At 64.3% G+C, this 55,200-nt stretch carries 59 protein-coding genes (1 of these 59 only partly in view); 31 read left to right on the top strand and 28 right to left on the bottom strand.

Annotation, left to right across the window (positions count from 1 at the left end; all coding sequences use genetic code 11):
- Positions 1–296, top strand: partial view of a DUF192 domain-containing protein gene (locus J0M27_RS14365; RefSeq protein ID WP_294992989.1) — the 3' portion only. It extends 163 nt beyond the left edge of the window; 296 of the gene's 459 nt are visible here — the last part of the coding sequence; the start codon falls outside the window, past its left edge; its stop codon occupies positions 294–296.
- Positions 297–353: 57 nt separating this feature from the next.
- On the opposite strand, the gene J0M27_RS14360 is transcribed toward J0M27_RS14365, so the two are convergent.
- The 3 genes from J0M27_RS14360 to xseA form a co-directional block, all read right to left on the bottom strand.
- On the bottom strand, positions 354–554 hold the full coding sequence (locus J0M27_RS14360) for a SlyX family protein (RefSeq protein ID WP_294992986.1): 201 nt from the start codon (positions 552–554) through the stop codon (positions 354–356).
- A gap of 81 nt (positions 555–635) precedes the next feature.
- Entirely contained in the window at positions 636–1,220 is a 585-nt protein-coding gene (locus J0M27_RS14355; RefSeq protein ID WP_294992983.1) for a Fe-Mn family superoxide dismutase, read from the bottom strand.
- Between the two features lie 63 nt (positions 1,221–1,283).
- The gene (gene xseA, locus J0M27_RS14350; RefSeq protein ID WP_294992980.1) at positions 1,284–2,630 is read right to left on the bottom strand and encodes an exodeoxyribonuclease VII large subunit; all 1,347 of its coding nucleotides are present in this window, start codon (positions 2,628–2,630) and stop codon (positions 1,284–1,286) included.
- Positions 2,631–3,039: 409 nt separating this feature from the next.
- Here xseA and J0M27_RS14345 point away from each other — a divergent pair, with 409 nt between their 5' ends.
- From J0M27_RS14345 to J0M27_RS14315, 7 genes are all read left to right on the top strand, one after another.
- Positions 3,040–3,645, top strand: a complete 606-nt coding sequence (locus tag J0M27_RS14345; RefSeq protein ID WP_294992977.1) for a MotA/TolQ/ExbB proton channel family protein — start codon at positions 3,040–3,042, stop codon at positions 3,643–3,645.
- A 12-nt stretch (positions 3,646–3,657) separates the two neighbouring features.
- The gene (locus J0M27_RS14340) at positions 3,658–4,077 is read left to right on the top strand and encodes a biopolymer transporter ExbD (protein WP_294992974.1); all 420 of its coding nucleotides are present in this window, start codon (positions 3,658–3,660) and stop codon (positions 4,075–4,077) included.
- The gene (gene lpxK, locus J0M27_RS14335; protein ID WP_294992972.1) at positions 4,052–5,080 is read left to right on the top strand and encodes a tetraacyldisaccharide 4'-kinase; all 1,029 of its coding nucleotides are present in this window, start codon (positions 4,052–4,054) and stop codon (positions 5,078–5,080) included. The genes J0M27_RS14340 and lpxK overlap by 26 nt, the downstream gene beginning before the upstream one ends.
- Positions 5,061–5,237: a Trm112 family protein gene (locus tag J0M27_RS14330; protein ID WP_294992969.1), complete on the top strand. Its 177-nt coding sequence runs from the start codon at positions 5,061–5,063 to the stop codon at positions 5,235–5,237. Before lpxK ends, J0M27_RS14330 begins: the two co-directional genes overlap by 20 nt.
- A gap of 62 nt (positions 5,238–5,299) precedes the next feature.
- Complete coding sequence (gene kdsB, locus J0M27_RS14325; protein ID WP_294992967.1) at positions 5,300–6,076, top strand: 3-deoxy-manno-octulosonate cytidylyltransferase; 777 nt, start codon at positions 5,300–5,302, stop codon at positions 6,074–6,076.
- Positions 6,077–6,145: 69 nt separating this feature from the next.
- A complete protein-coding gene (gene adk / locus J0M27_RS14320) occupies positions 6,146–6,799 on the top strand; it encodes an adenylate kinase (protein ID WP_294992964.1) in 654 nt (217 codons plus the stop codon).
- Between the two features lie 37 nt (positions 6,800–6,836).
- A complete protein-coding gene (locus J0M27_RS14315; RefSeq protein ID WP_294992962.1) occupies positions 6,837–7,946 on the top strand; it encodes an ATP-dependent 6-phosphofructokinase in 1,110 nt (369 codons plus the stop codon).
- Between the two features lie 45 nt (positions 7,947–7,991).
- Here J0M27_RS14315 and J0M27_RS14310 read toward each other — a convergent pair whose 3' ends face one another.
- Positions 7,992–9,212, bottom strand: a complete 1,221-nt coding sequence (locus J0M27_RS14310; RefSeq protein ID WP_294992959.1) for a 6-phosphofructokinase — start codon at positions 9,210–9,212, stop codon at positions 7,992–7,994.
- Positions 9,213–9,518: 306 nt separating this feature from the next.
- Here J0M27_RS14310 and J0M27_RS14305 point away from each other — a divergent pair, with 306 nt between their 5' ends.
- Positions 9,519–11,612, top strand: coding sequence for a sodium-translocating pyrophosphatase (locus tag J0M27_RS14305; RefSeq protein ID WP_294992957.1), 2,094 nt, complete (start codon positions 9,519–9,521; stop codon positions 11,610–11,612).
- Between the two features lie 8 nt (positions 11,613–11,620).
- The gene (ggt, locus tag J0M27_RS14300) at positions 11,621–13,396 is read left to right on the top strand and encodes a gamma-glutamyltransferase (protein ID WP_294992955.1); all 1,776 of its coding nucleotides are present in this window, start codon (positions 11,621–11,623) and stop codon (positions 13,394–13,396) included.
- Here ggt and murJ read toward each other — a convergent pair whose 3' ends face one another.
- Positions 13,397–14,932 carry a murein biosynthesis integral membrane protein MurJ gene (gene murJ / locus J0M27_RS14295; protein WP_294992953.1) on the bottom strand — a complete coding sequence of 512 codons (1,536 nt, stop codon included), beginning with the start codon at positions 14,930–14,932 and terminating at the stop codon, positions 13,397–13,399. It lies immediately after the preceding gene.
- A 103-nt stretch (positions 14,933–15,035) separates the two neighbouring features.
- Between murJ and rpsT the strand changes: the two genes are divergently transcribed.
- Positions 15,036–15,296: a 30S ribosomal protein S20 gene (gene rpsT, locus J0M27_RS14290; protein WP_294992950.1), complete on the top strand. Its 261-nt coding sequence runs from the start codon at positions 15,036–15,038 to the stop codon at positions 15,294–15,296.
- A 200-nt stretch (positions 15,297–15,496) separates the two neighbouring features.
- Positions 15,497–15,718 carry a hypothetical protein gene (locus J0M27_RS14285; protein WP_294992948.1) on the top strand — a complete coding sequence of 74 codons (222 nt, stop codon included), beginning with the start codon at positions 15,497–15,499 and terminating at the stop codon, positions 15,716–15,718.
- 48 nt (positions 15,719–15,766) lie between these two features.
- On the opposite strand, the gene J0M27_RS14280 is transcribed toward J0M27_RS14285, so the two are convergent.
- Positions 15,767–16,522, bottom strand: coding sequence for a ParA family protein (locus J0M27_RS14280; protein WP_294992945.1), 756 nt, complete (start codon positions 16,520–16,522; stop codon positions 15,767–15,769).
- A 142-nt stretch (positions 16,523–16,664) separates the two neighbouring features.
- Here J0M27_RS14280 and J0M27_RS14275 point away from each other — a divergent pair, with 142 nt between their 5' ends.
- The 6 genes from J0M27_RS14275 to J0M27_RS14250 all read left to right on the top strand — a co-directional run bounded on the left by J0M27_RS14275 (position 16,665) and on the right by J0M27_RS14250 (position 21,165).
- Complete coding sequence (locus J0M27_RS14275) at positions 16,665–17,837, top strand: aspartate aminotransferase family protein (protein ID WP_294992942.1); 1,173 nt, start codon at positions 16,665–16,667, stop codon at positions 17,835–17,837.
- 2 nt (positions 17,838–17,839) lie between these two features.
- Positions 17,840–18,763, top strand: a complete 924-nt coding sequence (gene argF, locus J0M27_RS14270; protein ID WP_294992939.1) for an ornithine carbamoyltransferase — start codon at positions 17,840–17,842, stop codon at positions 18,761–18,763.
- A gap of 61 nt (positions 18,764–18,824) precedes the next feature.
- Positions 18,825–20,102: an argininosuccinate synthase gene (locus J0M27_RS14265; RefSeq protein WP_294992937.1), complete on the top strand. Its 1,278-nt coding sequence runs from the start codon at positions 18,825–18,827 to the stop codon at positions 20,100–20,102.
- 30 nt (positions 20,103–20,132) lie between these two features.
- Complete coding sequence (locus tag J0M27_RS14260; RefSeq protein WP_294992934.1) at positions 20,133–20,342, top strand: DUF2788 domain-containing protein; 210 nt, start codon at positions 20,133–20,135, stop codon at positions 20,340–20,342.
- Between the two features lies 1 nt (position 20,343).
- Complete coding sequence (locus J0M27_RS14255; protein ID WP_294992932.1) at positions 20,344–20,655, top strand: pyrimidine/purine nucleoside phosphorylase; 312 nt, start codon at positions 20,344–20,346, stop codon at positions 20,653–20,655.
- Between the two features lie 15 nt (positions 20,656–20,670).
- On the top strand, positions 20,671–21,165 hold the full coding sequence (locus J0M27_RS14250; RefSeq protein ID WP_294992929.1) for a YajQ family cyclic di-GMP-binding protein: 495 nt from the start codon (positions 20,671–20,673) through the stop codon (positions 21,163–21,165).
- Between the two features lie 25 nt (positions 21,166–21,190).
- Here J0M27_RS14250 and J0M27_RS14245 read toward each other — a convergent pair whose 3' ends face one another.
- Entirely contained in the window at positions 21,191–21,901 is a 711-nt protein-coding gene (locus J0M27_RS14245; RefSeq protein ID WP_294992926.1) for a type 1 glutamine amidotransferase, read from the bottom strand.
- A gap of 55 nt (positions 21,902–21,956) precedes the next feature.
- On the opposite strand from J0M27_RS14245, the gene J0M27_RS14240 reads away from it, so the two are divergent.
- The 3 genes from J0M27_RS14240 (at position 21,957) to bktB (ending at position 24,930) form a co-directional block, all read left to right on the top strand.
- Positions 21,957–22,532 carry a CoA pyrophosphatase gene (locus tag J0M27_RS14240; protein WP_294992923.1) on the top strand — a complete coding sequence of 192 codons (576 nt, stop codon included), beginning with the start codon at positions 21,957–21,959 and terminating at the stop codon, positions 22,530–22,532.
- A 214-nt stretch (positions 22,533–22,746) separates the two neighbouring features.
- Positions 22,747–23,682 (top strand): CobD/CbiB family protein, encoded by a 936-nt coding sequence (locus J0M27_RS14235; protein WP_294992921.1) that lies wholly within the window; start codon positions 22,747–22,749, stop codon positions 23,680–23,682.
- A 60-nt stretch (positions 23,683–23,742) separates the two neighbouring features.
- A complete protein-coding gene (gene bktB / locus J0M27_RS14230; protein ID WP_294992918.1) occupies positions 23,743–24,930 on the top strand; it encodes a beta-ketothiolase BktB in 1,188 nt (395 codons plus the stop codon).
- Between the two features lie 149 nt (positions 24,931–25,079).
- On the opposite strand, the gene J0M27_RS14225 is transcribed toward bktB, so the two are convergent.
- A complete protein-coding gene (locus tag J0M27_RS14225) occupies positions 25,080–25,988 on the bottom strand; it encodes an aldo/keto reductase (RefSeq protein ID WP_294992915.1) in 909 nt (302 codons plus the stop codon).
- Positions 25,989–26,141: 153 nt separating this feature from the next.
- Here J0M27_RS14225 and J0M27_RS14220 point away from each other — a divergent pair, with 153 nt between their 5' ends.
- Complete coding sequence (locus J0M27_RS14220) at positions 26,142–27,185, top strand: tetratricopeptide repeat protein (RefSeq protein WP_294992913.1); 1,044 nt, start codon at positions 26,142–26,144, stop codon at positions 27,183–27,185.
- A 471-nt stretch (positions 27,186–27,656) separates the two neighbouring features.
- On the opposite strand, the gene J0M27_RS14215 is transcribed toward J0M27_RS14220, so the two are convergent.
- The 16 genes from J0M27_RS14215 to J0M27_RS14140 form a co-directional block, all read right to left on the bottom strand.
- A complete protein-coding gene (locus J0M27_RS14215) occupies positions 27,657–28,052 on the bottom strand; it encodes a VOC family protein (protein ID WP_294992911.1) in 396 nt (131 codons plus the stop codon).
- Positions 28,053–28,139: 87 nt separating this feature from the next.
- Positions 28,140–28,466 (bottom strand): hypothetical protein, encoded by a 327-nt coding sequence (locus J0M27_RS14210; RefSeq protein ID WP_294992908.1) that lies wholly within the window; start codon positions 28,464–28,466, stop codon positions 28,140–28,142.
- 336 nt (positions 28,467–28,802) lie between these two features.
- Positions 28,803–29,027, bottom strand: coding sequence for an addiction module antidote protein (locus J0M27_RS14205; RefSeq protein ID WP_294992905.1), 225 nt, complete (start codon positions 29,025–29,027; stop codon positions 28,803–28,805).
- Between the two features lie 335 nt (positions 29,028–29,362).
- Positions 29,363–31,030: a long-chain fatty acid--CoA ligase gene (locus J0M27_RS14200; RefSeq protein ID WP_294992902.1), complete on the bottom strand. Its 1,668-nt coding sequence runs from the start codon at positions 31,028–31,030 to the stop codon at positions 29,363–29,365.
- Between the two features lie 17 nt (positions 31,031–31,047).
- Positions 31,048–32,286, bottom strand: coding sequence for an acyl-CoA dehydrogenase family protein (locus J0M27_RS14195; protein WP_294992899.1), 1,239 nt, complete (start codon positions 32,284–32,286; stop codon positions 31,048–31,050).
- A gap of 23 nt (positions 32,287–32,309) precedes the next feature.
- Positions 32,310–33,377 (bottom strand): phosphotransferase, encoded by a 1,068-nt coding sequence (locus tag J0M27_RS14190; RefSeq protein WP_294992897.1) that lies wholly within the window; start codon positions 33,375–33,377, stop codon positions 32,310–32,312.
- Between the two features lie 2 nt (positions 33,378–33,379).
- On the bottom strand, positions 33,380–34,375 hold the full coding sequence (locus J0M27_RS14185) for an NADP-dependent oxidoreductase (protein WP_294992895.1): 996 nt from the start codon (positions 34,373–34,375) through the stop codon (positions 33,380–33,382).
- 59 nt (positions 34,376–34,434) lie between these two features.
- On the bottom strand, positions 34,435–34,848 hold the full coding sequence (locus J0M27_RS14180; protein ID WP_294992892.1) for a PaaI family thioesterase: 414 nt from the start codon (positions 34,846–34,848) through the stop codon (positions 34,435–34,437).
- A 154-nt stretch (positions 34,849–35,002) separates the two neighbouring features.
- The gene (locus tag J0M27_RS14175) at positions 35,003–35,776 is read right to left on the bottom strand and encodes an SDR family oxidoreductase (protein WP_294992889.1); all 774 of its coding nucleotides are present in this window, start codon (positions 35,774–35,776) and stop codon (positions 35,003–35,005) included.
- Positions 35,777–35,917: 141 nt separating this feature from the next.
- A complete protein-coding gene (locus tag J0M27_RS14170) occupies positions 35,918–37,096 on the bottom strand; it encodes an acetyl-CoA C-acyltransferase (protein ID WP_294992886.1) in 1,179 nt (392 codons plus the stop codon).
- Between the two features lie 29 nt (positions 37,097–37,125).
- Positions 37,126–39,216: a 3-hydroxyacyl-CoA dehydrogenase NAD-binding domain-containing protein gene (locus J0M27_RS14165; RefSeq protein ID WP_294992883.1), complete on the bottom strand. Its 2,091-nt coding sequence runs from the start codon at positions 39,214–39,216 to the stop codon at positions 37,126–37,128.
- 40 nt (positions 39,217–39,256) lie between these two features.
- Entirely contained in the window at positions 39,257–39,973 is a 717-nt protein-coding gene (locus tag J0M27_RS14160) for an ABC transporter ATP-binding protein (protein ID WP_294992880.1), read from the bottom strand.
- Positions 39,966–40,724, bottom strand: a complete 759-nt coding sequence (locus J0M27_RS14155) for an ABC transporter ATP-binding protein (protein ID WP_294992877.1) — start codon at positions 40,722–40,724, stop codon at positions 39,966–39,968. The genes J0M27_RS14160 and J0M27_RS14155 overlap by 8 nt, the downstream gene beginning before the upstream one ends.
- Complete coding sequence (locus J0M27_RS14150; protein ID WP_294992874.1) at positions 40,721–41,995, bottom strand: branched-chain amino acid ABC transporter permease; 1,275 nt, start codon at positions 41,993–41,995, stop codon at positions 40,721–40,723. The genes J0M27_RS14155 and J0M27_RS14150 overlap by 4 nt, the downstream gene beginning before the upstream one ends.
- Before the next feature lie 139 nt (positions 41,996–42,134).
- Positions 42,135–43,073, bottom strand: a complete 939-nt coding sequence (locus tag J0M27_RS14145; protein WP_294992872.1) for a branched-chain amino acid ABC transporter permease — start codon at positions 43,071–43,073, stop codon at positions 42,135–42,137.
- A 152-nt stretch (positions 43,074–43,225) separates the two neighbouring features.
- Entirely contained in the window at positions 43,226–44,464 is a 1,239-nt protein-coding gene (locus tag J0M27_RS14140) for a branched-chain amino acid ABC transporter substrate-binding protein (protein WP_294992869.1), read from the bottom strand.
- Positions 44,465–44,926: 462 nt separating this feature from the next.
- On the opposite strand from J0M27_RS14140, the gene J0M27_RS14135 reads away from it, so the two are divergent.
- Entirely contained in the window at positions 44,927–45,640 is a 714-nt protein-coding gene (locus J0M27_RS14135) for a choice-of-anchor N protein (RefSeq protein ID WP_294992866.1), read from the top strand.
- Between the two features lie 84 nt (positions 45,641–45,724).
- On the opposite strand, the gene ylqF is transcribed toward J0M27_RS14135, so the two are convergent.
- The 3 genes from ylqF to J0M27_RS14120 form a co-directional block, all read right to left on the bottom strand.
- Positions 45,725–46,618 carry a ribosome biogenesis GTPase YlqF gene (gene ylqF, locus J0M27_RS14130; RefSeq protein ID WP_294992864.1) on the bottom strand — a complete coding sequence of 298 codons (894 nt, stop codon included), beginning with the start codon at positions 46,616–46,618 and terminating at the stop codon, positions 45,725–45,727.
- Positions 46,615–46,857, bottom strand: coding sequence for an RNA-binding S4 domain-containing protein (locus J0M27_RS14125; protein WP_294992861.1), 243 nt, complete (start codon positions 46,855–46,857; stop codon positions 46,615–46,617). Before J0M27_RS14125 ends, ylqF begins: the two co-directional genes overlap by 4 nt.
- A gap of 116 nt (positions 46,858–46,973) precedes the next feature.
- Positions 46,974–47,429 carry a YaiI/YqxD family protein gene (locus J0M27_RS14120; protein WP_294992858.1) on the bottom strand — a complete coding sequence of 152 codons (456 nt, stop codon included), beginning with the start codon at positions 47,427–47,429 and terminating at the stop codon, positions 46,974–46,976.
- Between the two features lie 68 nt (positions 47,430–47,497).
- Here J0M27_RS14120 and J0M27_RS14115 point away from each other — a divergent pair, with 68 nt between their 5' ends.
- Complete coding sequence (locus J0M27_RS14115) at positions 47,498–48,265, top strand: hypothetical protein (RefSeq protein WP_294992855.1); 768 nt, start codon at positions 47,498–47,500, stop codon at positions 48,263–48,265.
- Between the two features lie 10 nt (positions 48,266–48,275).
- On the opposite strand, the gene J0M27_RS14110 is transcribed toward J0M27_RS14115, so the two are convergent.
- The gene (locus J0M27_RS14110) at positions 48,276–49,205 is read right to left on the bottom strand and encodes an ornithine cyclodeaminase family protein (RefSeq protein ID WP_294992853.1); all 930 of its coding nucleotides are present in this window, start codon (positions 49,203–49,205) and stop codon (positions 48,276–48,278) included.
- A gap of 92 nt (positions 49,206–49,297) precedes the next feature.
- Here J0M27_RS14110 and J0M27_RS14105 point away from each other — a divergent pair, with 92 nt between their 5' ends.
- The 7 genes from J0M27_RS14105 to J0M27_RS14075 all read left to right on the top strand — a co-directional run.
- Entirely contained in the window at positions 49,298–49,549 is a 252-nt protein-coding gene (locus J0M27_RS14105; protein WP_294992850.1) for a hypothetical protein, read from the top strand.
- 31 nt (positions 49,550–49,580) lie between these two features.
- Positions 49,581–49,874, top strand: coding sequence for a cytochrome c (locus J0M27_RS14100; protein WP_294992848.1), 294 nt, complete (start codon positions 49,581–49,583; stop codon positions 49,872–49,874).
- A 53-nt stretch (positions 49,875–49,927) separates the two neighbouring features.
- Entirely contained in the window at positions 49,928–50,611 is a 684-nt protein-coding gene (locus tag J0M27_RS14095) for a hypothetical protein (RefSeq protein ID WP_294992845.1), read from the top strand.
- A gap of 19 nt (positions 50,612–50,630) precedes the next feature.
- A complete protein-coding gene (locus J0M27_RS14090; RefSeq protein WP_294992842.1) occupies positions 50,631–51,662 on the top strand; it encodes a metal-dependent hydrolase in 1,032 nt (343 codons plus the stop codon).
- A gap of 4 nt (positions 51,663–51,666) precedes the next feature.
- A complete protein-coding gene (locus J0M27_RS14085) occupies positions 51,667–52,644 on the top strand; it encodes an ABC transporter permease (RefSeq protein WP_294992840.1) in 978 nt (325 codons plus the stop codon).
- Between the two features lie 112 nt (positions 52,645–52,756).
- The gene (locus J0M27_RS14080) at positions 52,757–54,133 is read left to right on the top strand and encodes an ABC transporter permease (RefSeq protein WP_294992837.1); all 1,377 of its coding nucleotides are present in this window, start codon (positions 52,757–52,759) and stop codon (positions 54,131–54,133) included.
- Positions 54,134–54,299: 166 nt separating this feature from the next.
- Positions 54,300–55,200 (top strand): ABC transporter ATP-binding protein (locus J0M27_RS14075; protein WP_294992835.1); only part of this gene is annotated, 901 nt, incomplete at its 3' end.

The following is a 55,200-nucleotide window of genomic DNA, read 5'->3' as shown; positions in this document are numbered from 1 at the left end:
GAATGATGCTGCGTACCATCATGCCTCCGCAACGAGGAATGCTGTTCGTGTTTGCCGAAGTCTCGAAGCACTGCATGTGGATGCGCAACACCCTGGTGCCACTTTCGGTGGCATTTCTTGATGAAGGCGGCAAGATCATCAACGTCGAGGACATGCAGCCGCGAACGGAGGACAACCATTGCGCGGTGCAACCAGCACGGTATGCGCTGGAAATGAACCTTGGCTGGTTCAAGAACCGTGGTCTTGGCGCCGGTGCCACGATAATGGGGATCGGCAAGGCGCCGTCCGGCCGTTGATAGTGCCTGGTGCGGGTTTGCGTTGTCGATACAAGGCGGCGACAGATTTCAGTCGTTTCAGTAGTGGGGGGGGATCTCTTCAGCCGGATTACGCGGTTCGCCCAACTCAGCTGAATGCATCAGTTTGGCCAGTTCGCGGATCTGCGCCTGAAGGATGTCGATCTGCTGCTGCTGGCGAAAGACGGTGCGATTCAACGCCTCGAGATGGTCCTCCGCCAGGCCGAGTTTTATTTCGAGCTCGCTGATTCTGGATTCCACGCGGACTACCCGGATAGAAGAGAAGGGCGCCAGTCGGCGCCCTTTGGCCAAGCCGGCAATTCGCCGGCAGTCGGGCAAGGGTCAGCCGAAATTCTTCGACGCGAAATCCCAGTTGGCCAGGGAGTTCAGGAAAGTTTCGACGAATTTGGGGCGGGCATTGCGGTAGTCGATGTAATAGGCGTGTTCCCAGACGTCGACCGTGAGCAGGGCCTTGTTTTCCGTGTTTAACGGCGTGCCGGCACCCGAAGTATTCACGATGTCGACTGAGCCGTCCGGCTTTTTCACCAGCCAGGTCCAGCCCGACCCAAAATTGCCGACGGCGGAAGCCTGGAAGGCTTTCTTGAAATCGTCGAAGCTTCCCCATTTCTTGTTGATCGCTTCGCCCAGGGCGCCGGTTGCCGTGCCGCCACCGCCGACTTTCATGCTGTTCCAGAAAAAGCTGTGGTTCCAGACTTGGGCCGAGTTGTTGAAAATTCCGCCGGCAGGCGCTTTCTTGATAATTTCTTCGAGACCGAGGGCTTCGTATTCGGTGCCCTTGATCAGGTTGTTCAGATTGGTCGCATAGGCCTGATGGTGCTTGGCATAGTGGTATTCAAAGGTTTCCTTTGACATGTGCGGAGCAAGTGCATCCATTGCATACGGCAGGGGAGGGAGCGTGTGTTCCATGGCGATTCTCCTGTTGCGTGAGGGTAGAGGGCTTTAAAGTTGACTATTATAGTCAGGAATAATTCAGGTGGCAATTGGTCGTACTGCGGACGCCGCACTAACGATGCTCGCTTCTGCGCTGCCGCGGGCAAGTTGCAGGCTGACAACCTGGCCCGGGTGCAGGCTCGCGCCGTCGGTTATCAGGGCGCCGTTCCGGTCACGAACTATGGAGTAACCGCGGGCAAGCGTGGCTTCCGGGTCCAACTGCCTGAGTGCGGCGGCGAGGCTGCCCAGCCGGATGTGGCGTCGCTGCTGCTGGTGGCGCGCCGCTGCCGCAAGGCGCTGCGCGAGAAGCCCAAGCCGTCCGTTATGTCTATCGGTGCGAGGGCGAACGCGCTCGAAAATGCGGACGGCTCGATTCAGGCGTTCCCGATACCTGCCCAGATGGCGCGCCAATGAGGCATCGAGCAGAGAGGAAAGCAGCGTCAGGCGACTATGAGACTGGTTCAGGTGAACGGCCGGGTGGATCAGATGCAAGGAGATCTGATCCAGCCGCTGTTGCTGGACGACAATCCGGGACTGCATCGCACGCGCGAGGGTTCCGCCCCGTTCAGCCAGTAGACCGGCGGCGTCATGCCATCCCCGGGTGGCCAGTTCCGCAGCGGCCGTAGGTGTTGCTGCGCGAAGATCGGCGACGTAGTCGGCGATGGTGGTATCTGTTTCATGTCCGACGCCGCATACGGTCGGCAACGCACTCGCCAGAATCGCCCTGGCCACGACTTCTTCGTTGAACGCCCAAAGATCCTCGATGCTGCCGCCACCACGCACGATCAGGAGCAAGTCGCACTCATTCCGCCTAGCGGCCACGGCGATCGCTTGGGCGATTTCCGCCGCGGCCTTGTCACCCTGCACCAGCGTCGGATACAGAATTACCTGAAGGTGGGGCGCGCGTCGTCGCAGCGTGACCAGTACGTCGCGCAGGGCCGCGGCTTTCGGCGAACTGACGATTCCGATGCGCCGCGGGAACCGCGGCAGTTCGCGCTTCCTTTCCGCCGCAAACAAGCCTTCGCCTGCCAACCGGGCCTTGAGGCGCGCAAAGGCCTCGAAAAGGCGCCCGAGTCCAGCCTGGCGCAGTGTTTCGATACTTAGCTGGAATTCACCGCGAGGCTCGTACAGGGAGACCGTCGCCCGCGCCTCGACCTGCAATCCGTTTTCCAGTTTCCATGGAATGGCCATCGCGCGCGCGCGGAACATCACGCAACGTGCCTGCGCCGAATCGTCCTTTATCGAGAAGTAGACGTGACCTGAGGCGGCGCGGGTAAGGTTGGATATTTCACCAGTGACCCACAACAATGGAAACCCTTGTTCCAGTGTTCGGCGCACCAGGCGGTTCAGCTCGCTGACACTGAGGACAATCGATGGATCGAGCATGGACGGTAGGATTCCGGAAACGCAAGGGGCGCGAAAAAAATTCTACATCACAACGGTTCGCTGCTATTTCCGGGCACGATTTCTGTCTGAAGGACGCCGACGGGAAAAAGGAAACAGGGCGTTCCGGAAGCGGTCCATGGATCAAGCCGACCCTGATCTAAAAATGGTCGCGGTGTCGCCATGCCCTGATTGGCGAGGCGCGACGCAAATGGTGCACAGGTTTATCCACAGAATTTGTGGATAATCGCCGGTGCGATACATCCTGATCGAAATCGGTCGCGCGATCCATGAACGAACCGGAAAGATTTTTGGTAGCGGGCCCGGGCGCGTCTGCTGCCTTCCGGGTTGTATTGCCGAATCGGTCCACTCCGGCTAAAGTTCGCGCTTTCCGCTTACCGGAGCTGTCCTCGTGTTTTCAATCATTCAGGCTGCGGGTTGGCCCATCTGGCCCTTGTTGTTCGCCTCCGTCATCGCCGTGGCCTTGATCATCGAGCGGGCGGTTGCGCTGCGGCGCCTCAAGATCGTTCCCGCCGGATTGCTGCAAGCCACGGTTGCCGAGTTTCGCCAGAGCGGCATTTCGGAAGCGCAGCTGACCCGGCTCGAGGCGCATTCTCCGCTCGGCAAAGTCCTTTCCGCGGGCATGCGCAACGCGCGGACTTCCCGCGAGATCATGAAAGAGGCGATCGAGGAAGCAGGCCGGGGCGTGGCCCACGAGCTCGAGCGTTTTCTGACGACGCTGGGCACGATTGCCTCGATCGCACCCTTGATGGGCTTGTTCGGCACCGTGGTCGGGATGATCGAGATCTTCGGTTCGCCAACGTCCTCGGGTACCAACCCGCAGGCTTTGGCGCATGGCATCTCGGTGGCGCTTTACAACACCGGTTTTGGCCTGATCATCGCCATTCCGAGCATGATCTTCCACCGCCACTTCCGGGCACAGGTCGATGGTTTCCTGATCGAAATGGAGCAGGAAGCGGTGAAACTGGTCGAAGTCATGCACGGCGAGCGCAAGTAGGGGGAGGACACGATGAATTTCCAGCGCGGACGCCACCGTGAAGAGCTCGAGATCAACCTGATTCCGATGATCGACGTGCTTCTGGTCATCCTGATCTTTCTCATGATCACGACCACGTACTCGAAATTTTCCGGACTTGAAATCAACCTGCCAACGGCTGACGCACCGCAGAGCAAGGAACAACCCAACGAAATCAATGTGGCGGTGACCGCCGCCGGCGAGATCACCGTCAACAAGGCGCCAATCGGTGGACGCGACATCCAGTCCATCGCGGCGGCGATGAAGCGGTCGGTCGGTGCGGGCAAGGAACCGGTAGTTATCATCAACGCCGACGCCAAGGCTGCTCACCAGAGCGTGATCGATGTCATGCAGGCGGCACAACAGGCCGGGCTGTCGCACATTTCCTTTGCCACGCAACAGGCGCAGCGCTGAGCCTGGAGGGCTGATCGCCGTCTGGCGGCAGCGCGGCCCGCTGGCCTGCCTGCTGTTTCCCATATCGCTGGTTTTTCGCGCCTTGGTCGCCCTGCGCCAGGTCGCGTATCGCATCGGCCTGATCGCCAGTCGAGGTGTGTCGGTACCGGTAGTGGTGATCGGCAACCTCACAGTGGGCGGCAGCGGCAAGACGCCGCTGGTGATTCATCTTGCATCGGCGTTGCGAGCTCGGGGCCGATGTCCCGGGATAGTCAGTCGGGGCTATCGCGGCACCACACGGCGGGTCGCCGCGGTGACGGCCGGCAGCGATCCGGCCGTGGTCGGCGACGAACCCGTGATGCTGGCTCGCAGCACAGGCTGCCCGGTATTTGTCGGGCGGGATCGCACGGCGGCGGCGATCGCGCTCCTTGCCGCGCATCCTGATTGCGACGTGGTTCTTTGCGATGACGGATTGCAACATTACCGCTTGAAGCGCGATCTTGAACTGGCCGTCTTCGACGAGCGTGGTGTCATGAACGGCTGGTGCCTGCCGGCGGGACCGTTACGCGAGCCACTGACGCGCCTGGCGCGGATCGATGGTCTGGTGCTGAACGGAAACGCCGTGTCGCCAGCGCCGACTCTCGGACGTCCGGTGTTTTCGATGCGATTGCAGGGCAGATATTTTTCCCGCCTCAACGACCCGCGAACGACCTGCGATGCGGCCGATCTGGCGGGCGCGGAATTGCATGCGGTGGCGGGAATCGGTGCGCCGCAGCGGTTTTTCGACACCCTGCGCGCGATGGGACTCGATGTCGTCGAGCACGCCTTTCCCGATCATTACCAATATGGTGTCGACGAACTCGCTTTCGCCGGCGGTGTTCTGCTTACGACGGAAAAGGATGCCGTAAAATTGGCGCGTCTTTCCCTGCCGCTGCCGGTCTGGGTCCTGCCCGTGGCGGCGGAAGTCAGCCCGGATCTTGCTGAATTTGTCCTGGAGAAGCTCAATGGATGTTCGTCTGCTTGAAATACTCGTATGTCCCGTCTGCAAGGGGCCATTGGAGAATCGCAAGCCAGCCGCCGAGCTTGTCTGCAAGGGCTGTCGCCTGGCCTATCCGGTCGTCGACGACATACCCGTGATGCTGGAAGACGAAGCGCGCCAACTCGGACCGGAAGAGGTTTGATGGATTCTGGTCACCGTCCCGCGCCTGCCGGCTCGGGCGTTTGACGCGACAGAGTCGCCGTCATGCCCGGCTTTCGCATCGTCATCCCGGCCCGGTTTGCGTCTTCGCGGTTGCCTGGAAAGCCGTTGGCCGACATTGCAGGTCGGCCGATGATTGTGCGCGTTGCCGCGGCGGCATGTCGCGCGGCGGCGCTTGGTGTATGGGTTGCTACCGATGACCAGCGCATTGCCGATGTCGTGCGTCAGCACGGTTACGAGGTCGTCATGACCCGGGCCGATCATCCCAGTGGAACCGATCGAATAGCCGAAGTAGCCGGGCAACTCGGGTGGGGTGATGCAGATGTCGTGGTCAATGTTCAGGGTGACGAACCGTTGCTGGACCCTGCCTTGATCGAAGCGGTCGCTGGCGCGTTGCTTGACGATCCTGATGCCGTGATGGCAACGGCTTGCCATCCATTGACCGTGATGGAGGACTACTTCAATCCGAACGTGGTCAAGGTGGTCTGCGATGCGCGTGGGCGCGCTCTGTACTTTAGCCGTGCGCCGATTCCATGGGACAGGGACCGGTTGGCCGTGAAGCCAGAACTGTTGCCCGCCAACCTGCCAGCGCAGCGCCATGTCGGCTTGTATGCCTATCGCGTAAGCTTCCTGCGCCGCTATGGGCAACTCGCGGTGTCGCCGCTGGAACGCTGCGAATCGCTCGAACAATTGCGCGTGCTTTGGCACGGCTATCCGATTCAGGTAGTCGGCGTCGATCGTGCCCCGGCAGCGGGCGTCGATACGCCCGAGGACCTTGAGCGGGTTCGCCGATTGTTTGACGCAGCGAAAGATTCAGAGTAAGTTTTGGCAATGGAAAAGTTATAAAAACACTGCTAAAACATATAGATATTAATTGCGAGGGAATTAATTATGAAATTGATCCTGTTGGGTGGCCCAGGCGCAGGCAAGGGAACTCAGGCGGCGTTCATTACGGAAAAGTACGGGATTCCGCAGATTTCCACCGGCGACATGCTGCGCGCCGCCGTCAAGGCAGGATCGGCAATGGGCCTCGCGGCGAAGAAGGTCATGGATGCCGGCGGCCTGGTATCCGACGACATCATTCTTGGCCTGATCACCGAACGACTGAAACAGCCTGATTGCGCCAAGGGCTTTCTGCTGGACGGTTTTCCCCGCACGCTTCCCCAGGCCGAAGCCTTGCGCACACAGGGTGTTGAACTGGATTTCGTACTGGAAATCGACGTCAGTGATGACGAAATCATCCGTCGCATGAGTGGGCGACGGGTGCATCCGGGATCGGGCCGCACTTATCACGTGGTGTTCAATCCCCCCAAGGTCGAGGGTAGGGATGATGTCACGGGTGAAGCATTGATCCAGCGTGACGACGACAAGGAAGAAACGGTCAGGAAGCGCCTTGCCATTTATCATAGCCAGACCCGGCCGCTGATCGAGTACTACTCGAAATGGTCCGACTCGGGCGCCAAGGGTGCGCCGAAGCATCGCAGGGTTTCCGGGATCGGTTCGCTTGATTCGATCCGGGGTACGGTGTTCGCGGCACTCTCCTGATCGATCCTGAAGAATCCATTCAATTGCGGAGGTATCCATGACCAGCCATATCCGACGCATCGCAGTATGCACAGGCGGCGGCGACGCCCCCGGGCTGAATGCCGTCATTCGCGCCGCGGCCATTGCTGCGGCAAATCGGGGCTGGGAATGTTACGGCATCCACGATGGATTCAATGGCATCCTGTTTCCGGAGCGCTATCCCGACGGGGGAGTGGTGCGCCTCACGCGGGATAGCGTCCGCGGCATAGCTCACTTGGGTGGGACCATCCTCGGCACCACCAACAAGGGCAACCCCCTGCATTTCCCGCTGAAAATGCCGGACGGGACGATGCGAGACACGGATCGCACAAATGAGATCCTGGAATTCTTTGCCCGCAAGGAAATCGATGCGCTGATTTCGATCGGTGGCGACGGATCACTCACCATAGCCCATGCATTGCACCAGAAGGGCTTGCGGGTGGTGGGTGTGCCCAAGACCATCGACAATGACTTGGACAAGACCTTCACCACCTTCGGCTTCGATTCGGCCGTTGCCTTTGCCACCGAGTGTCTTGACCGCCTGCATAGCACCGCCGAAAGCCATCAGCGCGTAATGGTGGTCGAGGTCATGGGCCGCTATGCTGGATGGATCGCCTTGCATGCCGGGATTTCCGGCGGCGCGCACGCCGTGTTGATTCCCGAGATTCCTTTCGACGTGGACAAGGTCGCGGCGAAGATCGGTGCGCGCGACGGCGAAGGGCGCATGTACTCGCTTGTGGTGGTCGCCGAAGGCGCCGAACCGATACACGGACATCGGGAAATTCTCGCCCCGGCGGAGATCGGTCACGCTGAGCGGCTGGGCGGAGTCGGCGACCGCATCGCCAGGGTTCTTGCCGACCGCAGCGGGAAGGATGTTCGAGTGGTGGTCCTCGGCCATCTGTTGCGTGGCGGCAGCCCCACTTCATTCGACCGTTTGGCCGCCATGCGCTTCGGTACCGCGGCCGTGCGGGCGCTCGATGAGGGGCAATCCGGGATCATGGTTGCACTGGGCTTTCCCAACGTGAACTACGTGGCGCTGGAAGAGGTTGCCGGCCGGATGAAAGGTGTGCCCCTGGACAGCGATACGGTACAGACCGGCAGGGACCTGGGGATCTGTTTCGGCGATTGATAGCGGGCCATCGGGCCCGGAATCAATCGCTCTTTCCTGACGGTTCTATTTTTCCGGTCGCAGAATCTTGTCGACCGTGTTGAGCCGCAACCGGTACGCGTCGGGCATGCCCGAACCGAGCAGGGGGCGCAGATAGAGGCGGAAGGAGTCGGTGACGTCGGTGCCGCTGGCGGCGATGAATTCGTCTTCCATGGTTCGGGTTTTCCCGGCCACGGTTTCAAGCGGCACCAACTGGTAATCGACCGAATAGAAGCCGGTTCGCCTGATCGCCACCGAGCCGTCGCGTTCGCCCCACATGGCGTATTGGACGGCTTTTTCGCCGACTTCGCGCGCCTCGCGCTGATCGACATCGGATACGCAGCCCATGAACGAGCGCTGCAGATAGCCGAAGGTGTCGCCCCGTACCCGCTTGATGCCGAGCTTGCTCTTGATCTCGTCGCAGAGCAGGTCGGCCAGCGCTCCGGTGCCGGAGAGTTGGATGTTGCCATGGGCATCCCGCTCGACGTGGCTGCTCAGCTGCGTGATGATCGGCGTTCCCTGTTCATCATGGATGCCTTCCGAGGCGGCTATCACGCAGCGGCCGAATTTGTCATATGTCGCTTTCACGTCGCTGAGGAACTTCCCGACGTTGAAGACGCGCTCCGGCAGGTAGATCAGATGCGGGCCGTCATCCGGGAATTTCTTGCCTAGCGCGGAGGCGGCGGTCAGAAAGCCGGCATGCCGTCCCATCACCACCGCCAGATAGACGCCGGGAAGGGCGGCGTTGTCGAGATTCGCGCCCATGAAGGCCTGGGCGACAAAGCGGGCCGCCGACGGGAATCCCGGCGTGTGGTCATTGCCGACCAGGTCGTTGTCGATGGTCTTCGGGATATGGATGCAGCGCAGTGAATAGTTGGCGCGCCGGGCTTCTTCGCTGACGATGCGGACCGTGTCCGAAGAGTCGTTGCCGCCGATGTAGAAAAAATAGCCGATCCCGTGCGCCCGGAGTACTTCGAAAATCTCGTGGCAGTACTTGAGGTCGGGTTTGTCGCGCGTCGAGCCCAATGCCGAAGAGGGGGTGGAGGCCACCATTTCGATGTTATGGCTGGTTTCCTGAGTGAGGTCGAGGAACTCCTCCTTGAGGATGCCGGACACCCCGTGATAGGCGCCATAGACCCGTTCGACGTTGCGGAATTTGCGGGCTTCGAGGACAACTCCAGCCATCGATTGATTGATGACGGCGGTGGGCCCCCCTCCCTGCGCGACCAATACTTTTCCCTGCGGCATGATCTGGCGTTCCTTTCGCTTGCGTGAGATGAATGATCCGATGCGATTTGACCGATACTAAAATTTCACTATAACCGTCAATGGGGCGCTAAGCATCCATCAGGCGGATTCGTGCATTAGGAGAATCTGGTCACCGGGGGTTCCATTGGAGTTAGGTGGTGCAGGGAGACGAAAGGCCCCGGAACCCTTGGCGCGACGGGTCGAGTTATCATGCCCGAACCATTTTAGTTCTCAAGGCTGCAGTTCCTCGCTGGGAATCACGTGATAAAATTCTCGGCTGAGTTCATCAATTAAATAGGGGGGTGTATGACAGCAGGACTGATGTTTGCGCTGATCTGCGCGGTGGCTGCGATTGCTTACGGCTGGGTCATGAGCCAGTGGATTCTCCGCCAACCGGCCGGCAACGATCGCATGAAAGCCATAGCGGCGGCTATTCAGGAAGGCGCCCAAGCCTATCTGAATCGCCAGTACACCACGATTGGTATCGTCGGTGTCGCCCTAGCGATACTTATCTGGATATTCCTGGGGACCTTCACCGCCATAGGTTTCATCATCGGCGCCGTGCTTTCTGGCGCGGCCGGCTACATCGGCATGAACGTTTCGGTTCGCGCCAACGTGCGCACCGCTGAAGCCGCACGGGTCGGCCTCAACGAGGCACTCAATGTGGCGTTCAAGGGTGGCGCCATCACTGGCATGCTGGTCGTTGGCCTTGGCCTGCTTGGCGTCGCTGGTTACTACGCACTGCTGAAAGTAGTGGCCGGAACGGGCGCGAAGATGGAAGACATCATCCATCCGCTGGTCGGGCTCGGATTTGGTTCCTCGCTGATTTCGATCTTCGCCCGACTTGGCGGTGGCATCTTCACCAAAGGCGCCGACGTCGGCGCCGACCTGGTGGGCAAGGTGGAAGCCGGGATTCCCGAAGACGATCCGCGCAATCCGGCCGTGATCGCCGACAACGTCGGTGACAACGTCGGCGACTGTGCCGGCATGGCGGCCGACCTGTTCGAGACTTATGCGGTGACGACCGTCGCGACGATGCTGCTGGGCGCGTTGCTCCTGAAGGCGAACCCCGCTTTCGCCGAACAGGCCGTCATCTATCCGCTGGCTCTGGGCGGCTTCTCGATCATTGCCTCGATCATCGGCGTGATGTTCGTCAAGGCCTCGCCGGGCGGCAAGATCATGAACGCGCTGTATCGCGGCCTGATCGTCGCCGGCGTGCTGGCCCTGGTGGCCTTCTATCCGATGACCTCCTGGCTGGTTAACGACCACCTGCTCGACAGCGTGCTGAACATCAATGGTGGCGCGCAGATGCGGCTCTACGGCACGGCGGTTATCGGCCTGGTGCTGACCGGTTTGATGGTCTATATCACCGAGTACTACACCGGCACCGAATTCAAGCCGGTGCAGCATGTCGCGCAGGCTTCGACCACCGGTCACGGCACCAACATCATTGCCGGTCTAGGCGTCTCGATGAAATCCACCGCCTGGCCGGTTCTCTCGGTGTGCGCCGCGATCTGGGCCTCGTACACGATGGGGGGCCTCTACGGCATCGCGATCGCAGCGACGTCGATGCTGTCGATGGCCGGCATCGTGGTTGCACTTGACGCCTACGGACCTATCACCGACAATGCCGGCGGCATTGCCGAAATGGCGGAGTTGCCGGATTCCGTTCGCGGCATTACCGATCCGCTCGACGCCGTGGGCAACACGACCAAGGCGGTGACCAAGGGCTACGCCATCGGTTCCGCAGGTCTCGCCGCACTGGTGCTGTTCGCCGACTTCACGCATGGCCTGGAATCGCTCAAGCCTGGCGTCAAATTCGCCTTCGACCTGTCTGATCCGGCCGTGATCATCGGCTTGTTCGTCGGCGGCATGGTTCCCTACCTGTTTGCCGCGATGGGCATGGAGGCCGTCGGCCGTGCCGCAGGCGCGGTGGTGGTCGAGGTGCGCCGCCAGTTCAAGGAGATAAAGGGCATCATGGAAGGCACGGCCAAGCCGGAATACGGCACCTGTGTCGACATGCTGACCAAGGCCGCCATCAAGGAAATGATGATCCCGTCGCTGCTGCCGGTGCTGGTTCCGGTGGTCGTGGCCTTCGGCATGAACATGCTGATGGGTCCCGGCGCGGGCGTTCGTGCCCTGGGTGGCGTGCTGATGGGGACCATAGTCACCGGCATCTTCGTCGCCATTTCGATGACGACGGGCGGCGGCTGCTGGGACAACGCCAAGAAGTACATCGAGGACGGCAATTTCGGTGGCAAGGGTTCGGAGGCACACAAGGCCGCCGTCACCGGCGATACCGTAGGCGACCCGTACAAGGATACGGCCGGCCCGGCGGTCAACCCGCTGATCAAGATCATCAACATCGTCGCCCTGCTGATCCTGCCGCTGGTGGTGTGATCCGCAACATGTTCTATCAAACGGGCAGCCTGCGGGCTGCCCGTTTTTCCTGGCGTGGATCATCCTTGGGCGTCAGCCTGGGCATCCTGCTCACTGCGATCTTTCTCGCCACGCCGGCATGGCCGCAAACGGCACAGCCCGAAGCATCCAGCGGCTATGCGCAGCAACCGCCTGTCGTCGGTGGCAAGTTCATGGCGGTTACGGCGAACGTCAATGCGACGGACGCTGCGCTGGAAATCCTGCGTCTCGGTGGCAACGCGCTTGACGCGGCGATCGCCGCGCAATGGGTCCTGAATCTGGTTGAACCGCAATCTTCCGGCATCGGCGGCGGCGGCTTCCTGCTGCACTGGGACGCGGCGCGCAGGCGGGTGTCGGCCTGGGATGGACGCGAAGCAGCTCCCCGTGCCGCCAGCGCCGACTTTGCCCTGCGCGCCGATGGGAGCATGGCCGGCTATTCCGAATTGCTGGCAACTGGAAAGGCAGTCGGGGCGCCCGGTCTGGTCGCCATGCTCGACCAGGCCCACCGGCAGCACGGCAAATTGCGCTGGGAAAGGTTGTTCCGACCGGCGATCCGGCTGGCGGAAAACTGCTTTGCCGTCTCGCCGCGCCTGCACCTCCTGTTGCGCGACGATCCGCTGCTACGCAGCGACCCCGCCGCACGAGCACTGTATTTCAGGGAAAGTGGCGAGCCGCTGCAAGCTGGCGACACCCTGTGCAATCTGGAGCTCGCCACGACCCTGCGACGAATCGCGACCGGTGGGGCCGAAGCCTTGCACCGCGGGCAGGCCGCGGAGCGCATGGTGGCCGTGGTCGCCGATCGTGGCGGATCGCTGCGGGCGGAGGACCTTCGTGACTACCGGCCAATAGAACGCGAGCCGGTATGTAGTCCCTATCGTCAATGGCGCGTCTGCGGCATGCCGCCCCCGTCGGCGGGTGGAATCGGGGTCCTGCAGATACTCGGCATTCTGGAACACACCGGCTTGTCCTCCGCCCAGACCGCCGCGGCCGATGCGGCGCACTACTTCGCCGAGGCTGGCCGACTGGCCTACGCTGATCGCGCCCGCTACCTTGCCGACCCCGATTACATCGAGGTTCCGCAGCGGGCATTGGTCGACTCACGCTATCTGCGGCAACGGTCACGTCTTCTGGATACCCGACGCAGCATGGGAATCGCCAAGCCCGGGGAACTACCGACCCATCGCGCGCAGGCGGACGACGACGCGCCCGAACTTCCCTCGACCACACACCTTTCGATCGTCGACCAGGCCGGCAATGCCGTGGCGCTCACCAGTTCGATCGAAAGCGCATTCGGCAGCCGTATCCAGGTCGATGGCTACTTGCTGAATAACCAGTTGACCGATTTTTCCCTCGCTGCCGGGCGCGATGGAAGGAAGGTCGCCAATCGCCTTGAACCGGGCAAGCGCCCGCTATCGTCGATGGCGCCTACCTTCGTTTTCGATGCCGGCGGGCGTTTGCATGCCGTGCTCGGTTCGCCAGGCGGCAGTCGCATCATCAACTATGTGGCGCGCACCATTGTTTCGGTCCTGGACGGCGGCCTCGATCCGGTAACCGCCATTGCCATGCCGCACGTCGGCAACCGCAATGGTGCGACGGAGATCGAGCGAAGTCGCTTTCCGGAGGTCGTGGCGCAGGAACTGGAACGGCGCGGGCACGAGTTGCAGCGCGGCGACATGACCAGCGGCCTGCACGTGATCCTGCGGCACGCGAACGGTTGGATCGGCGTGGCGGACCCGCGTCGTGAAGGAAGCGCCGGCGGTGAATGATCAGGCGCCGCGCAGACGGAAGTCGCGCAAACGGAATCCGAGCAGCCAAAGCGTGGCGAAATAGGCGGCCATCCCGCCCAGAACCAGACCTGCTAGTTGCAACATGCGCTGGCCACCGTTCATGGCCAGCCACGCGGAATCATTGTCGCAGCCTAGCCACAGGATGCCGCCAAGCGCGCCAAGTGCAATCAGGAGTTTCAGCATGAAGATGCGCCAGCCTGGTCGAGGCCGATAGACGCCACTCCGACGCAGGCCGCGCCAGAGCATCGCGGCGTTGAAGCAGGAGGCGAGGCCGATCGACAACGCCAGGCCGGCATGCTTGAGCCAGCCGACGAAGGCGATGTTCATCAACTGGGTCAGGGCCAGTGTGACCAGCGCGATCTTTACCGGCGTACGGATGTCCTGACGGGCATAGAAGCCGGGTGCCAGCACCTTGACCAGGATAAGGCCGGTCAGGCCGATTGAATAGGCGACCAGTGCCTCGCGTGTTCGCAGCACGTCGGAGGCGGCAAAAGCGCCATATTGGAACAGGGTCGACAGCAACGGCACGGCGAGCAGCGCCAGAGCCAGCGATGCCGGCAGCGTCAGCAGCAGGGTCAGGCGCAGGCCCCAGTCGAGCAAGGCCGAAAAATCCTCTGGCCGCTCACTGGCGTGGGTCTTGGCAAGACTTGGCAGGAGGATGGTGCCGAGCGCGGCACCGAGCAAACCGGCCGGGAATTCCATCAGCCGGTCGGCATAGTAGAGCCACGATACGCTGCCGCTTTCGAGGAAGGAAGCGAAGATCGTGTTGATCAGCAGGCTAATCTGGGACACCGAAACACCCAAGATCGCCGGCGCCATGAGTTTCAGGACCCGTTGCACGCCCTCGTCGCGCCAAGCCAGGTCGAAGCGGGGCAGCATGCCGATCCTCGCCAACGCCGGGAGCTGTATCGCCAGTTGCAGTCCGCCGCCGATGAAGACCGCCCAGGCCAGGGCCATGACCGGCGGATCGAACCACGGCGCCGCGAACAGGGCCATGCCGATGAAAGACAGGTTGAGCAGGACCGGCGTGAAGGCCGGCAGGGCGAAACGGCTCCATGTATTGAGGATTCCGGCGGCCAGGGCCACCAGGGACATGAAAAGAATGTAGGGAAAGGTGATCCGGGTCAGTTCCACTGTCAGTTGAAACTTGTTTGCATCAGCGGCAAAGCCCGGTGCCGTGACCGCGATCAGCAGGGGCGCGGCTGCCGTGCCGAGTGCCGTGACGGCAACCAAAACGAGTGACAGGACGCTGGCAACGCGGTTGACGAGAGTCTTGGTTTCGGCTTCCCCGCGCCGATTGCGGTACTCCGCGAGCACCGGCACGAAGGCCTGGGAAAACGCGCCCTCGGCGAACAGCCGGCGCAGCAGGTTGGGCAGGCGAAAGGCAACGAAGAAAGCATCGGTCACCATGCCGGCGCCGAAGACACGCGCAATCACGAAATCGCGAACAAAGCCGAGGATGCGCGAGAGCAGGGTCATCCCGCTGACGGTGGCCAGGGCGCGCAGTAGATTCATGTCAGGTATGGTAGACGCGATGGTCTGCTCAGAAGCGGCTTGCAATGGGTGGAAGACCCCCTTATAATCGCCCGCTTTCCCAAAGCTCTACCGGATATAAGACATGGCCAATACCGTTCAAGCCCGCAAGCGTGCCCGCCAGGCAACCGAGCAGCGCGCTCACAACATGAGTCTGCGCTCCACCTTGCGCACCGCGATCAAGAAAGTGCGCAAGGCGATCGACGCAGGCGACAAGGCGGCCGCTCAGGCAGTTTTCAAGGAATCCCAGCCGGTGATCGATTCGATCGCCGACAAGAACATCGTGCACAAGAACCTGGCCGCGCGCCAGAAGAGCCGGCTGTCGGCTGCCATCAAGGCGCTCTGAGCAGCGTTCCGTTCCAGATCAAAAGGCTGCCCGATCGGGCAGCCTTTTTTATTTTGGTGGCGGATTTCGGGAGGGAATCATGGTGCAGAGCCCTTCATCATATCCGTGAATTATTTCTCCTTTTAAATTAACTAAATAGGTTGAATTTGCGGAAAGGGCTGCATATAATCCAAAAACTACATTGAAGTGAAAGGGGTTTCATGCAATCCCATCAGTTCATTAAATATGCGTTTCGAATCCGGACCAAGCTTGGCGTGGTTGTGGATAACCTCATGATCCATGGCCGCGACGAACACGAGGCCCAGCGCAAACTGCGGCAGGTGTATCACGACTGCCAGATCATCGAATGCATTTGCCATCACGGAAGCGTCAGGGTTCCGGTGGCTAGTTTCGAGGAAGTCGCGAACCTCATCGTTCGCTGAATCAGGGCAGGGCGTTTCGCCAGTCCGGCCGATCTCCGGTCCGGACGGTCAAAGAAACCGCGCCGACCGTAATTCCTCCATCAGTTCAAGGTAATCCGCCGCGCCCCGACTGTTCGGATTGTGCGCGAATATGTCGCGATTCAGTGCTGGTGCTTCGGCAACCGCGACATTCTCCGAAATCACCGTTTCGCATAGCTCGACGCCGAATTGCAGGCTCAGCCGATCCCGGATCTCGAAACTCATCTTGCGCCGGCGGTCGAAACGCGTCAGTACGTAGCGGCGCTCGATGCGCCGCTTGATGACGGGCTCCAGCGCCTTCAGGGTATGTTCGATCTGCAAGGCACCGCGCAAGGAGAGGTAGTCCGATGACACCGGAACCAAAATCCGGTCGGAGGCGAATATCGCATTGAGCGAGAGCACGCCAAGGAACGGGCAGCAGTCAATGATGGTGGTTTTCTCGCCGCCGGCGGCTTCGAACGCCTGCAAACCGGAATTCAGCCTATTCAGGATCGCCGGGCCCTTGCCGAAAATCGAATCGACCTTGATCAGTTCGGCATGTGCCGGAATCAGGCGTCCGATTCCTTCCCATTCGAGCGCCAGTTCAGCGAGCGGCCGATTGTCCTGGTAGAGGGCGAATACACTGTGGTGCGCTTCGCCGATGACCTTGCCGTGGATCGCCGTCAGATGTGCTTGCGGGTCGAGGTCGACCAACAACGTCGGCGCGGATTCGCGTCCGAGTGCGCCGGCAAGATTCAGCGCGGTGGTGGTCTTGCCCACCCCGCCTTTCTGGTTGAAAACCGCCATGCGCACCGCCGGCTCCTTCGCATTCCCGCTCTGTACAGAGCCAGATTTTTCACTTAGTATAGAGGCGTTTTTTAGCACGGCGGCCGCGTTGCTCTTCGGCCGCCGTATGTTTTTCTGCGTTGAGATTTCGCGGAGTTCTTTCATGCCGCATCTGATGAATACCTACGGGCGATTGCCGGTCGCCTTTACCCACGGTGAAGGCTGCCGCCTTTTCGACGAGAACGGCAAAACCTACCTCGATGCACTTGCGGGGATTGCCGTCAATACGCTCGGCCACAACCATCCCCGGCTGGTGAAGGCCCTTGGCGCGCAGGTTGCGCGTCTGATCCATGCGTCCAACCTGTATCGCATCAGCGAAGCGGAGGCGGCTTCCGATCGCCTCGCCGCGCTGTCCGGCATGGACGAAGTGTTTTTCTGCAATTCCGGCTGTGAGGCCAACGAGGCGGCAATCAAGCTAGCGCGCATGTTCGGCCATCAGCAGGGCATCGAGCAGCCGGCCATCGTGGTCATGGAGCATGCCTTCCATGGCCGCACGCTGGCGACGCTTTCCGCCACCGGCAACCGCAAGGTTCAGGCCGGTTTCGAGCCCTTGGTTTCTGGTTTCGTGCGCGTTCCCTTCGATGACCTTGCGGCGATCGAGCAACTGGCCGAGCGCAATCCGAACATCGTTGCGGTGCTGTTCGAGCCGATCCAGGGCGAGGGCGGCATCAACCTGGCGCATCGGGATTTCATGCGTTCATTGCGCCTTATTTGCGACCGCAAGAACTGGTTGTTCATGGTCGATGAAGTGCAATGCGGCATCGGGCGCACCGGCGCCTGGTTTGCCCACCAGCATGCGGGGATCGCGCCCGATGTGATGACCTTGGCCAAGGGGCTCGGTTCAGGGGTTCCCGTCGGTGCCTGCCTTGCCGCCGGGCGTGCTGCCGGGGTGTTCAAACCCGGCAACCACGGTTCCACCTTCGGCGGAAATCCGCTGGCTTGCGTGGCCGCCGTGACCACGATCGACGTCATCGAATCCGAGGGGCTGATGGCGCGTGCGGTGAGCCTCGGCGAGTCCATCCGCGGCGGCTTGCGCGCCGGTTTGTCCGGGATCAGCGGCTTTGTCGAGGTACGCGGCGACGGGCTGATGATCGGCGTCGAACTCGATCGACCCTGCGCCGACCTGGTGACGCGAGGCTTGGCCGCTGGATTGCTGATCAATGTCACTGCCGAGAGGGTAGTGCGCCTGCTGCCGCCGCTGGTGATGAGCGATGCCGAAGGTGCCGAACTGGTCGCCGCACTGGTGCCCCTGATCGAAGAGTTCCTCGCAGCCTGATCATGGCGACGTTGCGGCATTTCCTGCAGATGAAGGATCTGGCTAAGGACGAACTCGCCTACCTGTTCGATCGCACGCGCATCATCAAGGCCCGTTTCAAGGCCTACCAGCGTTACTGGCCGCTGCAGGACCGTACCCTGGTCATGATCTTCGAGAAGGCCAGCACGCGCACGCGGCTTTCCTTCGAAGCCGGCATGCACCAGCTCGGCGGTTCGGCGATCTACCTCAACACGCGCGATTCGCAGCTGGGCCGTGGCGAGCCGGTGGAGGATGCGGCCGAGGTGATCTCGCGCATGAGCGACATCGTCATGATCCGCACCTACGAGCAGGAAATCATCGAGCGCTTTGCCAGCCATTCGCGGGTGCCGGTGATCAACGGGCTCACCAACGAATACCATCCCTGCCAGATACTCGCCGACATCTTTACCTTCATCGAGCATCGCGGCCCGATCCAGGGCAAGTCGGTGGCCTGGATTGGCGATTCCAACAACGTCTGCAACACATGGCTGCAGGCCGCGGAGGTGTTCGATTTCAAGGTTCGCGTATCGACGCCCCCCGGCTACGAGGTCGAGGCGGAGCGCGCGGGCCTGCACGGCACCGACCATTTCGAGCAGTTCGCCGACCCGATGGTGGCGGCGCGCGGCGCCGACCTGGTGACGACCGACGTGTGGACCTCGATGGGTTTCGAGGCCGAGAACGAGGAACGCCTGCGCGATTTCGCCGACTGGCAGGTCGACGCGGAAATGATGCGCGCTGCGCGCTCCGATGTCCTGTTCATGCACTGCCTGCCCGCCCATCGCGGCGAGGAGGTCGCGGCCGAGGTGATCGACGGGCCGCACAGTGTCGTCTGGGACGAGGCGGAAAACAGGCTGCACACGCAGAAGGCCCTGATGGAGTTCCTGCTGCTGGGTCGCGTGGAGGACTGAGTGGCCGAACAGGCTGCACACACGAAGGCTTTGATGGAATTCCTGCTCCTGGGCAGGATGGATGACTAAGGGAAGAGAGATGAAAGCGGCAAAGAAAGCGGAAAGCAACAAGGTCGTCCTCGCCTATTCGGGCGGGCTGGATACCTCGGTGATCCTCAAGTGGTTGCAGGACACCTACAGCTGCGAAGTGGTGACCTTCACCGCCGACCTGGGGCAGGGCGAGGAACTCGAACCGGCGCGCACCAAGGCCCTGAAAATGGGCATCAAGCCAAAGAACATCTTCATCGACGACCTGCGCGAGGAATTCGTGCGCGACTTCGTCTTTCCCATGTTCCGCTGCAATACCGTCTATGAAGGCGAATACCTGCTCGGCACGTCGATCGCCCGGCCGCTGATCGCCAAGCGCATGGTCGAGATCGCGAAGAAGGTCGGCGCCAACTCGATCTCCCATGGCGCCACGGGCAAGGGCAACGACCAGGTGCGCTTCGAGCTCGGCGCCTATGCGCTGATGCCCAATGTCAAGGTCATCGCGCCCTGGCGCGAGTGGGACCTGCTCTCGCGCGAGAAGCTGATGGCCTATGCCGAGAAGCACGGCATCCCGGTCGAGATGAAGCACAAGAAGGGCGGTTCGCCCTATTCGATGGACGCCAATCTGCTGCACATTTCCTACGAGGGTCGTCATCTCGAAGATCCGTCGGCCGAGGCCGAGGAGTCGATGTGGCGCTGGACCGTGTCGCCGGAGAAGGCGCCGAACCAGGCCGAATATCTCGACATCGAATACCGCAATGGCGATCCGGTGGCCTTGAACGGCAAGAAGATGAGGGCCCACGACCTGCTCGCCACGCTCAACCGGCTCGGCGGCAAGCACGGCATCGGCCGCCTGGACCTGGTCGAAAACCGCTACGTCGGCATGAAGTCGCGCGGTTGCTACGAAACCCCGGGCGGCACCATCATGTTGCGTGCCCACCGCGCCATCGAGTCGATCTGCCTTGACCGCGAAGTCGCCCACCTCAAGGACGACCTGATGCCGCGCTATGCCAGCCTGATTTACAACGGCTACTGGTGGAGCCCCGAGCGCCGCGCGCTGCAGACCCTGATCGACCACACCCAGCAGACCGTGAACGGCTGGGTGCGGCTCAAGCTCTACAAGGGCAACGTGATCGTGTGCGGCCGGGATTCGAAGACCGATTCGCTGTTCGACCCGACCATCGCCACCTTCGAGGACGATGCCGGCGCCTACAACCAGAAGGATGCCCACGGCTTCATTCGGCTCAACGCGTTACGCATGCGGATTGCGGCCAATCGGGCAGAGAGTCGGACCGGCAGGAAGAAAGGCTGACGCGGCAGGCGACGCGGAGGGCAGGCGCCCATGTTCGGCTTTTCCGAGGAACAGCTGGCGGAGTTCGGCATGACCTTCGGCCTCGGCGCCTTCATGCTCTACATGCTGTTCATCATCGGCGAACTGGCATGGAAGTCCAAGGCGGGCAAGCTCGGCACCTTCATCCTGTTCTTCGTTCTGGCTTTCGGCATGCTGGGCTTCGTAGCAAAATTCATCATTCAGAAATTGTGGGGGATCTGATATGTCGCAATTCGATAGTGTCGCCGTCTTCAAGAAGGCCAACGTCTACTTCGATGGTAAATGCGTCAGCCATACCGTCCAGCTCGCCGACGGCACGAAGAAGAGCGTCGGCGTCATCCTGCCGGCTACGCTGACGTTCAACACCGGCGTCGCCGAGATCATGGAGACCGTCTCCGGGGCCTGCCGCTACCGCATCAAGGGCGAAGACTGGCAAAGCTGCGGCGCCGGCCAGAGCTTCAAGGTGCCCGGCAATTCCAGCTTCGACATCGAAGTCAGCGGCGAGCCCTATCACTACGTCTGCCATTTCGCATAAGCCGGGGAGTACGATATGCCTTCATTCGACATCACCTCCGAAGCGGATATCGTGGCGCTGAAGAACGCGGTCGACGTCGCCGGGCGCCACATCGGCAACCGCTATGACTTCAAGGGCACCTCGGCGCGCGTCGAGCTTAACGAGAAGGACAAGCTCATCACCCTGCACGGTGATTCCGAATTCCAGCTCGGCCAGATCAAGGACATCCTGTTTCCGGAGATGGAAAAGAAGGAACGCGAAAGCACCAAGCGCCTCGATCACGGCCCCGTGCAATCGGTCGGCGGCAACAAGTCGAAGCAGGTGCTGACGATCAAGGTCGGCATCGAGCAGGAACTGGCCAAGCAGATCGTCAAGCTGATCAAGGACAGCAAGATCAAGGTACAGGCCAGCATCCAGGGCGATGCCGTGCGCGTCACCGGCGCCAAGCGCGACCTGCTGCAGGACGCCATCGCGCTGGTGAAAAAGTCGATCACCGACTTCCCGCTGCAGTACGGCAATTTCCGCGACTGAATGCCGTACCGCCGGCGCCGACTTTTCAGTCGCGGCGCAAGCCGGCGCTCCAGCGCGTGTAAAGCCGGTCCGCCACTGCGCGCATCGCCGTGATGCGTGCCTCGATGTTCTCTTCCATTTGATCCGGGGTCTGCACCGATGCCGATGCCGGCACGCCCTCCGCGGCCCATTGCCGGCCCCACAGTCGGATCATCGAATGGGTCATCTCGACGTGGCATTGCAAACCGAGGTGCGGACCGCGCAGGAAGGCCTGGTTGGCGCAGTGGGCGCTTTGCAGCAGGCGCGTCGTGCCCGCTGGAATCGTGAATGTCTCGCCATGCCAGTGAAAGGCTTCGAAGCTGCCGGTATCTCCCAGCCAATCCGCGGCCGCGGCCGCGGCGTCGACGCTGGCTTCGACGATGCCCCAGCCGATTTCCTTGACCGGATTGCGCGCCACCGTGCCGCCGAAGGCTTTGGCCATCAGTTGTCCGCCGAGGCAATGGCCGATCACCGGGATGCCTCGCCGGTCGGCCTCGCGGATCAGTTTCAGGGCCGGCTCGATCCACGGCAGGTCGTCATTCACGCTCATCGGTCCGCCCATGAAGCAGAGGCCCGAGAATCCCTCGGGGGTCGGCGGCGGCACAACGCCCTCATCGACCTTGAACAGCGTCCAGGGCTGGGATTGGCTGTCGAGGAATGTGGCAAAATAGCCGGGTCCCTCGCCGGGGCTATGACGGAAGATTGCGATCGGTTTCATGCCGGAGTCTCTAGTTAGCGCGGGCCCGAATTCTAGCGGAGGTCTGCTTTCCCTGATGCGTCGTCGATTCCGCGAAGGCCTTGTCGCGCCTCCGGTCTGCGAATCCTCGTTCGGCGAGGGCAAGGAAATGATCCCCGCCGCCGTTCTGGTGCCGGTGATCATGCGTGAGACCGGTCCCACCATGCTCCTGACCCAGCGCACCGCGCATTTGCGCGACCATGGCGGGCAGGTTAGCTTTCCCGGAGGACGCTGCGAACTGGGCGATGCCTCGCCCGAGGCCACAGCCTTGCGCGAAGCCGAGGAGGAAGTCGGGCTGGTCTCCAGCCAGGTCGAAATCCTCGGCCGCCTGCCGGAATACCGAACCGGCACGGGCTTCGTCATCACCCCCGTGGTCGGTCTGGTGACGCCGCCGCTGAACCTCAAGCTTGACGACTTCGAAGTCGCCGAGGTGTTCGAGCCGCCGCTCGAATTCCTCCTCGATACCGCCAACCACCAGCGCCAAAGCCTCGAAGTGCGCGGCACCCGCCACGAATACTGGGCCATGCCGTGGCAAGGCTACTTCATCTGGGGCGCCACCGCCGGCATGCTGGTGACCTTGCAGCGATTCCTGCTTGTCGAGGCCGGGACGTGAGCACTCCCCGCCGGTGGGCCGCGCCCCGCAGGAAGTCGCCCTGGGGGATCCCAAGGGGAGCGCCGCCAGCGATCGGAGCCGCGACGCGGCGAACCCTCTTCACCCCCTTCCTTGGGGCGAAGTCAGGGTTTCACGGAGCACTGCTCCGCGCTGCCGTAGCCGGCTGGCTATGCAGAGCCAGCCGTGGGGCCGGGGACGAAGGGAAAGTGGTCCAATGAACCTGGTTTCCATCGTCATCGCGCTGGTCCTCGAGCAGTTGCACGCGCTGCCGGTCGAACGTGCCTTGCGCCGGCCGCAGGCGGCGCTGGCCGGCTTCCTCGAAGACAAGTTCAACGACGGCGGGCGCAGCCATGGCGCCATCGCCTGGGGCCTCGGCGTCGCGCTGCCGGCCGCATTTCTGGCGCTGCTGCACGGCCTGCTGCTGTATTTCCAGCCCTTGCTGGCTTTCCTGCTGGGCATTGCGGCGCTGTACCTGACCATGGGCTTTCGCCAGTTCAGCCACTTCTTCACCAACATCCACCTCGCGCTGCGCCGCGGCGACATCGACGAGGCGCGCAGATTGCTTGCCCAGTGGCGCGGACATGGCGGCGATCGCCTGAGCAGCAGCGACGTCGCGCGCCTCGCCATCGAGCAGGCGCTGCTTGCCTCGCATCGGCATGTGTTCGCGCCGCTGCTCTGGTTCGTCGCGCTGGGCCCCGGCGGGGCCTTGTTCTACCGTCTCGCGCACGGGATGGATGAACTCTGGGGCGGGCGCAGTGAAACCGAGTTCGGCGAGTTCGGCGCTTTTTCCCGGCAGGCCTTTGCCCTCATCGACTGGTTGCCGGTGCGCGTCACGGCGACCTCCTTCGCCGTGGTCGGAGATTTCGAGGACGCCGTGCATTGCTGGCGCACCCAGGCTGTAAGGTGGCCGGAAGCTAGCTCCGGTATACTTCTTGCCAGTGGTGCCGGCGCGCTCGGGGTAAGGCTGGGCATGCCGGTGCACGAAGCGTTTCCCGGTTCCGGTGAAGCTGCCGATCGCCCGGAACTGGGCTTGGGTGAGGATGCCGATCCCGATTTCATGCAGAGCACGATAGGCTTGGTCTGGCGCAGTCTCGTGCTGGGTCTGGCGGTGCTCACACTGGTCTGGATTTCCAGTTGGGTCGGCGGTTGATTTTTCGTGGTGGATTCCGTTCCCGGCGCGGCCGGGGGCATAACAAAAAGGAGTTTTTTGATGGCTGACAAGAGAGAAGTCGTTGTACTGAGCGCGGCGCGTTCCGCCGTGGGCACCTTCAATGGAACACTTGCCGGCATGGAACCGGCCGACCTGGGCGGCATCGTCATCAAGGAGGCCATTGCGCGCTCCGGCGTTGATCCCAAGGCCATCACGTTCGCCACCGTCGGCAACGTGGTCCCCACCGAATCCCGTTACGCCTACGTCGCGCGCAACGCCACGATCCAGGGCGGCATGACCATGGATTCCGTCGCCTTCGCCGTCAACCGCCTCTGCGGTTCGGCCCAGCAGGCCGTGGTCAGTTCGGCGCAGGCCATCCTGCTCGGCGACGCCGACTTCGCCATCGGTGGCGGCGTCGAGTCGATGTCGCGCGGCGTGTACATGTCGGCGGCGATGCGCTCCGGCGCGCGCATGGGCGACACCAAGATGCTCGACTCCATGGTTTGCGCCCTGACTGATCCCTTCGGCGTCGGCCACATGGGCGTGACCGCCGAGAACCTGGCCAAGAAGCACGGCTTCACGCGCGAGCAGCAGGATGAGTTCGCCTGCGAATCGCAGCGTCGTGCCGCGGCCGCCATCGCCGCCGGCTACTTCAAGGAGCAGATCGTCCCGATCACCATCAAGGGCCGCAAGGGCGACGTGGTGTTCGACACCGACGAGCACGTCAAGGGCAGCACCACGATGGAGACCCTGGCCAAGATGAAGCCCGCTTTCGACAAGGCCGGCACCGTCACCGCCGGCAATGCCTCCGGCATCAACGACGGCGCCGCCTTCCTGGTGCTGGCCGACGCCGCCAAAGCCGCCGCCGGTGGCCACAAGGCGATGGCCCGCCTGGTCGCCTACGGCATCGGCGGCGTGCCCAACGACGTCATGGGCGAAGGCCCGATCCCGTCGACCCGCATCGCGCTGGCCAAGGCCGGCCTGAAGCTCGACGACATCGGCGTCATCGAGTCCAACGAAGCCTTTGCCGCGCAGTCGCTGTCCGTGGCCAAGGTGCTCGGCCTCGACCCGAAGAAGACCAACCCGAACGGCGGCGCCATCGCCATCGGCCACCCGATCGGCGCTTCCGGCACGGTGATCATCACCAAGGCGCTCTACGAAGCTAAGCGCATCGGCAGCAAGTACTGCCTTGCCACCATGTGCATCGGTGGCGGCCAGGGCATCACCACCATCTGGGAATTGATCTAAGTCGCGCACTTCCCGGCATCGGCAGAAAGCCCGGCTTCGGCCGGGCTTTTTTTGCTTCCGTGAAACGGGTCGACGCAGTCAGGCGCCGTGTCGCCAGCGACCGAAGGAAGTCCCGGTGCGGCGCCGACATTTCGCATTGCCTTGCGCGCTCAGAACCCCGCCATGCGCGCCAGCGCCTTCTGCTCCCTGAAATCCGGCAGGGGCCCGAGGCCGGCCGCCATGTTGTCTTCCAGGTGGTCGAGGCGGGTGCTCGCCGGAATCGTGCAGGTCACCGCCGGATGCGCCAGGATCCAGCGCAGGAACAGTTGCGCCCAGGAGCGGCAGCCGTGGTCGGCGGCGGCGGCGGGCAGGGGCTTGCCCTTGACCGTGTCGAACAGCGCGCCTTCGGCGAAGGGCCGGTTGGCGATCACCGCCACGCCGCGTTCCGCCGCCAGCGGCAGCAGGCGCCGCGCGGAATCCTGCTCCGCCAGCGAATAGTTGATCTGGAGGAAGTCCAGCGCCTCGCTGCGCAGGACTTGCGCGACCTCCGCGTAGGCGCCGCTGCTGTAGTGGCTGATGCCGAGGTAGCGGATGCGGCCGGCGGCCTTCCAAGCGCGCAGGGTCGGCAGGTGCTGCTTCCAATCCGTCAGGTTGTGGACCTGCATCAACTCGATACCCGGCGCGCGCAGGCGGCGCAGCGATTCCTCCATCTGCGCGATGCCGGCCTGGCGTCCCTGCGTCCACACTTTGGTGGCGAGGAAGAGGCGCGGGCGCAGGCCGCGCTCGGCGGCCAGGTCGCCGAGCACCGCTTCCGCGCTGCCGTACATCGGGCTGCTGTCCACCACCGTGCCGCCGAGTTCGGCAAAGCGGCCCAGCAGGCGGCCGAGTCCGGCGCGCGCCGTGGCGTCGGCGCCGACATCGAAGCTGCGCCAGGTGCCCAGCCCGATCACCGGCAGCGGCCGGCGGTCGCCGGGCAACTCGCGCGTGGCAGGGGTTGCGGCGGCGCCGGCGGGCGACGGCATCACGGCCATGATCGGCAGCGCCAGGGCGCTGCCGAGGAACTTACGGCGGGCGGGCATGATGGCTCCTGCACGGGAATCGAGCACGGGCGCGGTGCGCCCTTTGGAATCTGCTGACCCGCGCAGCCTACCCCAGTGCCGGCCGCCAGGGCAAGACGGGTGCTCTTGCTGGCATTCGCCTACAATCGGACGAACTTATTCAGGGAGCGTCTCATGTCGGGTTCGCGATTGCCGGTGCTGCTGGTGCTTGTTCTCGGGTTCATGCTCCCCGGCGTCGGCCGCGCGGGATTCGAGGAGGCGCTCAAGGCCTACCAGGCGAAAGACTATCCCCTTGCCCTGAGCGAGGCGCGCAAGGCCGCGGATGCCGGCGAGCCGCGCGGCAGCATGATCCTCGGCGTGATGTACCAGAACGGGCATGGCGTCGCGACCGACCACGCGCAGGCGGTGAAGCATTTCGAGAAAGCTTCCCAGGGCGGCGTGATCAATGCCGACGCCCGCCTGGCCCAGGCCCATGCCCGCGGCCAGGGCGTGGCCAAGGACCGCGACAAGGCGCTGGGGCTGGCGCGGCGAGCCGCGCGGCAGGGCGACGCGGAAGGAGCCTTTCTGTTGTCGGTGATCCTCACCGGCGAATTCCTGGGCTACCTCGATGCCAACGGCAAGCCGGACCGGCAGCGCTACATGAAGCTCGCCGGCCGCCCGCTGGCCGAGCGCGCGATGGATACCGAAGCCCGCGATGCGCTCTACTGGTCGGCCGACAAGTCCTTCCCGCCGGCCATGATGACGCTGGCCCTGAGCATGGGCGCCTCGATCGGCGATGGCAACCGCCAGCGCCTGCAGGCCTTGATGGCCAAGCTGCCCAACGTCACCTATCCGGCCCTGCTCAACTACCACAAGATCGCCAGCTACATGGACACCCTGGGCCAGAGCAACGCCAGCCCGCAGGCCTTCGTCGACGCGCAGCCGCCGCAGATGCTCGCTGCGGCAATGCAGGCCTGCGGCCTGCGCGACGCCAAGGACGCCGCCAAGCTGCCACCGCCGCGCCTGGTCTCGATCAAGGTCAGCAAGCCGCTCGGCGACGCCGTCTACCTGCCCAGCCGCATCCCCGGCTACGAGCGCGCCTACCTCGTCGCCGGGCAGTGGGAAGAGGCCTGGACCTATACCGCTTGCGACAAGCCGACGCAGGTCGTAGTCCGCTTCACCGCCGACGGCCTCGGCGGCACGCAGTTCTCGACGACATCGAACGCCGGGCCGAACTGAGCGGGGCGGCTTCGCTCAGGCTTCCGGCGGACGGTCCGGCTAGATCGGCTTGGCCGGGGCCGCCGGGGATACTTCGCTCCGCCCGGCCGCGATCACGGATGCGAGCGCCCCGGACACAGTGCCGAAAAGTCGCGCCCCACGGGCGCCAACACGAAACCGATATCCGAACTGATGACGCGCACCTTGTGCGAAGTGGCCACTGACTTCAGCGCCACACGGATCCTTGAAGTCATGCATCGCATGCCGTACGCCTGGTGCTGATGAATGCACTCCTTGCGGGTTCCGGCTAACGCGAAGCGGGCCGGTCATCGAAATTGACACGAATGACGGACGCGCGCGGAATCCGCCGAACCCGGCGCGTGGGAAATGCTGGGCAAGCATCTCCCCGTTCGGGCTGAGCTTGTCGAAACCCTTGATGCAGATGGCTTGCGTTTCGACCGGCTCGACGCGAACTGATTGATCAGTGCTTCGCTAGACTTTGGGTCGGTGCAGCGCGCACAGCTTGTTGCCGTCGGGGTCGCGAACATAGGCCAGGTACATCGCACCGAGGCTGCCTTCGCGCAGGCCCGGGGCGTCCTCGATCGAGGTTCCGCCGTGCGCGACTGCCGTGTCGTGGAACTGGCGCACCTGCTCGGGCGAACCGCACTTGAATCCCGTGGTGCCGCCGTTGGCGAAACAGGCCGGTTCGCCATTGATCGGCTCGCTGACGCAGAAGGTCGAGCCGTCGTGCCGATAGAACAGCCGGGCATGCCCGGTCTTCGCCTGGTTGCGCAGGGGCGCTCCGGCTCCCAGGACGCCGAGCACGGCGTCGTAGAAGCGCTTCGAGCGCTCGATGTCATTCGTTCCGACCATGATGTGACTGAACATTGTGTGTCTCCCGGGTTATCGGCTGCGAACCGTGTTTCTACCACGAGTCCTGGCAGCGGGACGAGCGCAAACGGACGCGGCCGGGCATCAGCCGCGCCGGGCCGCTTCGATCGTTGCGATGTCGATCTTCGTCATCTCCATCATCGCCTCCAAAGCGCGCCTGGCAACGGAGCGCTGGATAGACGAGTGGGCGCGATAAGCGATCCTCCACACGTTGCCGGCTACCGCAGGAAATGTTGTGGGGATGCTTCTTGCCGCCTGCGACGGCGTATCGCCGTACCGCCAGCGCCGACTTTCCTGCGCTATGCAAATGGACGGCAAGTTCCTTATCGCTTGGGTAAGCGTGGTCTGTCCCGGAATACGCGGAATACGCCCCGCGACCTCACCAATGTCGTCGACGTGACCCAGGACCACGCTAACCCTCGGGCAGGCACGCTCCAGTGGCCTATCGGTCTTCTCCGACGCGGCATTCCACCTTACATCAGTGGCATACTTGCCACATGTTTCTTCCAAACGTCTTGCGGCCACAGGCCGATTACTTCACTAACCAAGCTATCGACCTTTCCGGGTCAGAGTCGCCTGTCCTATTGCAAGACGCGTGGAACAAATATTGGCTTAGTACCAACGCGAAGTCCAGCGTTCCTTGCCCAGCAAGGTCCGGCATCTCGTCAGCTGCGACCAGCTTCGGCATGCAACTTCAGCCCAAGCGCGCCGATCACTTTGAGGATGGTATCGAAGCATGGACTACGCTCACCGGAGAGCGCTTTGTACTTGGTAAGGACTTTCGCGAGACAGTCCGGCATCGCGCACGACCTGTGACATCCCTTTGGCGCGCGCGATATCGCCAAGCGCCTCGGCGATGAATGCGGCGTCTCCGTTGGCTTCTTCAAGGCAGGCTTCAAGATAGGCGGCCGTCTCCTCCGGGATCCTGAGGTGTTCGGCGACGTCATAGCGCGTGTTAACAGTCTTGGCCATGGTGGTTGTTCCGAAAGATTGCGTGCGCGGCGCAGTGCCGCCTCGATGTCCCTGGGTTGGGTGGTCGTGTCTCCGCCGGCCAGCAGAAAGGTCAGCTCTCGCCTGAAGGTCGCGCAAGGCATCCATCCATTGAGCGAAAAGCTCAGTTATGCGAATTTCGACCCTGACGCTACTGTAGCCATGTGCTTACATAGCGGCAATGCCGTGTTGGCCGTTTTGGCCGTGCGGACGGAGCGCCCGGCATCCAGGTGTTCCAGCAACTACACAAGAGTCGGCGCTGGCGGCACGGCGAATCCGAAGCAGCGGCGGCTACTGCGGCCGCCGCGCGGGGCGGCTCAGGTGCCGGCTGCTTCCTTCTCCTGCAACGCGCGCCACATCACCTTGCCGGTGGCGGATTTGGGCAGGGACTCGACGAACTCGACGATGCGCGGCGACTTGTAGGCCGCCATGTTGGCGTGGGCCCAGTCGACGATGTCCTGCTCCGTCACCTTGCCGCGCTGGGCTTCCTTGATCACCACGATGGCCTTTACCGTTTCGCCGCGATGCGGGTCTTTGGCCGAAATGACGCAGGCCTCCTGGATCGCCGGGTGCTGGTACATCAGGGCTTCGACTTCGGCCGGCCAGACCTTGAAGCCAGAGGCGTTGATCATGCGCTTGAGGCGATCGACCATGAAGAAGTAGCCGTCCTCATCGACGTAGGCCAGGTCGCCGGTGCGGAACCAGTGCTTGCCGTCGAGTTCGACGAAGGCATTGCGCGTGGCCTCGGGGTTGTTCCAGTAGCCCTTGAACACCTGCGGCCCGCGGGTGAGGATTTCTCCGACTTCGCCGGACGGGAGTTCCTTGAAGTCGTTGGGGTCGACCACCATGGATTCGACGTCGAAGATCGGAATGCCGAGGCACTGCTTTTTCGCCCGGTCGGGCGGGTTGATGTGCGAGGGGGCGATGGTTTCCGACAGGCCGTAGCCCTCGACATAGGTGATGCCCATGTCGAGCAGTTTCTGCGCGATGGCCTCGGGCATTGCCGCGCCGCCGCCGCTCATGCGCGTGATCGAACTCAGGTCGTAGTTGCCCAGGTTGGGGTTCATCAGGAAGTCGATGATCATGGTCGGGATCGCCGTCCACGAGGTGACGCCGTAGCGCGCGATGCACTGTGCCGCGGCTTCGCGATCCCAGCGCGGCAGCAGCACCACGGTGGCGCCGGATTGCAGCGGGCCGCTCATGCTGCCCTGCATGCCCGTGACATGGAAGAAGGGCAGCACGGCAAGGTACACCGCGTCCTGCTGGATGCCGAACCACTGGTAGCCGGCCATCAGCGTGTGCTGGACCGTGCGGTGGGTGTGCATGCAGCCCTTGGGGTGGCCGGTGGTGCCCGAGGTGTAGGGCATCACGCAGAGGTCGTCGGGGCCGACTTCGATGGGGCCGGGACGGGCGTTCGCCGCCAGCATGTCGTTCCACGGCGTGACGCCGGCATCGGCGAAGGACTGTCGCGGCGCCTTGACGAAATCCGGCACCTTCATCTCGGTCGGCGCCTTGAGGTAGTCCGAGTAGATGGCGACGAGTATCTGCTCCAGGCCCTGGTCGTCCGCTGGGCCGAGCAGCGGCTGCATCTGCGGCAGGATGTCCTGCGCCACGATGGCCACCCGGGCGCCGGCATCCCTGACGTAGTGGCGCAATTCGGTCGTCATGTTCATCGGATTCACCGGCACCACCACGGCGTTGGCGCGCAGGATGCCGTAGTAGGCGAGCACGAACTGCGGGCTGTTCTGCATGTAGAGCAGCACCCGGTCGCCCTTGTTCACGCCCTGCGCCTGCAGCCAGCCGGCGATCCGCTCCGCCTCGTCCTTGAACTCGGCGTAGCTGATCTGGGTGTCGTAGAAGACCAGAAAGGGCTTGGCCGGATAGCGCCGCGCCGAGACTTCGACGTTATGGAACAGGTCGGTCTCGGGCACGGTCATGGTGCGCGGAAGGCCCTTGGGCCAGTGGGCGAAATGACGCTCAGACATGTCGTTTCCTTGCGTGGCTACTTGCCCAGATAGCGCCCAAGTTCCTGCTTGGCGATGGAATTGCGATGCACCTCGTCCGGGCCGTCGGCGAAGCGCAGGGTGCGCGAGTTGGCGTAGGCGTCGGCCAGCGGAAAATCGTCGCAGACGCCGGCACCGCCGTGCACCTGCATGGCCCAGTCGATCACCTGGCAGGCCATGTTGGGCGCCACCACCTTGATCATGGCGATCTCCTGCTTGGCGATCTTGTTGCCGACGGTATCCATCTTCCATGCCGCGTTCAGCGTCAGCAGGCGCGCCTGGTCGATCAGCATGCGGGCATTGGCGATGCGCTCGCGGGTCACGCCCTGGTCGGCCACCGGCTTGTGGAAGGCGACGCGGTTCAGCGCGCGCTTGCACATCAGTTCCAGCGCGCGTTCGGCGACGCCGATCAGGCGCATGCAGTGGTGGATGCGGCCCGGGCCGAGGCGGCCCTGGGCGATCTCGAAACCGCGGCCTTCGCCGAGCAGGATGTTGGACACCGGCACGCGCACGTTCTCGAACAGCATTTCGCCGTGGCCGTGCGGCGCATGGTCGTAACCGAAGACGGTGAGCGGGCGCACCAGCTTGACCCCCGGCGTATCCATCGGCACCAGCACCATTGACTGCTGGTTGTGGCGGCTGGGGTTGTCCGGATCGGTCTTGCCCATGAAGATGAGGATCTTGCAGCGCGGATCGGGCGCGCCCGAGGTCCACCACTTGCGGCCGTTGATGATGTATTCGTCACCATCCTTGCCAACCGCGCGCTCAATCCGCGCCTCGATGTTGGTGGCATCGGACGATGCCACGCCGGGCTCGGTCATGGCGAAGGCGGAGCGGATCCTGCCTTCCAGCAAAGGCACCAGCCATTCCTGCTGATGGGCGGGCGTGCCGTAACGCACCAGCACTTCCATGTTGCCGGTGTTCGGCGCGTCGCAGTTGAAGGCTTCCGGCGCGAAATGCGAGGAGCGGCCCATGATCTCGCACAGCGGTGCGTACTCGAGGTTGGTGAGGCCGGCGCCGTATTTCGATTCGGGCAGGAACAGGTTCCACAGCCCGGCGGCACGCGCCTTTTCCTTCATGTCCTCCATGATCTTCGTCGGCACCCAGGGATTGCCCTTGGCGCGGTTGGCCTCGATCTCGGCGTGGAAGGCCTTCTCGTTGGGATAGATGTGCTGGTCCATGAAGGCATTGAGGCGGGCCTGCAGTTCCTTGACCTTGGGTGAGTAATCGAAGTCCATGGTGTTTCCTTTTCTCGAAAAATTCAGTGTTCGGCGAGCAGGCGCTCGACCTGGCGCCAGGCTTCTTCGGCGAGCGGGCGGGCGCGCTTGCCGGTTTCGATGGCCTCGGCGCTGGAGGCGTTGCCCTGCAACGCGCGGGCCATGATGCCCTGCAGGATGCCGGCCAGGCGGAACATGTTGAAGGCCATGCAGAACTCCCAGTCGCGCGGCGGAATCGGCGCGCGGTCGGTGCGCCTGCAATAGGCGGCGACGTACTCGGCTTCCGTGGGAATGCCGAGCGCGGCGAGATCGCTGCCCGCCAGGCCACGGAACTGCCCGGGCGAGAGACGCCAGGTCATGCAGTGGTAGGCGAAATCGGCCAGCGGGTGGCCCAGGGTGGACAGTTCCCAGTCGAGCACCGCCAGCATGCGCGGCTCAGTGGGGTGGAACACCGTGTTGTCGAGGCGGAAGTCGCCATGCACGATGCGGGTTTCGTCGCCGGCCGGGATGTTCCGCGGCAGCCACTCGATCAGCTTGTCCATGGCCTCGATCTTTTCGGTTTCCGAGGCGCGGTACTGTTTGCTCCAGCGGTCGATTTGGCGCGCGAAGTAACTGCCCGGCTTGCCGTAGTCGGCCAGCCCCACGGCGGCGTAATCGACCGTGTGCAGGGCGGCGATGACGCGGTTCATTTCGTCGAAGATCGCCGCGCGCTCCACCGGGCTCATGCCGGGTAGCGAGGGGTCCCACATGATGCGGCCGTCGACGCAATCCATGATGTAGAACATGGTGCCAACAATGCTCTCGTCGGTGCACAGCGCCCAGGTTTTCGCCACCGGGACATCGGTAACGGCCAGTGCCGTGATCACCTTGTATTCGCGGTCGACGGCATGGGCGCTCGGCAGCAGCTTGCCCGGGGGTTTCCTGCGCATTACGTACTTGCGCCCGCCGGCACTGAGCATGAAGGTCGGGTTGGATTGGCCGCCCTTGAATTTATCGACCTGCAGGTCGCCGGAAAAGCCCTCAACGTGGGCTTTCATCCACGCCGCGAGGCGGACGGTATCGAGGCCGTCCCTTTCGGTGATTGGGCGGGTGCCCATGTGTGCGTTGCTCATGGTCAGACGAGTTTCACCAGTTGCTTGCCGAAGTTGCCGCCCTTCAACAGGCTGATGAAGGCGGTCGGCGCAGCGGCCAGTCCTTCGGCCACGGTCTCGCGGTACTTGAGCTTGCCGGTGGCGACCAGCATGCCGAGCTCCTTCAATGCCGGCGGCCAGCGGCTCATGTCGTCCGAAACGATGAAACCCTGCATCCTGATCCGGTTGATCAGCACCGAGCCGATGTTCTGCATCGGGTAGGGGGCGGAGTTGTACTGTGCGATGAGGCCGCAGACGGCGATGCGGGCGAAGGGGTTCATGCGCCCGAGCAGGGTGTCGAAGATTTCGCCGCCGACGTTCTCGAACAGGCAGTCGATGCCCTTGGGCGTCGCCGTCTTGAGGTCGCCACGGAGGTTGCCGGCCTTGTAGTCGATGCAGGCGTCGAAGCCGAGTTCCTCGACCACGTAGCGGCACTTCTCGGCGCCGCCGGCGATACCCACCGCGCGCGCGCCCTTCAGCTTCGCCAGCTGGCCGACCACGCTGCCGACGGCGCCCGAGGCGGCGGTGACCACCACGGTTTCGCCTTCCTTGGGTGCGCAGATGTCGTTGAGTCCGACCCAGGCGGTGACGCCGGGCATGCCGACGGAGCCGAGGTAGGCGGAGAGCGGGATCATCGAAGCATCGACCTTCTGCAGCGCGTTGCCGTCGGCGACGCCGTAAAGCTGCCAGCCCAGGGCGCCGACCACCTTGTCGCCGGGCGCGAATTTCGGATGCTTCGACGCCACTACTTCGCCGGCACAGCCGCCGACCATGACCTCGCCGATCTGCACCGGCGTGGCATAGGACTTGACGTCGGACATGCGGCCGCGCATGTAGGGGTCGAGCGAGAGCCAGTGGTTCTTCACCAGGACCTGGTTGTCGCCGGGCTGCGGGATGTCGCTGTCCTCGAAGCGGAAGTTGCTTTCCTCGACCCAGGCGGTGGGGCGCCTGGCGAGGACGATTCTCTGGTTCTTTTCCATGATGGGTATCCGTTGTGGGGTTGTGGAAAGTCGGCGCTGGCGATACGGCGATTGTCTGCCTATCCGGCCTTGCCGCGCGTTTCGCGCCGCAGCTTGAAGGTGCCCAGGGCCTTGGTGACCAGTTCGCCGGATTCGTCGAAGGCCTCGCCCTCGCAGAAGTGCAGCGAATTGCCGCCGCGCAGCAGGCGGCCTTCGGCGACGATGCGGCCCTTGGCCGGGCGGATGAAGCTGAGCGACATGTCCACCGTCATGATGCCGCCGACGTGGTCGTGTGCGGTGCGCGCGGCAACCGCCATGGCCACGTCCAGCATGGTCATGATGACGCCGCCGTGCGAGACCTCGAAGCTGTTCATCAGTTCCGGGCGCAGTTCGAGCGAGATGCGCGAGCGGCCGCCCTCGGCCATCTCGGCCTTCACGCCGAGATGCTTGAGAAAAGGTACCTTGAGGCCGAAGAAGTCGGCAGAGCTGCTCATCGACAGGCTCCCGTCAGTCCGGCGGCTCTGCATGCCTTGAATTCCGCTGCGCGGGGTGGCAAGCCGGAATCCAGTGCGCAGTCGCTACTGGATTCCGGGTCAAGCCCGGAATGACAAACCATTGCGTTTGCATCGAATTCGCGCCGGTAGCCGACTAGAAGCAGCTCGATCCGCCGTCAACGGCGATGGCCTGGCCGCTGATGTGGCGACCGGCTTCCGAGGCCAGCAACACCACCAGGCCCTTGAGGTCTTCGGAACCGCCGATGCGACCCAGCGGCGTGCCGGCGATGATCATTTCGCCCAGCTTGTCGATCAGGCCACTGGCCATTTTCGACGGGAAAAATCCGGGGCAGATGGCGTTGACGTTGATGTTGTGGCGGCCCCATTCCGAGGCCAGGGCGCGCACGAAGTTCACGTCGGCGCCCTTGCTGGCGTTGTAGGCGATGGTGCCCATTTGTGGTGGGTTTCCGCGCAGCCCCGCGATCGAGGCCGTGACGATGACCTTGCCGGATTTCTGCGGGATGAAACAGCGCTTGCCGACTTCGCGGGTGAGGAAGAACATGCCGTTGACGTTGAGGTTGATCACCTTCATCCAGGCGTCGTCGGGGTAATCCTCGGCCTTCGCTCCCCAGGTCGCGCCGGCGTTGTTCACCAGGATGTCGAGCTTGCCGTAGCGGGCGAGTACGGCATCGACCAGTCCGGGGATCTGGTCGAACTTCGACAGGTCGCTGGCCACCGTCAATACGTCGATGCCCTGTTTTTCGAGATGCGCCTTGGCTTCCGCCAGTTCGTCGGCCTTGCGCGCGGTGATGGCGAGCTTCGCCCCCATTTCGCCCAGCGCTTCGGCCATCTGCAGGCCAAGGCCGCGCGAACCGCCGGTGATCAGGGCGACCTTGCCGGTCAAATCGAAGAGTTGTTTGACGCTCATTGGATTCCTTTCAAAACTTTAACCGCTTTAGACACAGAGAACACCGAGACACAGAGAACACGGAGAAATACAAGAGCTGATCTTCCTCTGTGATCTCTGTGCCCCCGTGTTCTCCGTGTTGAAAGAGTCTGCGTCGAGCTCTCAGCAAACCTCGAACAAACCGGCCGCACCCTGGCCGCCGCCGATGCACATGGTGACGACCACGAGTTTCGCGCCGCGCCGCTTGCCTTCGATCAGCGCATGGCCGACCAGGCGCGCGCCGGAAACGCCGTAGGGGTGGCCGACGGCGATCGCGCCGCCGTTGACGTTGAGGCGGTCCATCGGAATGCCCAGCGTGTCGGCGCTGTAGAGCACCTGCACGGCGAAGGCTTCATTAAGTTCCCAGAGGTCGATGTCCTGCACCGTGAGGCCGGCCTTCTTCAGCAGTTTTGGCACGGCGAACACCGGGCCGATCCCCATTTCGTCGGGCTCGCAGCCGGCGACGGCGAAGCCGCGGAAGATGCCCAGCGGCGTCAGGCCCTTCTGCGCCGCGACCTTGGCGCTCATCACCACGGAGGCCGAGGAACCGTCGGAGAACTGGCTCGCGTTGCCGGCGGTGATGACGCCGCCGGGAATCGCCGAGCGGATCCTGGCGACGCCTTCCAGCGTCGTGTCGGCGCGGATGCCTTCGTCGGCGGCGATGGTGACTTCGTGGGTGCCCAGCGCACCCTTGGCCTTGTCGGCGACGCCCATGGTCACCGTCATCGGCACGATCTCGTCATTGAACTTTCCGGCGGCCTGGGCGGCGGCGGCATTGAGCTGGCTGCGCACGCCGTACTCGTCCTGGCGGTCCTTGCCGAGCTTGTAGCGCTTGGCGACCTGCTCAGCGGTCTGCAGCATGTTCCAGTAGATCTCCGGCTTGGCCTTGAGCAGGGCGGGGTCGGTGATCATGTGGCGGTTGGCTTCCTGCTGCACGCAGGAAATGCTCTCGACGCCGCCGGCGACGAGGATGTCGCATTCGCCGGCGATGATGCGCTGAGCGGCCAGGGCGATGGTCTGCAGGCCCGAGGAGCAGAAGCGGTTGACCGTGGCGCCCGGCACGGTGACCGGCAGCCCGGCGGCCAGCGCGATCTGGCGCGCGATGTTGCTGCCGCAGGCGCCTTCCGGCGTGGCGCAGCCCATCAGGACGTCCTCGACCTCGGCCGGGTCCAGCTTGGCGCGGGCCACGGCATGCTTCACCGAATGCGCACCGAGCGTGGCACCGTGGGTCATGTTGAAAGCGCCCTTCCAGGACTTGGCGAGTCCGGTGCGGGCGGTGGATACGATAACGGCATCAGTCATGGGATTCTCCAGGATTCGGTTCGTCGGGTTCAGGCCGACGCAAGGGGCTTGCCTTCGGCGACGCGCGTGGCGATCAGCGGCGCCGGCTCCCAGAAGCTGTCGCCGGAACTGGCGGCGAACTCCTGCATGGTCCGCGCCACGTTGTAGAGGCCCACTTCGTCGGCATAGAGCATGGGGCCGCCGCGGTGCAGCGGGAAGCCGTAGCCGGTCAGGTAGATCATGTCGATGTCGGACGCGCGGGCGGCGATGCCTTCCTCGAGGATGCGCGCGCCTTCATTGACCAGGGCGAAGATGCAGCGCTGGACGATTTCGGCGTCGGAAATCTTGCGCGGCGTGATGCCCAGTTCCTTGCGGTAATCCTCCAGCATCTGGTCGACTTCCGGATCGGGTATCGCCTTGCGGTCGCCGGCCTTGTAGAGGTACCAGCCTTTGCCCGTCTTCTGGCCGTAGCGGCCCTGCTCGCAAAGCTTGTCGGCGAATTTGGCGTAGCGGATCGAGGGCTTCTCGACATAGCGGCGCTTGCGGATCGCCCAGCCGATGTCGTTGCCGGCGAGGTCGCCCATGCGGAACGGACCCATGGCCATGCCCCACTTCTCCAGCGCCTTGTCCACCTGCGCCGGCGTCGCGCCTTCCTCAAGCAGGAAGCCGGCGACGCGGCCGTAGTGCTCGATCATGCGGTTGCCGATGAAGCCGTCGCAAACACCCGATACCACTGCGGTCTTCTTGATCTTTTTCGCCACCTGCATCACGGTGGCCATGACGTCCTTCGCGGTCGCCGCCCCGCGCACCACTTCCAGCAGCTTCATCACGTTGGCCGGGCTGAAGAAGTGCATGCCGACCACATCCTGCGGGCGTTTGGTGAAATTGGCGATCTTGTTCACGTCCAGCGTCGAGGTGTTGGAGGCGAGGATCGCGCCGGGCTTGGCGATGGCGTCGAGTTGCTTGAACACGGCCTCCTTGACACCGATTTCCTCGAACACCGCCTCGATGATCAGGTCGGCATCCTTGAAATCGTCATAGGACAGGGTGCCCCTGAGCAGGCCCATGCGCTGCTCCAGCTTTTCCTGGGTCAGCTTGCCTTTCTTCATGCTGTTCTCGTAGTTCTTGCGGATCGTGGCGATGCCCTTGTCGAGTGCCTCCTGCTTCATTTCCAGCATGGTGACGGGGATGCCGGCGTTGAGGAAGTTCATGGTGATGCCGCCGCCCATGGTGCCGGCGCCGATCACGCCCACCTTGGCGATCTTGCGCGTCGGCGTGTCGTCGGGGATGTCGGGAATTTTCGAGGCGGCGCGCTCGCCGGTGAAGGCGTGGCGCAGGGCGCGCGATTCCGGCGTGCCCATGAGTTCGAGGAAGTAGCTGCGCTCTATCTTCATGCCTTCGTCGAAGGGCTTGCTAACGGCGGTCTGCACCGCGTCGATGCACTTGAAGGGGGCGGGGAAGGGGCCGGCCACGCCCTTGACCATGTTGCGCGAGAACTGGAAGAAGGCCTCCTGGTTCGGCATGTCGATCCGGATGTCGCGGATGCGCTTCAGCGGACGCTTCTCGGCGACCACCTTGGCGGCGAAGGCCAGTGCGCCGGCTTTCAGGTCGCCGTCGATGAACTCGTCGAACAGCGGCGTGCCCTTGAACTTATCAGAGGGCACCGGATTGCCGGAGAGGATCAGGTTCAGCGCGGCTTCGACGCCGATGATGCGCGGCATGCGCTGCGTGCCGCCGGCCCCCGGCAGCAGGCCCAGCTTGATCTCGGGCAGGGCGATCGAGGCGCCGGCCACCGCGACGCGAAAATGCGCGCCCAGTGCCAGTTCCAGGCCGCCGCCCATGCAGACGCCGCCGATCGCGGCGACGACGGGCTTGGGACAGGCCTCGACGATGCGGATCACGGTCAGCAGGTTGGGCTCGGCGTAGGACTTGGGCGAGCCGAACTCGCGGATGTCGGCGCCGCCCGAAAAGGCGCGGTCCGAGCCGATCATGACCACGGCGCTGACCGCTGGATCGGCCGCGGCCTGGTCGATGCCGGCGACGATGCCGCAGCGCAGGTCGTAGCCGAGGCCATTGACCGGGGGATTGTCGAGTGTGATGACGGCGGTGCTGCCGATGACTTCGTACTTGGCGCTGCTCATGCTGACTCCTGACAGGTGGTATGTGTCGGTGGGGTGGAAATCATACTTCCAGCCATTCCTTGCGGATGGCTTCGTTGTTCTTCAGATCGGCCGGCGTGCCTTCGAAAACGATGCGGCCGTGGCCCATGAGGTAGAGGCGTTCGGAAATGTCCAGCGCGATGGCCAGCTTTTGTTCGATCAGCAGGATGGAGATTCCGCGTTTGCGCACTTCCTGCAGGAACTCGCCGACCAGTGCGACGATCTTCGGCGCGAGACCCTCGGTCGGTTCGTCGATCATGACGAAATCCGGGTCACCCATCATGGTCCGGCACAGGGTCAGCATCTGCTGCTCGCCGCCGGAAAGCACGCCGCCGGGTGTGCCGTCGCGTTCCTTGAGGCGGGGGAACAGCGCATACATGTCGTCGATGCTCCAGCGCCCGACGGCGCGCGGGTCCTTGACGCCCAGCATCAGGTTCTGGCGCACCGTGAGGTCGGGAAAGATGTCGCGGTTTTCCGGCACCAGGCCGATGCCCAGCCGCGCGATTTCGTAGGCCTTCATGCCGAGGATGTCGCGCCCCTTGAAGCGCACCGCGCCCTTGGCGACGACCTGGCCCATCACCGCCTTGGCGGTGGTCGAGCGGCCGACGCCGTTGCGGCCGAGCAGGCAGACGATCTCGCCGGCATTGACATGGAGGTTCACGCCATGCAGGACGTGGCTTTTGCCGTAGTAGCCGTGAAGGTCGACGATTTCCAGCATGGCTTGGGTCGATTCACTCATGGCTGACGGATGTACCGAGGTAGGCTTCCTGCACTGCGGCGTTGCAGCGGATCGCGGCCGGCGTGTCGGTGGCGATGACCTGGCCGTAGACCAGCACCGAGATGCGGTCGGCCAGCCCGAACACGACGCCCATGTCGTGCTCGACCATGACCAGGGTCTTGCCCTCGGTGACGCGGCGTATGAGTGCGACGGCCTCCTCGGTTTCGGAATTGCTCATGCCGGCGGTCGGCTCGTCGAGCAGGATCACGTCGGCGCCGCTGGCGATGGTGATGCCGATCTCCAGCGCGCGCTGCTCGGCGTAGGAGAGGATGCCGGCCGGCGTGTCGCGCCGCTTGCCCAGTCCGATGTCCTCCATCACCGCCTCGGCGCGCTGGCGCGCATCTGTGAGCCCGGCCAGGCGCTGCCAGAACGAGTAGCGGTAGCCCAGCGACCACAGCACGGCGCAGCGCAAGTTCTCGAACACCGAGAGATTGTGGAAGATGTTGGTGATCTGGAAGCTGCGCGAGAGGCCCTTGCGGGTGATCTCGAAGGGCTTGAGGCCGACCACGTTTGCGCCCTTGAGTTCGATCGTGCCGGCACTCACCGGCAGGCGCGCGCTGATCAGGTGGAACAGCGTGGACTTGCCGGCGCCGTTGGGGCCGATGATGGCGTGGCGTTCACCGCGATGGATGTCGAGGTCCACGCCGCGGATGATCTCGCTGGCGCCGAAACTCTTTTTCAGCCCTTGCAGGCGGATCGCCGGCGCGCTCATGCCTTGTCCCCATGCAGCGTCGCCAGCGTGGAATTCCATGCCGTGCCGGCGCGACCGCCGATCCAGCGCGTCAGGATCATGCCGGCGCCGGTCACCGCCAGAGCCGTCACCCAGGGCGCCGGCGTACCGAGTTTCAACTGCATGCCCAGTACCCGGGTAGCCGTGTCGCCAGCGCCGACTCCGTCACCGGCGAGCAGGGCATAGCTCAGTTCCACCACGCCGACCAGTCCGGCCAGCAGGATCAGGACCGGCAGCATCATGGCCAGGTAATGCGGCAGCATGCGGCCGAACAGGCCGGCGTTCCACAGGTTGCGCTGCACGGCGATCAGGCTGGCGATGCCGCCGGGCGCCTTGAGCACCATGAAAAGGAAGAACAGGCCGAAATAAAGCAGCCACGCGTGCGTCATGCCGCCGACCACGATCTGCATCACGGTGATCAGGATCGCACCGATGATCGGTCCGTAGAAGAAGCCGATGCCGCCGACGAAAGTCATCAGCAGCACCACGCCCGAGGTGTGGGCATTGAGCGTTTCGGCGGTGACGATTTCGTAGTTGAGCGCCGTGAGGCCGCCGGCGGCGCCCGCGAACATTCCGGACAGGATCACCATCAGCAGGCGCACGCGCTCGGTGTCGTAGCCGACGAATTCGGCGCGCTCCGGGTTGTCGCGCACGGCATTGGCCATGCGCCCCAGCGGCGTTTGCGTCAAAGCGAACATGGCGACGGTGCACACGAAGGCCCACATTACGATCAGCCCGTACATCTCGACCTGTGGCCCCCAGTTGAAGCCTAGAAAGCTCTCCTTGCCGATCACGCGATTGCCCGAGACGCCGCCCTCGCCGCCGAACACGCCGGGGAACATCAACGAGCAGGCCGCCACCAGTTCGCCGATGCCGAGCGTGATCATGGCGAAGGTGGTGCCGGCCTTGCGCGTGGTGACGTAGCCCAGCACCACGCCGCCCGCCAGCCCGGCGCAGGCGCCGACCGCCGGCAGCAGCGCCACCACCAGCGGGCCGCCGTCCTTGCCGAGGGCATTGAGCGTGTGCATCGTGGCGAAGGCGCCGAGACCGTAATACACGGCGTGGCCGAAGGACAGCAGGCCGGTTTGCCCGAGCAGCATGTTGTAGGACAGCGAGAACACCACCATGATGCCCATCTGGCACAGCAGCGAGATCAGGAAGCTGCTCCTGAATATCAGCGGCAGGGCCAGGGCCAGGGCCAGGCAGCCGCCCCAGAGCAGCAGGCGGCTGCGTGTGACGAGGCGGCTGCTCACGAGCACTCTCCCCGATCCTCTCGCCAAGCGAGAGGGTGACCAGGGTTCGGCTGCTGGCGCAGCCTCCGCGCTGTTGGCTGGCGCCGGCTCGTACCATGGCGGCAACTGCTGGCACCAGGGGCGGCCCGTCGCACGGTGCTCATGACTCCCGCGCCCCCATCAGGCCGCGCGGGCGGAAGATCAGGATCGCCACCATGAACAGGTAGGGCAGCACCGGGGCCATCTGAGTGATGGTCAGGCGCGCCACCTGCGAGCCTGCGGGCAGGGCAATGCCGACCAGGGCGAAGACGTCGGTGATCGAGATCGACAGGCCCACGGAAAAGGTCTGGATGCAGCCGATCAGCAGGGAGGCAACGAAGGCGCCGCCCAGCGAGCCGAGGCCGCCGACCACGACGATGACGAAAACGATGCTGCCCACCGCCGCCGCCATGCCCGGTTCGGTGACGAAGGCATTGCCGCCGATGACGCCGGCCAGTCCGGCCAGCGCCGTGCCGCCGCCGAACACCAGCATGAAGATGCGCGGCACGTTGTGGCCCAGCGCTTCGACCATGTCCGGCTTGGTCAGCGCGGCCTGGATGATGAGGCCGATGCGGGTGCGCGTCAGCAGCGCGTAGAGGGCGACCAGCATGCCGACCGAGATCAGCATCATGAAGCCCTTGTAGATCGGAAAGGAGGTGTCGAACAGGGTGAACAGCGTGCCGTCGAGCTCCACCGGAATCCGGTAGTCGACCGCCACCTTGCCCCAGACTAGGTGCACCACTTCTTCGACGACGAAGGCGAGGCCGAAGGTGAACAGCAGTTCGGCGACATGGCCGAACCTGTGCGCGCGGCGCAGGCCGTAGCGCTCGACCAGCGCGCCGACGGCGCCGACCAGCAGCGGCGCCACCAGCAGGCCGGGCCAGAAGCCGACCCAGGTGCTGATCTGGTAGGCGAAGTAGGCGCCCAGCATGTAGAAGCTGGCGTGCGCGAAATTGAGGATGCCCATCATGCTGAAAATCAGCGTCAGGCCGCTGGACAGCATGAACAGCAGCAGGCCGTAGGTGATGCCGTTCAGCAGCGAGATGACGACGAACTCCATTGCATCCTCAAAGGCGGTGAATGACGAAGGGCAATCCGAGTACGGGTAATCTCGGGCTAATGGTCGAGCGTAGCGAGCAATTCAATCGCCTCCCCCGCGAGGGGGAGGTTGGGAGGGGCGGGCCGCAAAGGACCCTGCCGGGCGAGCCCGGTTCAGGGACGTTCCATGATGCAGGAGGTCGGCAGCTGCGAATCGCGCTGGGAGATCGTCGCCAGGGTCTTCCAGCCGTAGCCCGTGCCTTCGGAATCATGCTTGACCGTCTTGCCGTCGGCCTTGCTGAAGATCGAGATGTACAGCGGCTGCATGGCCTGGTGGTCGCTCTTGCGCATCCAGACTTCGCCGGTGTCGACCGGCATGCGCATGTCTTCCAGCGCCAGGGCGACGGCCTTGGGGTCGGTCGACTTGGCGGTGTTCATGGCCTGGGCCACCATCTGCACCATGTTGTTGACCCGCAGGTAGTAGAACCAGACGCCGGGATACTTCTTGTTGAAGTCCAGGGCGAATTTTTCGGTGTTCTTGGTCGGCACGTTCATATGCCATTCGGTGAGCTGAATGACCTGGTTTTCGCCGGCCGCGCCCATCGCCTGCGGCGTGCCGAGGCCGCCCGCGTAGTAGGTGAAGAAGCGCGCCTTGAGGCCGGCATCCTTGGCCGCCTTGATCAGCAGCGAGAGGTCGTTGCCCCAGTTGCCGGTCATCACCGTGTCGGCGCCGGAAGCCTTGATCTTGGCGATGTAGGGCGCGAAATCCTTGACGCGGCCGATCGGGTGCAGGTCCTCGCCGACGATCTTGATGTCCTTGCGTTTCGCGGCCAGCATTTCCTTGGTGTATTTCGCCACCTGGTGGCCGTGGGCGTAGTCCTGGCCGATGATGAAGAGCTTCTTGATGGTCTTGTCCTTCTCCATGAAGTTGCTGATCGCTTCCATCTTCATTTCGGTGTTGGCGTCGAAGCGGAAGTGCCAGAAGCTGCACTTCTCGTTGGTCAGGGTCGGGTCGACCGCCGCGTAGTTGAAGAACAGCACGGTCTTGTCCGGATTGCGTGCGTTCCACTTGTTCACCGCGTCGATCAGGGAATGCGCGGCGCCGGAGCCATTGCCGAGCGTGACGAAGCGGAAGCCCTGGTCGATGGCGGCCTTGAGCTGCAACTGGGTTTCCTGCGGGCTGCCCTTGTTGTCGAAGCCGGTGAATTCCAGCTTCTGGCCCATGATCCCGCCCTTCTGGTTCACCAGGATCTCGGCGGCTTCCTTGAAGCCTTTGAGGCCGGCCTCGCCGACATTGGCGAAGGGACCGGAAAGCGGGTCGATGTAGGCGATCTTGACCTGGGCACAGGCACTGCCGCCGACCAGCATGACGCTCGCGGCAAGCGCGAGGCGATTGAACAACGGGCTCTTCATTGAAGTCTCCTCTGAGTGTTTGCTCGGCAGTGACGATCGGCCGCCGATTTATATAGTTCTGCGTAGTGGAACCAAGTTCTGTAATACAATCGAAATCATACTGATTGTACCGGGGGCTGTAAACGACTTTTTTCATGCCGGATGCCTTGGCTTTTTCCTCCGGCCCTTCAGAAACCCGCTCCGTACACGGGAGTTCGGGTTGGTCAGGCGGGTTGTCGCAGCGGAAGCAGGTGTGAGGACGAATGCTGCACTGCAAAACGAGATGCATCCCAGCGCGGGAGGCTTGTCCGGTTGCACCGAGAGGAGGCAGTTCGCGGACATGCCACCGTGCCCTTGGTCCGAACGGATCATTGCCGGCGCGTGGTATCGACGATAATATTCAAACAGGTATTTGCATGGATTCCCGGTTTCGGGAATCCCGAAACAAGGGAGAAAGCAATGACGTCCACACTCCGAACATCCTTGAAGCGCACCGCCCTGAGCTTGTCCCTCGCATGGATGACCGCGTCGGCGTGGGCCGTTCCGGCGTTGCAATTGGACATTCAGGGTGGCACCTACGACGGCTCCACGCAGTCGATCCTGGCTTCAAGCAACAGCTTCTCGCTGTACGCCTATGGGCTGGTGGGCACCGCGTCGCTGACCGACACCTACTATCTGTCGGTTGCCCTGCTCGGAATCGCGCAACCCGGGGGCAATTACGGGTCCCTCACGGTGAATGGCAATACCATCAACGCGACGAGCGACATGTTGTACGGCACGCCGCCCCTGGATTCGATTGCGGCCGAGTGGGATCCGGGCGACCTGTCGCCGCATGGCATCTTCCCCGCCTACTTCAAGGAACTCGGCTTCAAATTCAGTGCCGCCGACAAATCGGGCCAGTACAACACCCAGGACGATGCTGGCTCCGGCCCTACACCAGGCACGGCCATGTACTACAAGCGTTTCGATTTCGACGTCAGCGGCCTGACTCCCGGGCTGTCGGTGCATTTCGACCTGTACAACGAGAAATTCTCCAAGGGACTGGAACTCGACGTGAACAAGTTCGCGCCTTTCTCGCACGATGCCGAGGCGCATGTCACGACGCCGGTTCCGGAACCCGAGACCTATGCCATGCTGCTCGTCGGGCTCGGCCTGATGGGCTTGGTGGCGCGTCGCCGCATGGGCCGCGCTTCCTGAACCGGATTGCGTTGCAGTGAAAACGGGGGCTTCGGCTCCCGTTTTCGTTCTGGTTGGTCCCGTCGCGTTCGACGCCGAAGTCTGTCACTCGGCCGGGATTCGCGGCGCCACCGGGGCCGCCAGCATCGCGGCGCGGCTTTCGGGTGTCTCCAGGCTGACGCGGCCGAGCTTGCCGCCTCGGTAGTCGGTGAGCAACACCATCGCGGCCTTTTCCAGGTCGAGTTCGCCGCCGCGACGGCCCTTGACGATGCAGCCGCGCTTTCTGGCTACGGCCTCCAGCACGCCAATGCCGTCCATGCCGGTCGTTGCAAACCCGTAACGGGCGCCGAGCGCGGCGGGGTAGCGTTGCAGCAGCAGGTCGGCAAGGAAGGTCGCGACTTCCGAATCGATCACCGCATTGCGGCCGATGGCGTGGCTGGCGGCCAGCATGAAGCCGTCGCTGTCATGGGTGATCTTCGGCCACATCAGGCCGGGCGTGTCGGTGATGCTCATGGTCGGCCCCAGGTCGATGCACATCTGCGACTTGGTCACGGCCGGTTCGTCGCCGACCGCGGCGACCCGGCGCTTGAGCAGCGCGTTCATCAGCGTCGACTTGCCGACGTTGGGGATGCCCATGATAAGCATGCGCAGGGGCTTGACGCCGTCATTGCGATGCGGCGCCAGCCCCTTGCACAGGCCCGGCACGCGCGCCGCCTCGGCGGGGCTCTTGCTCGAAATCGCCACCGCCTTGACGCCGGGCTGGCTGTTGTAATGGTCGAGCCAGGCTTGGGTTGCCGCCGGATCGGCGAGGTCGGACTTGTTGAGCAGCTTGAGGCAGGGACGCTGGCGATGCAGGCGCAACTCGCGGATCATCGGGTTGCTGCTGGCCTCGGGCAGGCGCGCGTCGCAGACCTCGATCACCACGTCGGTCAGCGCCATGGTCTCGGCGGCCTTGCGCCGCGCCGAGGTCATGTGGCCGGGGAACCACTGGATGGTCATTGGTCTGCCTTCCCCCCGCTCGAGGCGGCCGCCGCCGCGATGCCGATGCGTTGCTCGCCGATGCGCACCGTCTGCCCGGCGCGCAGCTTGCGCCGGATGCGCGTCTCCACCGCGCCGTCCACCATCACGGTTCCGCCCGCGATCATGGCCTTGGCGGCGCCGCCGGAAGGGGCCAGCGCGAGCAGTTTGAGGAGGACGTTGAGTTCGATGAACTCGCCCTGGAGCTGGAAGCGTTGCATGGAGGGGAATGGGCGGGGAAGCCGCGATTATAGTCGCCGGGGTTTTCGCCCCGCTCGCCCCGTGCCATGTGCCAGATCAAGAGTCGGCGCCGGCGACACGGCGCATCGTTGCCGCTTCAGGCCGGCTTGGGTCGCCGCGCGATGAAGCGGTCGAGCTGGTTGGCGAAATACTGCCGGTCGGCGTGGCTGAAGGCGGGTGGGCCGCCGGTGTTGACGCCGCTGCTGCGCAGGGTGTCCATGAAATTGCGCATGTCCAGCAACTGGCGGATGTTCTCCGCGCTATACAGCTCGCCGCGCGGATTGATGGCGAAGGCCTGCTTGTCGATCACCAGCGCCGCCAGCGGAATGTCGGCGGTGATCACCAGGTCGCCGGCCGCCGCCTGTTCGACGATGTAGCTGTCGGCCACGTCGAAGCCCCTGGGCACCTGCACCGCGCGGATGTGCGGCGAGTGTGGCACGCGCAGCATCTGGTTGGCGACGAGGATGACGGCCAGCGCATGGCGCGTGGCGGCGCGGAACAGGATTTCCTTGATCACGCCGGGACAGGCGTCGGCATCGACCCAGATCTGCATAATGCGGGTTTTGGTTTTGGGAACCCCAATTATGTCCCCGCGGGACGCGAGGACGGTATCCTAGCGACATGTCACCCGACGCCAGCGGCGCTTTCACGCCGCCCAATGATGGATTGGCCGCGCTGGTCGATCCCGAAGTGCAGCGCCTGGCCGCACGCATGGCGCAGGATGCCTTCACGCGCATCTTTCGCCTGAGCATGGAAGGCGATGAGGCCGCGCTGCATGCGGCGCTGCTGGAGCTGGGTGCGCGCGCCGGAAACTGGGCGCGTGCCGCAGCCGACGACGACGCGCGGGCGCTGCGCCTGGCCCTGCTGGTGGGCGGCATCGACCAGTGGGGGCTGGCCTATGTGCAGGCGTTCGAGCTCGCCGCGCTGCCGGCCGTCAGCGTCCTGCTCGGCGGCCTGCGCAACGGCCTCGACGCGGCCGCGGACGCCCGCTTCCAGCGCATGCATGCGGCCATCGAGCAGGCCGAGTGCGACGCCGTCGATTTCAAGATGGAACTGCGGCGCAACATTCACATGGCGTTGTGGCACGCCATGATCGCCTGCGACGACGCCGACGACGCGGCGCCCATCCTCGCTGCGCTGGGCGGCATGCTGGTGGGGCTGGTGCAGCGCATGCCGCTGCTGGGCTGGCGCCTGGCGGCGGATACCCTGGCGCACATCCAGTTGCGCTGCCTGAGCGATGCGGCGGCGAGCACGGAACAGGCGCGCGAAACCAATGCGGCGCTGTTCACGGCCCTGCGCCAGAACCTGCCGCGCGAAATCTCGGAGCCGATGTTCGCCCACGCCAACCAGGCAGTGGTTGCCTGGCAGCGCGCGCGGCGCGCGCATTGAGCGCTGGGCGTCAGGCCCTGGCCGGCGCCCCGTTGCCGGTCGCCGCGGCATACACCAGTTGCGCCGCCACGGCATCTTCCACCGCCTGGCCCAGGGCCTTGAAGATCACAGTCGTGCCAGCGGGTACCTGAACCGTGCCGGCGAGGACCTCGCCGATCTCGCACTGTACGGTTGCGCCAGAAAGGATCACGTCGCCGGACTCGGTGTCCGCTGCGCGGCGATGGTCGGCGATTACGTAGTTGCGCATCGCTTCGTCGTCCAGTTCGCGCCAGGTGGGGCGTGGCGCGCCCACCGCGTGCACCAGCGCGCCGGGCTTGAGCCAGCGGCCCCGCAGCACCGGCGTGCTGGAATTGGTGACGGTGACCACGAGGTCGGCGTCGCGCACCGCGGATTCGCCATCGGGGCAGGCAATGCCGCCGATCTCGGCGGCACAGCGCTCGGCATGGGCGCGGGTCGGGCTCCAGAGGCGGATGTCGGCCAGCGGCACGACGGCGCTCAGCGCCAGCGCGTGGCTGCGCGCCAGCGCGCCCGAGCCGAGGATGGCCAGACGCTTAGGACTGCCGTCGCGCAAGGCGCGCGTGGCCACGGCCGACACGGCGGCGGTGCGCAGTTCGGTCAGCCAGGTCGCATCCATCACCGCCAGCGGCACGCCGGTGGCCGGATCGAGAAGGATCAGGGTGGCGATCATGGTCGGCAGGCCGCGCGCGCGATTGCCCGGCACCTGGGTGATCAGCTTGGTCGCCAGCGCGCCCGCGGTGCGCGCCGGCTTGACGAAGAGCAGGCTGCCCGGTTCGGCAAGCTCCAGCACGGTGCGCATGGGCTGCACCACGCGCCCGGCGGAAAGGTCCATCAGGGCCTGCGCGATGGCGGGCAGCAGGGCGTCGAGCGAGAGGTGGCGGCGCACGGCAGCGTTGTCCAGCAGCAGGAGCGGGTTGATCATGGCGGCGGCGGTCGAAAGTTGGTTCGTTATCCTATCGCGTCGCGGCGCGATGCTTTAGGATGCGCGTATTGTTACTTGTGCCGGAGATCGAAATGAAAAAGCTGTCGCTGCAACTCAATGCGGAACTGGAAATTCCCGACGACTGGGAGCTGGTCGAGCATTCCTCCGGCATTTTCGTGCTCAAGGTCGGCGATCGCTTCGTCGATTTTGACATCACGCCGCTGGTCACGGTCTCGAATGCGCCGGACGCCACCTGGAGCGACGAGGACGAGGAATTCACCGAGGAAATCCTCGACATGGTGACCGGGCTCGATTCGCAGATGGAGATCAGCTACCTGCAATAGGCGAACAAGCGGCAATTTCGGGAGCAATGCCATGCGTTACACGCTATCCCTGTTGTGCATCCTGATCGCGCTCCCGGCACAGGCCGCGGGTGACCCGAAACTGGGCAAACCGCTGCACGACAAGCAGTGCGTGGCCTGCCACGTCAAGCTGCTGGGCGGTGACGGTTCCGGCATGTACACGCGCAAGCCGCGCCTGATCAACAGCGCGACGGCGCTGCGGCAGCGTGTCGCCGTATGCAGCACGCAGACCAATGCCAGTTGGTTCCCGGAAGACGAGGAACACGTCGCCGCCTGGCTGAACCAGGCCTTTTACAAGTTCAAGTAGGCGCGTACGCATTCCCGGCGCGCGCAGGCGATCGGCGCCGAAGCGGCGACATCATGGACCGGCAGCAACTGACGCCTGGCACCGCGCATCTGCTCGGCCTGCTGCTGATCGCGGCCGGCATCCTGCCGATGCTGGCTGCTTTCGACGTCGGACCGCTGCGGCAAGAGGACATCAACGGTCCGCCCTGGATCGGGTTCGTCGCCGGCGGCATTTTCGCGGCAGGCGGCGCGGCACTCATCGCCGGCCCGCAGGCGCCGCTGGCTGGTGGCCTGTTCGGTGTCCTGGCGGCGGCGGGCCTGGCGGCCATCGGCAACTGGGTCGCCTTCGGCGCCGGCGAGCGCGCCTGTGCCGGCAGCTTTTCCCTGCCCTGGCTGTCGGGGGCTGCCGACGTTTCCGGGCTGGCCTGCCGCCTACCTTTCGGCTTCGGCGCCCTCGTCGTCGATGCTTTCGTCTGTTACGCGACCGTCGCATTGCTGCAAAAGGCGCTGGGCGGACCGCCGCGCCTGGCGCGATGGATGAAGGCCGCGGAATGGCTGGTCGTCGCCAGCCTCGCGCCTTTCATCGTCCTGCTGCTGGTGATGGCCCTGGTCGGCGGCGCCGGTGCCGCCCTCCGTGCGCGCTGGACCACCGGTGCCTGGCCGCGCAACGAGGCATTCATCGCGCGCCAGAAGGCCAGGGGACTGCTCGGCCGTCTTGCCGGCAAACCGCCTGCGGATGGCGGCGGAAATTCGACCTGAGAGGCTCTATCATCCGCGCATGGATACCCTGACTCATGCCGTCATGGGCGCCGCATTGGCCAGCGGCGTCGTTTCGCTTCGCCACCGTGGCCAGGAGTCGGCGCTGGCGCTACGGCGTACGGCCGCCATCGCCGGCGCCGCGGCGGGCGTGCTGCCCGATGCGGATGCCCTGATCCAGAGCGGCGCCGACGCGCTGCTGGTGCTCGACTACCACCGCCATTTCACCCATGCGCTGGCCTTCGTGCCGGTGGGCGCGCTGGTAGCGACGCTGTTGCTGTGGCCGCTGCTGCGGCGACGCATGGGTTTCTGGCGGCTCTACCTCTGCAGCTTCGTCGCCTACTTCGCGCATCCGCTGCTCGATGCCTGCACCAGTTACGGCACCTACCTCTGGCTGCCCGTGCTGCAGCGGCGAGAGGCTTGGAACCTGATCGCCGTGGTCGATCCGGTATTCACGCTGCTGCTGGCGCTGCCGCTGTATTTCTTCCTGCGCGATCCGAAATCGAAGGCGGTGGCCTGGGGCCTCGCGCTGGGCATGGCCTATTTCGGATTCAGTTTCATGCAGCAGCAGCGCGGCGAGGCGGCGGCGCTGGCCCTGGTGCAGGCGCGCGGCCACCAGGCGACGCAACTTTCGGTCAAGCCGTCGATGGCCAACCTGCTGCTGTGGCGCGCGCTGTACGTGCATGACGGCCGGGTGCAGGTCGATGCCTTCCACCTCGGGCCGACGCTGCGCCACTACCCGGGAGAATCGGCGCCGCTGTTCGACATGGCCGCGGCGCAGGCGGTGGCGGCGGGCGACGCGCGCCGCCTGGGCGACATCGAGCGCTTCCGGGCCTTCTCCGACGGCTTCCTGGTGCTCGACCGCCGGCATCCCGGTTTCGTCGGCGACGCGCGCTACGCGATGCAGCCTACCGTCATCGCGCCGATCTGGGGCCTGCAATGGCGCGGTCCCGGCGCGGCGACGGAGTTCGTCAGCCGCCACGAATTCTCACCCGCGATGCGACGCGATTTTTTGGCCATGCTGCTGGGCCGCGACCTGACCGCCGTCCGCTAGTTCGATGCTCGCCTACATCATCCGCCGCCTGCTTTACGCGATCCCGATCCTGATCGGGGTGAACCTGCTCACCTTCGCGCTTTTCTTCGTGGTCAATACGCCGGACGACATGGCGCGCATGCAGCTCGGCGTCAAACGCGTGACGCCCGAGGCGATCGAGAAGTGGAAGGCCGAGCGCGGCTACGACAAGCCCCTGCTGTGGAACGCCAAGGCCGGGGGCAGCGCGGCGGTGACCGACACCATCCTGTTCGCCAAGTCGGTGCGCATGTTCGTCGGCGATTTCGGCCGTGCCGACGACGGCCGCGACATCGCGCGCGAAATCACCACGCGCATGGGGCCCAGCCTCGCCATCGCTGTGCCGACCTTCGTCCTCGGTCTTTTCGTGGCGATCTCGTTTGCCCTGCTGCTGGTCTTCTTCCGCGCCACGACGCTGGATTTCGCCGGCGTCGTGCTGTGCGTGGCTATGATGTCGATTTCCGGCCTGTTCTACATCATCGGCGGCCAGTGGCTGGTGTCCAAGGTCTGGCATCTCGCGCCCATATCCGGCTACGGCGGCGGGCTGGACGCGGCGAAATTCCTCATCCTGCCGGTGATCATCGGCGTCTTCGGCGGCATCGGCGCATCAACTCGCTGGTATCGCACCATCTTCCTCGAAGAGATCACCCGCGACTACGTGCGCACCGCGCGCGCCAAGGGCCTGCCGGAACGCGTGGTGCTGTTCCGCCACGTGCTGCGCAACGCCATGATCCCGATCCTGACCGGCGTGGTGGTGGTGATCCCGACGCTGTTCATGGGCAGCCTGCTGACCGAATCCTTCTTCGGCATCCCGGGCCTGGGCAGCTACACCATCGACGCCATCAACGCGCAGGACTTCGCCGTGGTGCGCTCCATGGTCTTCATCGGCTCGGTGCTCTACATCGTCGGCCTGCTGCTGACCGACATTTCCTACACCCTGGCCGATCCGCGGGTGAGGCTGCAATGACGACCTTCCCCCTAGCCCCCTTCCCACGGAAGGGGATAACGACGGTGCAGCCGCTGGCGCGGCTTTCGGTTGAAACAATGCGCCCTCCTTGGGGCGGCCCGGCGGAGGGCGCGTGAGCTTCCAGCCCGTATTGCTCTGGTCGGACGCGCTGCTGTTCGTGCTGTTCGCGGCGATTTTCGCGCTGGCGTTTTGGGCGCGGCGGCAGGAGGCACTGCGCGCGGCCTGGGGCCGCGTCGCGCGCGACCCCGTGGCGATGGCGGCGGCGACGGTGCTGGCCGCCTTCATCGTGGTCGGCCTGCTCGATTCGCTGCATTACCGCGCGCGGCTCGACGTCAAACCGGGCGAGCCGGTGCGTTACGCCGTGGAGGTGCATTCGGCGCTCGATGCCCTGCTGGCGGGCATGCGGTCGCGCGGCGAGAAGACCTATTCGGCGCCGCTGGCGACGCATCTTTACTCCAAGGAGGCGCTGGCGGATTCGGCGCAGCGCGAGTTTCCGCGCCTGAAGCACGGTGGCGCGCATCTGGGCAAGGATCTCTCCGGCCACGAATTCGACATCGCCGTGCGCGTCTCGCGCGGCTGTGCCGGCGGGCTAGTCGTCTGGCTGCTGCTGGTTGCCGCGTGGTGCCGGCTGCGCGGCGTCGAAGTGATCGAAATGCTGAAAGTCGGCGCCGGCGGGACGGCGATTCGTCCCGTGGTTCTCACCCTGCTGCCGATCCTGCTGCTGCTCGGCATCGCCATTTCACTGGGTGGCGGCTACCACGTCTTCGGCACCGACAAGGTCGGCCAGGACGTGCTCTACCTCTCGCTCAAGAGCATCCGCACCGGCCTCCTGATCGGCACGCTGACCACGCTGGTGATGCTGCCGCTGGCCGTGCTGCTCGGCATCCTCGCCGGCTACGTCGGCGGTTGGGTCGACGACGTGATCCAGTACCTCTACACCACGCTGAGTTCCATCCCCGGCGTCCTGCTGATCGCGGCGGCGGTGCTGATGATGCAGGTGATCATCGACACCCACCCGGAATGGTTCGCCACCTCGGCCGAGCGTGCCGATGCGCGCCTGCTGGCACTGTGCCTGATCCTCGGCATGACCAGTTGGACCGGGGTTGCGCGCCTCTTGCGCGGCGAGACGCTGAAGCTGCGCGAACTGGAATTCGTCCAGGCGGCGCAGGCCTTCGGGGTGGGGCGCTTCGCCATCATGCGCCGCCACATCCTGCCCAACCTGATGCACATCGTGCTGATCGCGCTGGTCATGGATTTCTCCGGCCTGGTGCTGGCCGAAGCCGTGCTGTCCTATGTCGGCGTCGGCGTCGATCCGAGCACGATTTCCTTCGGCACCATGATCAACACGGCTCGCATGGAACTGGCGCGCGAACCCATGGTCTGGTGGTCGCTGGCGGCGGCCTTCAGCTTCATGTTCGCCCTGGTGCTGGCCGCCAACCTGTTCGCCGACGCCGTGCGCGACGCCTTCGATCCGAGGGCGTCGGCATGAGTATTGACGCTCATCCTGCACAGCGACATCCGCCGCAGATGGAACACGCGAAAAGCCAATTGGTCGCCCGCCCCCCTTCCCCCCTCGCGGGGGGTTATTGTTTAGCGCGCTGCGCGCGTTTATCACGGGGGGTCTCGATCCTTGTGTTTCACGCGAAGATAAGGCCATGAGCATTATTTCGGTACGCGACCTGTCGGTGCATATCGGGGCTGCGCGGCCGGTCGACGGCATCAGCTTCGACATCGCCGCCGGCGAGTGCTATGCGCTGCTCGGCGAATCCGGTTGCGGCAAGTCGATGACGGCGCTGGGCCTGATGCGCCTCTTGCCGGCTGCGGCGGAGGTCGCCAGCGGCAGCGTCAGTTTCGAGGGCCGCGAACTGCTGGCCTTGCCCGAGTCGGGTATGCGCGAGATGCGCGGCGGCGGCATCGGCATGATCTTCCAGGAGCCGGCGACCAGCCTCAATCCGGTGCTCACGGTCGGGCGCCAGATCATCGAGGCGCTGGAACTGCACTCGCCGTTGCGCGGCATGGCGGCGCGCGAGCGGGCCGAGGAACTGCTGGACCAGGTCGGCATCCCCGACCCGAAACGCCGTCTCGACGAATTCCCCTTCCAGCTCTCGGGCGGCCTGCGCCAGCGGGTGATGATCGCCAGCGCCCTGGCCGGTTCGCCGCGCCTCCTGATCGCCGACGAGCCGACCACGGCGCTCGACGTGACGATACAGGCGCAGGTGCTCGACCTGCTGGACGAACTGCGCCGCACGCAGGGCATGGCGCTGCTCCTGATCACGCACGACCTCGGCGTGGTGGCGCGCATGGCCGACCGCATCGGCGTCATGTATGCCGGGCAACTGGTCGAGGAGGCATCGCGCGAGGCGTTCTTTTCCCGGCCGGCCCATCCTTACTCGGTGCGCCTGTTCGCGGCCTTGCCCGACGCCGGGAGCCGCGGCGGCCGGCTGACGACGATACCGGGCAGCGTGCCGGCGGCGGATGTGCGCCACATCGGTTGCCGCTTCGCCGACCGCTGCGGCGAGGCCGTCCCCGCCTGCGCGACCACGCTGCCGCCGTGGC

Origin of the sequence: Sulfuritalea sp., assembly GCF_017302275.1 — a bacterium.
GTDB lineage: Bacteria > Pseudomonadota > Gammaproteobacteria > Burkholderiales > Rhodocyclaceae > Sulfuritalea.
Note: the sequence above shows the minus strand (reverse complement) of the source record. Positions and strands in the feature narration are given on the sequence as shown.

What these genes read in the sequence shown, in the direction of transcription:
- J0M27_RS14355 (WP_294992983.1), bottom strand. Translation starts at nt 1,220, where the DNA reads ATGGAACACACGCTCCCTCCCCTGCCGTATGCAATGGATGCACTTGCT.
- xseA (WP_294992980.1), bottom strand. Translation starts at nt 2,630, where the DNA reads ATGCTCGATCCATCGATTGTCCTCAGTGTCAGCGAGCTGAACCGCCTG.
- J0M27_RS14340 (WP_294992974.1), top strand. Translation starts at nt 3,658, where the DNA reads ATGAATTTCCAGCGCGGACGCCACCGTGAAGAGCTCGAGATCAACCTG.
- J0M27_RS14330 (WP_294992969.1), top strand. Translation starts at nt 5,061, where the DNA reads ATGGATGTTCGTCTGCTTGAAATACTCGTATGTCCCGTCTGCAAGGGG.
- kdsB (WP_294992967.1), top strand. Translation starts at nt 5,300, where the DNA reads ATGCCCGGCTTTCGCATCGTCATCCCGGCCCGGTTTGCGTCTTCGCGG.
- adk (WP_294992964.1), top strand. Translation starts at nt 6,146, where the DNA reads ATGAAATTGATCCTGTTGGGTGGCCCAGGCGCAGGCAAGGGAACTCAG.
- J0M27_RS14315 (WP_294992962.1), top strand. Translation starts at nt 6,837, where the DNA reads ATGACCAGCCATATCCGACGCATCGCAGTATGCACAGGCGGCGGCGAC.
- J0M27_RS14310 (WP_294992959.1), bottom strand. Translation starts at nt 9,212, where the DNA reads ATGCCGCAGGGAAAAGTATTGGTCGCGCAGGGAGGGGGGCCCACCGCC.
- J0M27_RS14305 (WP_294992957.1), top strand. Translation starts at nt 9,519, where the DNA reads ATGACAGCAGGACTGATGTTTGCGCTGATCTGCGCGGTGGCTGCGATT.
- ggt (WP_294992955.1), top strand. Translation starts at nt 11,621, where the DNA reads ATGTTCTATCAAACGGGCAGCCTGCGGGCTGCCCGTTTTTCCTGGCGT.
- murJ (WP_294992953.1), bottom strand. Translation starts at nt 14,932, where the DNA reads ATGAATCTACTGCGCGCCCTGGCCACCGTCAGCGGGATGACCCTGCTC.
- rpsT (WP_294992950.1), top strand. Translation starts at nt 15,036, where the DNA reads ATGGCCAATACCGTTCAAGCCCGCAAGCGTGCCCGCCAGGCAACCGAG.
- J0M27_RS14285 (WP_294992948.1), top strand. Translation starts at nt 15,497, where the DNA reads ATGCAATCCCATCAGTTCATTAAATATGCGTTTCGAATCCGGACCAAG.
- J0M27_RS14280 (WP_294992945.1), bottom strand. Translation starts at nt 16,522, where the DNA reads ATGGCGGTTTTCAACCAGAAAGGCGGGGTGGGCAAGACCACCACCGCG.
- J0M27_RS14275 (WP_294992942.1), top strand. Translation starts at nt 16,665, where the DNA reads ATGCCGCATCTGATGAATACCTACGGGCGATTGCCGGTCGCCTTTACC.
- argF (WP_294992939.1), top strand. Translation starts at nt 17,840, where the DNA reads ATGGCGACGTTGCGGCATTTCCTGCAGATGAAGGATCTGGCTAAGGAC.
- J0M27_RS14265 (WP_294992937.1), top strand. Translation starts at nt 18,825, where the DNA reads ATGACTAAGGGAAGAGAGATGAAAGCGGCAAAGAAAGCGGAAAGCAAC.
- J0M27_RS14260 (WP_294992934.1), top strand. Translation starts at nt 20,133, where the DNA reads ATGTTCGGCTTTTCCGAGGAACAGCTGGCGGAGTTCGGCATGACCTTC.
- J0M27_RS14255 (WP_294992932.1), top strand. Translation starts at nt 20,344, where the DNA reads ATGTCGCAATTCGATAGTGTCGCCGTCTTCAAGAAGGCCAACGTCTAC.
- J0M27_RS14250 (WP_294992929.1), top strand. Translation starts at nt 20,671, where the DNA reads ATGCCTTCATTCGACATCACCTCCGAAGCGGATATCGTGGCGCTGAAG.
- J0M27_RS14245 (WP_294992926.1), bottom strand. Translation starts at nt 21,901, where the DNA reads ATGAAACCGATCGCAATCTTCCGTCATAGCCCCGGCGAGGGACCCGGC.
- J0M27_RS14240 (WP_294992923.1), top strand. Translation starts at nt 21,957, where the DNA reads ATGCGTCGTCGATTCCGCGAAGGCCTTGTCGCGCCTCCGGTCTGCGAA.
- J0M27_RS14235 (WP_294992921.1), top strand. Translation starts at nt 22,747, where the DNA reads ATGAACCTGGTTTCCATCGTCATCGCGCTGGTCCTCGAGCAGTTGCAC.
- bktB (WP_294992918.1), top strand. Translation starts at nt 23,743, where the DNA reads ATGGCTGACAAGAGAGAAGTCGTTGTACTGAGCGCGGCGCGTTCCGCC.
- J0M27_RS14225 (WP_294992915.1), bottom strand. Translation starts at nt 25,988, where the DNA reads ATGCCCGCCCGCCGTAAGTTCCTCGGCAGCGCCCTGGCGCTGCCGATC.
- J0M27_RS14220 (WP_294992913.1), top strand. Translation starts at nt 26,142, where the DNA reads ATGTCGGGTTCGCGATTGCCGGTGCTGCTGGTGCTTGTTCTCGGGTTC.
- J0M27_RS14215 (WP_294992911.1), bottom strand. Translation starts at nt 28,052, where the DNA reads ATGTTCAGTCACATCATGGTCGGAACGAATGACATCGAGCGCTCGAAG.
- J0M27_RS14205 (WP_294992905.1), bottom strand. Translation starts at nt 29,027, where the DNA reads ATGGCCAAGACTGTTAACACGCGCTATGACGTCGCCGAACACCTCAGG.
- J0M27_RS14200 (WP_294992902.1), bottom strand. Translation starts at nt 31,030, where the DNA reads ATGTCTGAGCGTCATTTCGCCCACTGGCCCAAGGGCCTTCCGCGCACC.
- J0M27_RS14195 (WP_294992899.1), bottom strand. Translation starts at nt 32,286, where the DNA reads ATGGACTTCGATTACTCACCCAAGGTCAAGGAACTGCAGGCCCGCCTC.
- J0M27_RS14190 (WP_294992897.1), bottom strand. Translation starts at nt 33,377, where the DNA reads ATGAGCAACGCACACATGGGCACCCGCCCAATCACCGAAAGGGACGGC.
- J0M27_RS14185 (WP_294992895.1), bottom strand. Translation starts at nt 34,375, where the DNA reads ATGGAAAAGAACCAGAGAATCGTCCTCGCCAGGCGCCCCACCGCCTGG.
- J0M27_RS14180 (WP_294992892.1), bottom strand. Translation starts at nt 34,848, where the DNA reads ATGAGCAGCTCTGCCGACTTCTTCGGCCTCAAGGTACCTTTTCTCAAG.
- J0M27_RS14175 (WP_294992889.1), bottom strand. Translation starts at nt 35,776, where the DNA reads ATGAGCGTCAAACAACTCTTCGATTTGACCGGCAAGGTCGCCCTGATC.
- J0M27_RS14170 (WP_294992886.1), bottom strand. Translation starts at nt 37,096, where the DNA reads ATGACTGATGCCGTTATCGTATCCACCGCCCGCACCGGACTCGCCAAG.
- J0M27_RS14165 (WP_294992883.1), bottom strand. Translation starts at nt 39,216, where the DNA reads ATGAGCAGCGCCAAGTACGAAGTCATCGGCAGCACCGCCGTCATCACA.
- J0M27_RS14160 (WP_294992880.1), bottom strand. Translation starts at nt 39,973, where the DNA reads ATGAGTGAATCGACCCAAGCCATGCTGGAAATCGTCGACCTTCACGGC.
- J0M27_RS14155 (WP_294992877.1), bottom strand. Translation starts at nt 40,724, where the DNA reads ATGAGCGCGCCGGCGATCCGCCTGCAAGGGCTGAAAAAGAGTTTCGGC.
- J0M27_RS14145 (WP_294992872.1), bottom strand. Translation starts at nt 43,073, where the DNA reads ATGGAGTTCGTCGTCATCTCGCTGCTGAACGGCATCACCTACGGCCTG.
- J0M27_RS14140 (WP_294992869.1), bottom strand. Translation starts at nt 44,464, where the DNA reads ATGAAGAGCCCGTTGTTCAATCGCCTCGCGCTTGCCGCGAGCGTCATG.
- ylqF (WP_294992864.1), bottom strand. Translation starts at nt 46,618, where the DNA reads ATGACCATCCAGTGGTTCCCCGGCCACATGACCTCGGCGCGGCGCAAG.
- J0M27_RS14125 (WP_294992861.1), bottom strand. Translation starts at nt 46,857, where the DNA reads ATGCAACGCTTCCAGCTCCAGGGCGAGTTCATCGAACTCAACGTCCTC.
- J0M27_RS14120 (WP_294992858.1), bottom strand. Translation starts at nt 47,429, where the DNA reads ATGCAGATCTGGGTCGATGCCGACGCCTGTCCCGGCGTGATCAAGGAA.
- J0M27_RS14115 (WP_294992855.1), top strand. Translation starts at nt 47,498, where the DNA reads ATGTCACCCGACGCCAGCGGCGCTTTCACGCCGCCCAATGATGGATTG.
- J0M27_RS14110 (WP_294992853.1), bottom strand. Translation starts at nt 49,205, where the DNA reads ATGATCAACCCGCTCCTGCTGCTGGACAACGCTGCCGTGCGCCGCCAC.
- J0M27_RS14105 (WP_294992850.1), top strand. Translation starts at nt 49,298, where the DNA reads ATGAAAAAGCTGTCGCTGCAACTCAATGCGGAACTGGAAATTCCCGAC.
- J0M27_RS14100 (WP_294992848.1), top strand. Translation starts at nt 49,581, where the DNA reads ATGCGTTACACGCTATCCCTGTTGTGCATCCTGATCGCGCTCCCGGCA.
- J0M27_RS14095 (WP_294992845.1), top strand. Translation starts at nt 49,928, where the DNA reads ATGGACCGGCAGCAACTGACGCCTGGCACCGCGCATCTGCTCGGCCTG.
- J0M27_RS14090 (WP_294992842.1), top strand. Translation starts at nt 50,631, where the DNA reads ATGGATACCCTGACTCATGCCGTCATGGGCGCCGCATTGGCCAGCGGC.
- J0M27_RS14085 (WP_294992840.1), top strand. Translation starts at nt 51,667, where the DNA reads ATGCTCGCCTACATCATCCGCCGCCTGCTTTACGCGATCCCGATCCTG.